This window comes from Clostridium amazonense (assembly GCF_056431285.1).
Genome location: NZ_JBWKMH010000015.1, coordinates 1 through 57,662, shown reverse-complemented (window position 1 = coordinate 57,662; position 57,662 = coordinate 1). Strand labels below are relative to the sequence as shown.

59 protein-coding genes, 2 pseudogenes and 2 riboswitches are annotated in these 57,662 nt (G+C 24.8%); of the genes and pseudogenes, 17 read left to right on the top strand and 44 right to left on the bottom strand.

The features are described 5' to 3' along the window. Positions 1–109 precede the first annotated feature (109 nt). The 4 genes from AC07E4_RS07775 to AC07E4_RS07760 all read right to left on the bottom strand — a co-directional run bounded on the left by AC07E4_RS07775 (position 110) and on the right by AC07E4_RS07760 (position 2,409). Positions 110–427 (bottom strand): hypothetical protein, encoded by a 318-nt coding sequence (locus AC07E4_RS07775; RefSeq protein WP_478216073.1) that lies wholly within the window; start codon positions 425–427, stop codon positions 110–112. Between the two features lie 154 nt (positions 428–581). Then, positions 582–1,280 carry a GNAT family N-acetyltransferase gene (locus AC07E4_RS07770; protein ID WP_478216072.1) on the bottom strand — a complete coding sequence of 233 codons (699 nt, stop codon included), beginning with the start codon at positions 1,278–1,280 and terminating at the stop codon, positions 582–584. Between the two features lie 24 nt (positions 1,281–1,304). Continuing rightward, positions 1,305–1,838, bottom strand: a complete 534-nt coding sequence (locus tag AC07E4_RS07765; protein WP_478216071.1) for a GNAT family N-acetyltransferase — start codon at positions 1,836–1,838, stop codon at positions 1,305–1,307. 91 nt (positions 1,839–1,929) lie between these two features. Further along, positions 1,930–2,409, bottom strand: coding sequence for a hypothetical protein (locus tag AC07E4_RS07760; protein ID WP_478216070.1), 480 nt, complete (start codon positions 2,407–2,409; stop codon positions 1,930–1,932). 690 nt (positions 2,410–3,099) lie between these two features. Between AC07E4_RS07760 and AC07E4_RS07755 the strand changes: the two genes are divergently transcribed. Continuing rightward, positions 3,100–3,585 carry a GNAT family N-acetyltransferase gene (locus AC07E4_RS07755; protein ID WP_040327385.1) on the top strand — a complete coding sequence of 162 codons (486 nt, stop codon included), beginning with the start codon at positions 3,100–3,102 and terminating at the stop codon, positions 3,583–3,585. 65 nt (positions 3,586–3,650) lie between these two features. On the opposite strand, the gene AC07E4_RS07750 is transcribed toward AC07E4_RS07755, so the two are convergent. The 7 genes and pseudogenes from AC07E4_RS07750 to AC07E4_RS07720 all read right to left on the bottom strand — a co-directional run bounded on the left by AC07E4_RS07750 (position 3,651) and on the right by AC07E4_RS07720 (position 11,997). Then, positions 3,651–4,703, bottom strand: coding sequence for a helix-turn-helix domain-containing protein (locus tag AC07E4_RS07750; protein ID WP_478216069.1), 1,053 nt, complete (start codon positions 4,701–4,703; stop codon positions 3,651–3,653). A gap of 129 nt (positions 4,704–4,832) precedes the next feature. After that, positions 4,833–5,279: pseudogene (locus AC07E4_RS07745) on the bottom strand (GNAT family N-acetyltransferase). A 39-nt stretch (positions 5,280–5,318) separates the two neighbouring features. After that, complete coding sequence (hisS, locus tag AC07E4_RS07740) at positions 5,319–6,614, bottom strand: histidine--tRNA ligase (protein ID WP_478216068.1); 1,296 nt, start codon at positions 6,612–6,614, stop codon at positions 5,319–5,321. Positions 6,615–7,004: 390 nt separating this feature from the next. Continuing rightward, entirely contained in the window at positions 7,005–7,958 is a 954-nt protein-coding gene (locus AC07E4_RS07735) for a DUF4097 family beta strand repeat-containing protein (RefSeq protein ID WP_478216067.1), read from the bottom strand. 217 nt (positions 7,959–8,175) lie between these two features. Next, positions 8,176–9,465 carry an MFS transporter gene (locus AC07E4_RS07730; protein WP_478216066.1) on the bottom strand — a complete coding sequence of 430 codons (1,290 nt, stop codon included), beginning with the start codon at positions 9,463–9,465 and terminating at the stop codon, positions 8,176–8,178. A gap of 206 nt (positions 9,466–9,671) precedes the next feature. Further along, positions 9,672–10,442 carry a DUF2087 domain-containing protein gene (locus AC07E4_RS07725; RefSeq protein WP_040327381.1) on the bottom strand — a complete coding sequence of 257 codons (771 nt, stop codon included), beginning with the start codon at positions 10,440–10,442 and terminating at the stop codon, positions 9,672–9,674. Positions 10,443–10,653: 211 nt separating this feature from the next. Further along, the gene (locus AC07E4_RS07720) at positions 10,654–11,997 is read right to left on the bottom strand and encodes an MATE family efflux transporter (RefSeq protein WP_040327380.1); all 1,344 of its coding nucleotides are present in this window, start codon (positions 11,995–11,997) and stop codon (positions 10,654–10,656) included. Positions 11,998–12,122: 125 nt separating this feature from the next. Between AC07E4_RS07720 and AC07E4_RS07715 the strand changes: the two genes are divergently transcribed. The 5 genes from AC07E4_RS07715 to AC07E4_RS07695 all read left to right on the top strand — a co-directional run bounded on the left by AC07E4_RS07715 (position 12,123) and on the right by AC07E4_RS07695 (position 14,573). Beyond that, positions 12,123–13,016 (top strand): LysR family transcriptional regulator, encoded by an 894-nt coding sequence (locus AC07E4_RS07715; RefSeq protein WP_040327379.1) that lies wholly within the window; start codon positions 12,123–12,125, stop codon positions 13,014–13,016. A 404-nt stretch (positions 13,017–13,420) separates the two neighbouring features. Continuing rightward, on the top strand, positions 13,421–13,627 hold the full coding sequence (locus AC07E4_RS07710; RefSeq protein ID WP_040327378.1) for a helix-turn-helix transcriptional regulator: 207 nt from the start codon (positions 13,421–13,423) through the stop codon (positions 13,625–13,627). Next, positions 13,628–14,089, top strand: coding sequence for a hypothetical protein (locus AC07E4_RS07705; RefSeq protein ID WP_051540131.1), 462 nt, complete (start codon positions 13,628–13,630; stop codon positions 14,087–14,089). 9 nt (positions 14,090–14,098) lie between these two features. Further along, positions 14,099–14,362 carry a hypothetical protein gene (locus AC07E4_RS07700; protein WP_040327377.1) on the top strand — a complete coding sequence of 88 codons (264 nt, stop codon included), beginning with the start codon at positions 14,099–14,101 and terminating at the stop codon, positions 14,360–14,362. A gap of 16 nt (positions 14,363–14,378) precedes the next feature. Continuing rightward, positions 14,379–14,573 carry a hypothetical protein gene (locus AC07E4_RS07695; protein ID WP_040327376.1) on the top strand — a complete coding sequence of 65 codons (195 nt, stop codon included), beginning with the start codon at positions 14,379–14,381 and terminating at the stop codon, positions 14,571–14,573. A 237-nt stretch (positions 14,574–14,810) separates the two neighbouring features. Here AC07E4_RS07695 and AC07E4_RS07690 read toward each other — a convergent pair whose 3' ends face one another. The 5 genes from AC07E4_RS07690 to AC07E4_RS07670 all read right to left on the bottom strand — a co-directional run bounded on the left by AC07E4_RS07690 (position 14,811) and on the right by AC07E4_RS07670 (position 17,404). Further along, positions 14,811–15,599 carry an ABC transporter permease subunit gene (locus tag AC07E4_RS07690; protein WP_478216065.1) on the bottom strand — a complete coding sequence of 263 codons (789 nt, stop codon included), beginning with the start codon at positions 15,597–15,599 and terminating at the stop codon, positions 14,811–14,813. Beyond that, positions 15,599–16,477: an ABC transporter ATP-binding protein gene (locus AC07E4_RS07685; protein ID WP_040327374.1), complete on the bottom strand. Its 879-nt coding sequence runs from the start codon at positions 16,475–16,477 to the stop codon at positions 15,599–15,601. Before AC07E4_RS07685 ends, AC07E4_RS07690 begins: the two co-directional genes overlap by 1 nt. Next, positions 16,470–16,592 (bottom strand): hypothetical protein, encoded by a 123-nt coding sequence (locus tag AC07E4_RS07680; RefSeq protein ID WP_278245505.1) that lies wholly within the window; start codon positions 16,590–16,592, stop codon positions 16,470–16,472. The genes AC07E4_RS07685 and AC07E4_RS07680 overlap by 8 nt, the downstream gene beginning before the upstream one ends. Before the next feature lie 134 nt (positions 16,593–16,726). Continuing rightward, positions 16,727–17,044 (bottom strand): thioredoxin, encoded by a 318-nt coding sequence (gene trxA / locus AC07E4_RS07675; protein WP_478216064.1) that lies wholly within the window; start codon positions 17,042–17,044, stop codon positions 16,727–16,729. Between the two features lie 57 nt (positions 17,045–17,101). Next, a complete protein-coding gene (locus AC07E4_RS07670; RefSeq protein WP_478216063.1) occupies positions 17,102–17,404 on the bottom strand; it encodes a hypothetical protein in 303 nt (100 codons plus the stop codon). Between the two features lie 226 nt (positions 17,405–17,630). Here AC07E4_RS07670 and AC07E4_RS07665 point away from each other — a divergent pair, with 226 nt between their 5' ends. Next, positions 17,631–17,948, top strand: a complete 318-nt coding sequence (locus AC07E4_RS07665; RefSeq protein WP_478216062.1) for an iron-sulfur cluster assembly accessory protein — start codon at positions 17,631–17,633, stop codon at positions 17,946–17,948. A gap of 87 nt (positions 17,949–18,035) precedes the next feature. On the opposite strand, the gene AC07E4_RS07660 is transcribed toward AC07E4_RS07665, so the two are convergent. Further along, positions 18,036–18,359 carry a thioredoxin family protein gene (locus AC07E4_RS07660; RefSeq protein WP_478216061.1) on the bottom strand — a complete coding sequence of 108 codons (324 nt, stop codon included), beginning with the start codon at positions 18,357–18,359 and terminating at the stop codon, positions 18,036–18,038. A gap of 337 nt (positions 18,360–18,696) precedes the next feature. On the opposite strand from AC07E4_RS07660, the gene AC07E4_RS07655 reads away from it, so the two are divergent. Beyond that, on the top strand, positions 18,697–19,011 hold the full coding sequence (locus AC07E4_RS07655) for a hypothetical protein (RefSeq protein WP_478216060.1): 315 nt from the start codon (positions 18,697–18,699) through the stop codon (positions 19,009–19,011). Between the two features lie 21 nt (positions 19,012–19,032). Further along, a complete protein-coding gene (locus tag AC07E4_RS07650) occupies positions 19,033–19,449 on the top strand; it encodes a hypothetical protein (RefSeq protein ID WP_430828820.1) in 417 nt (138 codons plus the stop codon). A gap of 162 nt (positions 19,450–19,611) precedes the next feature. Here the strand turns inward: AC07E4_RS07650 and AC07E4_RS07645 are convergent, their stop codons facing one another. From AC07E4_RS07645 to AC07E4_RS07630, 4 genes are all read right to left on the bottom strand, one after another. After that, positions 19,612–20,709, bottom strand: a complete 1,098-nt coding sequence (locus AC07E4_RS07645; RefSeq protein ID WP_430828819.1) for an acyltransferase family protein — start codon at positions 20,707–20,709, stop codon at positions 19,612–19,614. A gap of 18 nt (positions 20,710–20,727) precedes the next feature. Further along, positions 20,728–22,452, bottom strand: coding sequence for a methyl-accepting chemotaxis protein (locus tag AC07E4_RS07640; RefSeq protein WP_040327367.1), 1,725 nt, complete (start codon positions 22,450–22,452; stop codon positions 20,728–20,730). Between the two features lie 202 nt (positions 22,453–22,654). Next, positions 22,655–22,846, bottom strand: a complete 192-nt coding sequence (locus tag AC07E4_RS07635; RefSeq protein WP_040327366.1) for a hypothetical protein — start codon at positions 22,844–22,846, stop codon at positions 22,655–22,657. 148 nt (positions 22,847–22,994) lie between these two features. Next, positions 22,995–24,647 (bottom strand): GH3 auxin-responsive promoter family protein, encoded by a 1,653-nt coding sequence (locus AC07E4_RS07630; protein ID WP_478216059.1) that lies wholly within the window; start codon positions 24,645–24,647, stop codon positions 22,995–22,997. 194 nt (positions 24,648–24,841) lie between these two features. On the opposite strand from AC07E4_RS07630, the gene AC07E4_RS07625 reads away from it, so the two are divergent. Further along, positions 24,842–25,375 carry a biotin transporter BioY gene (locus AC07E4_RS07625; protein ID WP_040327364.1) on the top strand — a complete coding sequence of 178 codons (534 nt, stop codon included), beginning with the start codon at positions 24,842–24,844 and terminating at the stop codon, positions 25,373–25,375. Continuing rightward, the gene (locus tag AC07E4_RS07620; RefSeq protein ID WP_478216058.1) at positions 25,375–25,776 is read left to right on the top strand and encodes a DUF1284 domain-containing protein; all 402 of its coding nucleotides are present in this window, start codon (positions 25,375–25,377) and stop codon (positions 25,774–25,776) included. Before AC07E4_RS07625 ends, AC07E4_RS07620 begins: the two co-directional genes overlap by 1 nt. 47 nt (positions 25,777–25,823) lie before the next feature. Here AC07E4_RS07620 and AC07E4_RS07615 read toward each other — a convergent pair whose 3' ends face one another. Further along, entirely contained in the window at positions 25,824–26,288 is a 465-nt protein-coding gene (locus AC07E4_RS07615; protein WP_478216057.1) for a GNAT family N-acetyltransferase, read from the bottom strand. A 160-nt stretch (positions 26,289–26,448) separates the two neighbouring features. Next, positions 26,449–26,889, bottom strand: coding sequence for a hypothetical protein (locus AC07E4_RS07610; protein WP_478216056.1), 441 nt, complete (start codon positions 26,887–26,889; stop codon positions 26,449–26,451). Between the two features lie 201 nt (positions 26,890–27,090). On the opposite strand from AC07E4_RS07610, the pseudogene AC07E4_RS07605 reads away from it, so the two are divergent. Then, positions 27,091–29,469: pseudogene (locus AC07E4_RS07605) on the top strand (GxGYxYP domain-containing protein). Between the two features lie 114 nt (positions 29,470–29,583). Here the strand turns inward: AC07E4_RS07605 and AC07E4_RS07600 are convergent. The 3 genes from AC07E4_RS07600 to AC07E4_RS07590 form a co-directional block, all read right to left on the bottom strand. Then, the gene (locus AC07E4_RS07600; protein WP_430828813.1) at positions 29,584–30,345 is read right to left on the bottom strand and encodes an SDR family NAD(P)-dependent oxidoreductase; all 762 of its coding nucleotides are present in this window, start codon (positions 30,343–30,345) and stop codon (positions 29,584–29,586) included. Between the two features lie 861 nt (positions 30,346–31,206). After that, positions 31,207–32,640, bottom strand: coding sequence for a cardiolipin synthase (cls, locus tag AC07E4_RS07595; protein ID WP_478216055.1), 1,434 nt, complete (start codon positions 32,638–32,640; stop codon positions 31,207–31,209). Between the two features lie 122 nt (positions 32,641–32,762). After that, on the bottom strand, positions 32,763–33,602 hold the full coding sequence (locus AC07E4_RS07590; RefSeq protein ID WP_478216054.1) for a MerR family transcriptional regulator: 840 nt from the start codon (positions 33,600–33,602) through the stop codon (positions 32,763–32,765). Between the two features lie 92 nt (positions 33,603–33,694). On the opposite strand from AC07E4_RS07590, the gene AC07E4_RS07585 reads away from it, so the two are divergent. Next, a complete protein-coding gene (locus AC07E4_RS07585; protein ID WP_040327356.1) occupies positions 33,695–35,020 on the top strand; it encodes an MATE family efflux transporter in 1,326 nt (441 codons plus the stop codon). Positions 35,021–35,155: 135 nt separating this feature from the next. Continuing rightward, a complete protein-coding gene (locus AC07E4_RS07580; RefSeq protein ID WP_430828810.1) occupies positions 35,156–35,812 on the top strand; it encodes a class I SAM-dependent DNA methyltransferase in 657 nt (218 codons plus the stop codon). Between the two features lie 63 nt (positions 35,813–35,875). Here the strand turns inward: AC07E4_RS07580 and AC07E4_RS07575 are convergent, their stop codons facing one another. The 4 genes from AC07E4_RS07575 to AC07E4_RS07560 all read right to left on the bottom strand — a co-directional run bounded on the left by AC07E4_RS07575 (position 35,876) and on the right by AC07E4_RS07560 (position 40,808). Continuing rightward, positions 35,876–38,395, bottom strand: coding sequence for a cation-translocating P-type ATPase (locus AC07E4_RS07575; protein ID WP_478216053.1), 2,520 nt, complete (start codon positions 38,393–38,395; stop codon positions 35,876–35,878). Between the two features lie 126 nt (positions 38,396–38,521). Next, a riboswitch (NiCo riboswitch) is annotated at positions 38,522–38,611 on the bottom strand. 111 nt (positions 38,612–38,722) lie between these two features. Then, complete coding sequence (locus AC07E4_RS07570; protein WP_478216052.1) at positions 38,723–39,553, bottom strand: hypothetical protein; 831 nt, start codon at positions 39,551–39,553, stop codon at positions 38,723–38,725. A 625-nt stretch (positions 39,554–40,178) separates the two neighbouring features. After that, on the bottom strand, positions 40,179–40,502 hold the full coding sequence (locus AC07E4_RS07565; RefSeq protein WP_040327352.1) for a DUF5661 family protein: 324 nt from the start codon (positions 40,500–40,502) through the stop codon (positions 40,179–40,181). A 72-nt stretch (positions 40,503–40,574) separates the two neighbouring features. Further along, positions 40,575–40,808, bottom strand: coding sequence for a hypothetical protein (locus AC07E4_RS07560; protein ID WP_040327351.1), 234 nt, complete (start codon positions 40,806–40,808; stop codon positions 40,575–40,577). A 136-nt stretch (positions 40,809–40,944) separates the two neighbouring features. On the opposite strand from AC07E4_RS07560, the gene AC07E4_RS07555 reads away from it, so the two are divergent. After that, entirely contained in the window at positions 40,945–41,334 is a 390-nt protein-coding gene (locus AC07E4_RS07555; protein ID WP_040327350.1) for a GNAT family N-acetyltransferase, read from the top strand. Positions 41,335–41,377: 43 nt separating this feature from the next. Here the strand turns inward: AC07E4_RS07555 and AC07E4_RS07550 are convergent, their stop codons facing one another. The 3 genes from AC07E4_RS07550 to AC07E4_RS07540 form a co-directional block, all read right to left on the bottom strand. Then, a complete protein-coding gene (locus AC07E4_RS07550; protein ID WP_040327349.1) occupies positions 41,378–41,983 on the bottom strand; it encodes a superoxide dismutase in 606 nt (201 codons plus the stop codon). A 201-nt stretch (positions 41,984–42,184) separates the two neighbouring features. Then, positions 42,185–42,790 carry a superoxide dismutase gene (locus tag AC07E4_RS07545; protein ID WP_040327348.1) on the bottom strand — a complete coding sequence of 202 codons (606 nt, stop codon included), beginning with the start codon at positions 42,788–42,790 and terminating at the stop codon, positions 42,185–42,187. Positions 42,791–42,853: 63 nt separating this feature from the next. Continuing rightward, on the bottom strand, positions 42,854–43,213 hold the full coding sequence (locus AC07E4_RS07540; protein WP_040327347.1) for a winged helix-turn-helix transcriptional regulator: 360 nt from the start codon (positions 43,211–43,213) through the stop codon (positions 42,854–42,856). Between the two features lie 231 nt (positions 43,214–43,444). Here AC07E4_RS07540 and AC07E4_RS07535 point away from each other — a divergent pair, with 231 nt between their 5' ends. Continuing rightward, a complete protein-coding gene (locus tag AC07E4_RS07535) occupies positions 43,445–43,846 on the top strand; it encodes a pyridoxamine 5'-phosphate oxidase family protein (RefSeq protein ID WP_478216051.1) in 402 nt (133 codons plus the stop codon). A gap of 46 nt (positions 43,847–43,892) precedes the next feature. On the opposite strand, the gene AC07E4_RS07530 is transcribed toward AC07E4_RS07535, so the two are convergent. From AC07E4_RS07530 to AC07E4_RS07520, 3 genes are all read right to left on the bottom strand, one after another. Beyond that, positions 43,893–44,633 carry a TraX family protein gene (locus AC07E4_RS07530; RefSeq protein ID WP_040327345.1) on the bottom strand — a complete coding sequence of 247 codons (741 nt, stop codon included), beginning with the start codon at positions 44,631–44,633 and terminating at the stop codon, positions 43,893–43,895. Between the two features lie 76 nt (positions 44,634–44,709). Further along, positions 44,710–45,312, bottom strand: coding sequence for a hypothetical protein (locus AC07E4_RS07525; protein ID WP_040327344.1), 603 nt, complete (start codon positions 45,310–45,312; stop codon positions 44,710–44,712). Positions 45,313–45,353: 41 nt separating this feature from the next. After that, positions 45,354–46,388: a polysaccharide deacetylase family protein gene (locus AC07E4_RS07520; protein WP_478216050.1), complete on the bottom strand. Its 1,035-nt coding sequence runs from the start codon at positions 46,386–46,388 to the stop codon at positions 45,354–45,356. 211 nt (positions 46,389–46,599) lie between these two features. Between AC07E4_RS07520 and AC07E4_RS07515 the strand changes: the two genes are divergently transcribed. After that, entirely contained in the window at positions 46,600–47,469 is an 870-nt protein-coding gene (locus tag AC07E4_RS07515; RefSeq protein ID WP_040327343.1) for a DMT family transporter, read from the top strand. Positions 47,470–47,699: 230 nt separating this feature from the next. Here AC07E4_RS07515 and AC07E4_RS07510 read toward each other — a convergent pair whose 3' ends face one another. From AC07E4_RS07510 to AC07E4_RS07475, 8 genes are all read right to left on the bottom strand, one after another. Beyond that, positions 47,700–49,124: an erythromycin esterase family protein gene (locus AC07E4_RS07510; protein WP_040327342.1), complete on the bottom strand. Its 1,425-nt coding sequence runs from the start codon at positions 49,122–49,124 to the stop codon at positions 47,700–47,702. 327 nt (positions 49,125–49,451) lie between these two features. Continuing rightward, a complete protein-coding gene (locus AC07E4_RS07505; protein WP_478216049.1) occupies positions 49,452–50,885 on the bottom strand; it encodes a sensor histidine kinase in 1,434 nt (477 codons plus the stop codon). Next, the gene (locus AC07E4_RS07500) at positions 50,885–51,586 is read right to left on the bottom strand and encodes a response regulator transcription factor (protein WP_478216048.1); all 702 of its coding nucleotides are present in this window, start codon (positions 51,584–51,586) and stop codon (positions 50,885–50,887) included. The genes AC07E4_RS07505 and AC07E4_RS07500 overlap by 1 nt, the downstream gene beginning before the upstream one ends. Positions 51,587–51,792: 206 nt before the next feature. Further along, positions 51,793–52,206 (bottom strand): hypothetical protein, encoded by a 414-nt coding sequence (locus tag AC07E4_RS07495; RefSeq protein WP_040327339.1) that lies wholly within the window; start codon positions 52,204–52,206, stop codon positions 51,793–51,795. A 152-nt stretch (positions 52,207–52,358) separates the two neighbouring features. Then, positions 52,359–53,348: an adenosine deaminase gene (gene add / locus AC07E4_RS07490; RefSeq protein ID WP_478216047.1), complete on the bottom strand. Its 990-nt coding sequence runs from the start codon at positions 53,346–53,348 to the stop codon at positions 52,359–52,361. Positions 53,349–53,472: 124 nt separating this feature from the next. Then, positions 53,473–53,572, bottom strand: a riboswitch (purine riboswitch). Between the two features lie 120 nt (positions 53,573–53,692). Further along, the gene (locus AC07E4_RS07485; RefSeq protein WP_478216046.1) at positions 53,693–55,198 is read right to left on the bottom strand and encodes a DUF1846 domain-containing protein; all 1,506 of its coding nucleotides are present in this window, start codon (positions 55,196–55,198) and stop codon (positions 53,693–53,695) included. 238 nt (positions 55,199–55,436) lie between these two features. Further along, positions 55,437–56,180, bottom strand: a complete 744-nt coding sequence (locus tag AC07E4_RS07480; protein ID WP_040327336.1) for a hypothetical protein — start codon at positions 56,178–56,180, stop codon at positions 55,437–55,439. Between the two features lie 270 nt (positions 56,181–56,450). Continuing rightward, positions 56,451–57,464, bottom strand: coding sequence for a methyl-accepting chemotaxis protein (locus tag AC07E4_RS07475; RefSeq protein WP_478216045.1), 1,014 nt, complete (start codon positions 57,462–57,464; stop codon positions 56,451–56,453). Between the last annotated feature and the right edge of the window lie 198 nt (positions 57,465–57,662).

The following is a 57,662-nucleotide window of genomic DNA, read 5'->3' as shown; positions in this document are numbered from 1 at the left end:
TTTTCACTCGTTCTTCCTCAGTATATTTTCTAATAAAATTTCCACTCATAATGCACCCCTCCATTCATTAATCTTAGTATAATTCCATTTGAATTATGAGTCTACATTTCTATAGGGGCCTATGAGGTATCACTTCTCCATTTCCAAGTGATAATCCACAATGTCCTAAATTCATTAATTCATCATCAATTAAACATTCACAGTTATAAAATATAAATGCTCCTTTTGGAGGTAATCCTATGTTTTCATATACATTATAAAAATCAGCTGATTCTTTTGCAGAATAGCCTCCAACTATTTCAATATCATTACTTTTTTCAATAGCATCTTGAATAAATCCAAGACATTTTAAATCATATTCCTTTGATCCTAAATAAGATCTTGACCATTTTATTGCATTATTTATTATGATTTCTTCATTAATCATATTGTCACCTCTAACTTATATTAAAAAATCTTTATTTTAATTTATTATTTTTAAAATATTTTGTAATTGAGTTCTATACTTTTAGTGACATTGCTTTTAGTATTTATTAATTTTTCATACTATATATTGTTGTTTGTAGCAAAGCATTTTATAACTAATATTCTTCTGCAAAATATTCTATAAATGCTGGATAAAATCCAACTGATAAAGCTGATCTCATGGATGCAATATTAGCACTCCATGTTGTATAATATGGTATTTTATCTAATTTCAATATTTCATTTGCTAATTGTTGAATAAGTACTTTTGCTAACCCTTGTCCCCTATATTCCCTAACTGTATCTATACCTATTTGCCATAATGGCTCATTGTAATTGTCTGCACCAGCTACAGCTGCTATTTCACCTTCAATAAATGCTGCAATTGCCATTTCATCTTTTTCATAATTTAATGCATTGTAAAACCCAGGATATTTTATATAAAACTCACTCATATCTTCTTTTATTATTTTCTTAAGTAATATATTTTCTGAACAATTTATATTATCTTTCTTACAATATAGGAATCTCAAATGCTCTCCTGCAAGATGAAAATTATATTCTCTTAATTTACATTCAATACTATAAAGATTTTCTCCATCAAGTATTTCCTCTGCTAAAGTATTTTTAAAATTCTCTTTTGCCCAGTTAATTAAATCTCTTCTTCCTATGAAAAGCATTGACCTTCCAAATGAAATCATATGAAAAATTTCTATATCACTTTCTAGAAATACATTTTTCTCATTTTTAAATACATCACTATCTAGTTTTTTACTTTTAATATAATAATCAATTACTTTATCTTCACTATTCATAATTAAAACTCTCTTTTCCAATTACTATGTTAAATTAGAAATATATCTAGAATATATATTATGCAAGTATTTTCTATTTCTAAATATTTCATAACTTGAACCAATTAAAGCAAAACCAAGCTTTTCTACAAGATGAATGGACCTTTGATTTTTAACATAAATATAAGCATATATCTCTTTTATATTCATATAATTTATAGCAAATGTAATGAGTTCTCTCATTGATTCTTGCATATATCCATTTCCCCAAAATTCTTCTTGTAAGTCATATCCAACTTCAACTTTACAATTTTTCTGATTCCAACAATGATATCCACATGTACCCATCTTTACTCCATCTGATTTTCGTATTATAATCCATCTATGTTGTAATCTAGGCTCAGGTTGTATATAAAAATTAATAAGTTCATCTGCATCTTCTATATTAATTAGTGGCTCTGCATCAAATAGATACCTATTTACCATATCATTTGAAAACTGATTAAATATAAATTCTCTATCATCAGTTGATATATTTTTCAAAATTAATCTCTTAGTTTCTATATTTTTAAATAGCATATGTTATGCTCTCCTCTATGAATAAATTTATAATATAATAATTTTTCCTTAAAAATATTTAAAATTTTCTAAAAATTTAATGTGTATATTCTTATTTATCAAATCCAATTTTATTAATTTTACCTTTTGATGCTTTAAATTGAAGATCTATTTCTGCATCGTTTTTTGCAACTAGTTTTATCCTATGTTCTCCTTTTTTAAATGATAATTTGGTTGAAGTGACATTATCATTAGGTGCTTTGGAACTGCTTTCTATAAGTGTTTCTAGAGTCCCATCAGGCTTTATTAAAACTAATTTAGCACTACCTTTGTTTACTGATAATGCATATGAAATTTCAACTTCTGATTCTTCTTCTGAATTAAATGTCCATATAGTATCCATTCCTTCAAAATTAATTTTTCCTTCATACTCTTGATCATTAATTATTTGATTATTATCATTTAAAGTAAAGGAGTTTGTTTCACTAGATATTTTATTTTCATTTGAATAAATTGAATTCATAATATGTAATTCACATCCACTAAATATAACGGCACATAAAATACAAGAACTTATAATTAGTTTTTTCATATTTATTCCCTTCTTCCTTTTTACTTACATATAATGCAATTTTAACAATATTATAGCACATTATAAAATACTGTCTCAAATTTAATTCTAAAATAAAGTTCTTTTATTTAACATTGTAATTAAATTTATATATTTACAAAAATATGTTTTAATTTAAAATTATCTTTTTTATGTAAATACTTTTATTATTAATTTTAATATGTTTTCTAATTATTGACTTTCTTAAGAATTTCTAAGTTTGCATTTCAATATTTTCAAAAATGATACCGAATTATTTTTAAGCTTTTATAACATTAAATAGTAACCTATACTTTAATTATAGGCATCAATTCATGTTTCAGTTGAGAAAGAGCAATTTAAAGTGTTGTGCAAAAATTAATAATAAAGTCTAAAATTAAGTTTTTTAATCAAATTTTACAATAATTTACATAACAAATTATTGTAAAACAATATAAAAACGTAGTTTTTAAGTATTTCTATTTTAAATATTAAGAATGAAATGAGTAATATCAACCATAATTATTCACTTTTTACTCTTAGTTTTTAATTGGTTTCAACCATGATATCAGAATAAACTATAACATGGCTATTATCATTTGATAAAAACATTACTTTAAATTTGAGATTGGAACCCTATAATATAATAAATTTAATATTTAGTTAATTTTCAAAAATATGGAGGAACTTAAAATGTGTAATTTAGGTGTTACGTTTAGAGAAATGACTGATGAAGAATTCAATAAATTTGAGCAATGGGATATTGAGGACTATTCAAAGGCTTTAATAAAATCTGGATTATCTAGTAAGGAAGATGCTATGGAAGCTGCGAAAAAAAGCTTTAATGATCTTCTTCCACAAGGTAAATACACAAAGGATAGTTATGTTTATATTATTTTAAATAATGATTATGAAAGCGTAGGTTTTATATGGTATGAAAAATTAAATGAAGACATTGCTTTTATTTGTGATTTTTTAATTCTTGAACAATTTCGCAGAAAAGGTTATGGAAAACAAGCTTTACTTCTAGTTGAAAAAGACGCAAAGGAAAAAGGTCTTAATAAAATGTTGCTTAATGTTTTCAAATATAATACAGCTGCTTTTTCCTTATATAAAACTATAAATTATAAAATTCGAAAAGAAACAGATCAATGTATAACTATGATAAAGGATATTTAAAATAGAAAAGTTTAAAAATGTCAGTGCGTAATTTATATCTTCAACACTGACATTTTCCAAAATCTCTATTCTTTATTATATTTATCTATTAAAGCTAAAAATTCTTTATTATTTTTAAGAAAGCTTAATTCATTATCACAACTTTTTATAAGTGTGTTTATAAAACTTGAAAGAAACTGTTTATTTATTCCTTTCTCATCATCTTTTCTCTTTATATGTTTATATAAATTAGATTTTTCTATATCCCATTTATTTTGTATCGCAGGTAACATTTTCTTTAGAACTTCAACACAATTTTCTGCATCTTTTTGCTTACTGTATAGCTCAAAATATGCAACATATGAGTTATACTCCCATAAATCATATAAAGTTGAAGTCTTTTCTATAGTACTTGCAAAATACTTAGCATCTTCATTACGATTTTCTTCTAATGCTATTTCCATCATAAATAGTAAACTTGAAAAAATTTCACTTGTAGCTGAAAGTAGTTTGCCTTCAAAAACTTCACATGCTTTATCATACTCTTGTAATTCCTTATAAAGTCGTCCTTGCAAAGTTTTTTTATCATAATTAAAGCTTGGAAGTTTATCTATACATTCTTGTGCTTTATCATATTGTTTTTTTTCAAAATACTTGTTAATAATCATTGGAATAGCTTGATTTCTTACTTCTAAATCCTCACTATTATAAGCTTTTTCAAATAATTTTTCTATTTCAACTTCATAGATTTCTTTATCTTTTACATCATACATAAACATTGCACCACATAATGTTAGTGCAATATTAAAATTTAGTTTATCACAAGTAGGATATTCGTGAACCTTATCCATTGCTTTTTCAAATCCAACTTCAAAACCTTTATCATTAATTAATAAACTTAAGTCATTAATAATACTTCCTATTTCTTTGTCTGATAAATCTTCTTTAAATGAAAGTAATGTATTTAAATCCACTTTTAATAATCTAGCTAATGGAGGTAATAAAGTAATATCTGGATAGGTACTTCCTTTTTCCCATTTATTAACTGCTGGTGTTGAAACTCCAAGATAATCTGCAACTTGTTCTTGAGTTAACCCTAAAGAATTTCGTCTCTTTTTAATAATTTCATTTATTTTCATAGAAAAATACTCCCTTATTACTATTATTGTCAAAAGCTTTTGATGTTATTATTTTATCAATGAAAATATATAAGTACAATTGAATGATAATTAATTTACGATTAAAAAACTTAACTATAGGTTAATTTTTTATTTTTCCATTATATAATTTATTAATTTTACACCATTTCTTTCAACAACTTGCTTTTTCATTACTCTATATCCTCGTTTTTCAAAGAATGGTTTTGCAGTTATAGATGCATGTGTTCTAATATGTTCTACAGAATATTATTTTTCCAACATATTACAAATAGATGTTGCTATTCCAATCCCCTGATAATCCTTGTGAACATACAGCATATCAAGATACCCACTATCATCAACATTACCAAAACCAACTATCTTATCTTTCTCTTTTGCAACTAATGTATAGCTTTTTAAAAAGGATTTATTCCAACTATTAATATCAACACTTCCTGTAGCCCATACGTTTAATTGCTCCTTATCATAATCTTTTGCATTAATACAATGTACAGTATTATAAAATAACTCTGCAATTTCATTACAATCACTTGTTTTATATTCTCTTATTTTCATATTGCGCTTCCTTTCAAGTAGTATTTAGATTTTATAATTTTATTTAAATTTGTAGTTAACATTTTTGGTTTCCCCGGACATCATATTTTTTATTTTAATTTGATCTCTTTTTACTTCGTCATCACCAATTAGTACTACATTTTTAACATCTATTTTATTAGCATAATTCATCTTTTTCTTTAATGTATCGTCTTCAAAATAAATTGTAACTAACTTTCTATCTTGTTGTAAACTCTTCATTACTTCTATGCAGTATTCTAATGTATTACCTATTGGTATTATCAAATAATCCAAATTTTTTTCTATTTTATAGTTATTTATGAAACCTATTTCTTTTAACACAAAAAACAACCTAGTTATTCCTATTGATATACCAACTCCTGGTAACAAATTATTAGTATAATTCTCAGCTAAATTATCATATCTTCCCCCTGAACAAATAGAGCCATAAATCTCATTTCCTGTTAATATAGTCTCAAATACAGTTCCTGTATAATAATCAAGGCCTCTTACGATTTTCAAATTTATTTTGAATTCCTCATCACCAACACCTAATTCTGACAGTATATAAGAAACTTTTTTTAATTCATCTATTCCTTCAATAAAGTCCTGATTTTCAATATTAAGTTTTAAAAGCTCTTCTATTTTTTCTTTATTACTCCCCTCTATATCTAATAGGTTAATAATAATGATGCTTTTTTTATTTCCTATAATATTTTCTAATTGTTTTGAAAATATATCCTTACCTATCTTTTCATATTTATCTATTAAAATCATAACTTCAGTAATTTTATCTATTTTCAATTCAGTTAGTAACCCTTTTAAGATCTTTTTGTTGCTTATTTGAAATTTATAATTTATTAATCCTATTGATTTTAAAGCTTTTGATGCCAAACTTATAACCCATGCATCATTATATATACTTAACTTTTCTTTCCCAATAATGTCAATATCACATTGATAAAATTCTCTATATCTACCTTTTTGATTTCGTTCTCCCCTATATACTTTTCCTATTTGATATCTTTTAAATGGGAAAATCAAATCATTATAATATTGAGATACATATCTAGCAAATGGTACTGTCAAATCAAATCTTAAAGATAAGTTATGATTTCCTTTTTGAAAGTTATATACTTGCTTTTCAGTTTCACCACCTGTTTTTGCAAGCAATACTTCTGACTTCTCTATTATTGGTGTGTCAATTGGCATACATCCATTCTCTTCATAGACATTAGTTATTTTACATACTATATCATTAAAAATTATTTGTTCTTTTGGCAATAGTTCCATACATCCTGCAAGTATACTTGGTTTAATAATATTGTTTTTCATATTTTATCACTCCTATACATTTTTACATAACAAAAGCCATGTAGGCATATATCCCACATGGCTATAAATAAATTACAACTTCACTTAATTTATCATTACCTAGAGATACAAGCCTAACACTAATAGACTTGTATCTGTTATTTACAGACCAAGTCTCTAGTAATGATGATGTATTTTATTTTGTTTATCTAAATTAAGTTTTGTCATAATTCTCCTCCTAAAATGATAATGTTTTTTCATTATACACCAAAAAGTTCAAACATTCAATCAAATTATAATATTTTATATTTCATATATAATTATTATTCCAATTTATACTTTGATTTTAAAATAATTAATAAAAAAAGCATTAACTACTATAATATCACAAGCTAATGCTTTCTATTTATACTAATTGTCTGTTTTACACTTTGTTATATTAATATCTCCTGACGTAGTATTAACTTTCAAATCAATAAATGGATCTTTTCCTGTTTTTATATAAGCTTCATTTCCTTTTTTATTTTTATAATCAAAATCAAAATTACTATAAATTTCTCCTGATGAACAATTACCTTCAAATTGAAAATTTATATTCTTATTCATTTTTACATTAACAGTTCCTGATGTAGTTTCAATTTCAGAGTAATTATCTAATTTATTATATATAACATCTACACATCCAGATGTTGATTCTATATTTCCTGATCCAAACAATGATTTTATTGATATGTTTCCTGAAGTTGTCTCAATTTCATGTTTACTACGAATTTCATCTATTTTTATATTTCCTGATGTTGCCTCTATTTTTACATCATTATTAGCTATTAATTTTTCTCCTGATATATTTCCTGATGTTGTTTCACAACTTACATTTTTTAGATTTGAAATTGAATCAAATGTTACATTTCCAGAATTAGCTTCTATAACTAAATCTTCTGAGTACTTTTCAGGTAAATAAACTTCTATAATTTCATATCTATTATTAAGAAAACTTTTATTTTTATAATTTTCTTTTCCTATTAATAGTTCATTATCTTTTTCATTCACCTTAAATTTTTCTTTTTCTGATAAAGTCTTATTACACTTTTCTACAATCTTAATCTTGCTTTCTTTTGTTGGTATTACCTTAATATTTTCATTTGTAAATCTAATTATTATATTCTTATTTTTATCTATTTTATATTCTTCTTCCTTTTGAGTTTTAAGTTTTAGTAAAGCATTATCGTTAATTATTGAATTTAATGTTCTAGTCTTAGTACTATTATTATCAATTTTTACTGCATAAAATAAAATGAAACTTACAGCAATTATAGCTAAAGATATAAATTTTATAAATGAAAATATTTTTATATCTTTTCTCATTAAAACTCCTCCTAATTTTAATTTATAAATATCTAATTTGTAATTCAATTTCATATATAACATATTTTACCACATTTTTAACTTCTTTATATGCTAAACATATTAATATTTTAAAAATTATACTTATAATACTATAAATGTATCTATTGTATTTATGTAACTCTTGAAATACAAAATAGGAAAACTATATATAGTTCCCCTATTTATATTAATTGGATTATTCTAAATCCCATATATTAGAGTCATTTCTAAAAATCAAACAAGTGGCAACACCTAAAAATCCAAGTATTAAAAAGAACATTGCTGCACCAGAACCTTTTCCACTTCCAAATAGATATGTGAAAATTGAAATTGATGATTGCTTCTCCATAAATGGCTCAAATACAGTATCAACTAGTATACCACCTAAAGTATATCCTAATGGTATTGTGAAAAATTGTAATGCATTTCTTGCTGAGTATACACGACCTTGTATATTTATTGGAACATAATTTCTTAAAAGTACATCCATATTAGCATTCATAATGGGTATGCTAATCCATCCAAGTACTGCCCCAATGCACCAAACAGGAAGACTTTTACCAAAAGCTAAAAAAAAGTTTTCTGTACTCATAGATAATAGTAATGTGTTACATATAACTCGAACTCTACTCTTAGGTGCTGGAATTAGAGTTATAACTATACTCCCTATAAGCATTGCAATTCCAGAAAACATATTTACTATGCCATATGCAGTTTTTCCCCCTCCTTCTACTGAAAGTAGTAGAGCTGGAAGTGTTGCATTAAACATAGATGCAGTAAAATTAATTGCTGAAAGAAATAATATTAAGTCTAAAATTCCTCGATTCTTTCTTAAATATTGAATTCCTATTTTGGCTGCCTGTAAAATAGTTTCTTTTTTATCATCTATAAATGGTACTGAAGGAATTTTTATAAAAAATAACAATGTTAAAAATGCAATTGCAAAAGTTGTTAAATCAAAAAAAATCACTACTTCAATACTTGTCAATGATATTAATGCAGTTGCAATAATTGGTGCTAAAATACTATTCAATGAATTAGAGAATGTACGTATTCCACTTACTTTTTGATAATGTTGTTTTGGTGTTAAAAGACTTACGGCTACATCCGATGCAGGTTGTTGAAATGTGTTCATTAACCCATTTAAAGCATTAAGTATATACAAGTGCCAAATTTCTAAATTTTCCGTTTTTAAAAGAAATAATACAATTATTGTACAAAATGCCGCGAAAGTATCACTTACAAGCATAATACTTTTTTTACTCCACTTATCACTAATAGCACCAGCAAAAATGCTTATAAGCACATAAGGTGCATATGAAGAAACTGTTAATAGTGCTGTTGTTAATGCAGACCCTTTTTCCTCATAAGACCAAACAACTAATGCAAAATTAGTCATTGAACTGCCTAATGTGGAAAACGATTGAGTTAACCACAAAAGCAAAAAATTTTTAAGCTCATTAATTATTATTTTATAATTTTTCATTTTGACTTTGCTCCTTTTTATTTTATTAATTAATAATAAAAGCAAAGTCTCGATGGGCGAATTTTATTAACTTACTCTATGCAAAACGCCCTTTCTAGACTTTGCATAGAGCAAAAACAATGCACAATTTCATTTTTAAACTCTCCATTTTAACATTTATTTCCTAATTAGATAATACCACATATTTAATTTATTTTCTATTATAGTTACTCTTTTACCCAATAACTGCTACAATCATTAGAACGTTCAATAAACCCATATTCAACTAACGCTCTTCTAATTGTTGCATAATCTTCATATACTCGTTTTAAAATTCTATTTATTTCTTTTTCGGAATATTTTTTACCTTTTGAAAAATTCTTAACTATTTCAGTTAAAATTATAATTTTCTTCTTTTCTTTAGATGGAAATGTTTTTATTGCTCCAGTTTCATCAATGTAATTTTTAATAGTAGTTTCTCTTTCTTTATCTGTAATATTATATCTATCATCAATAGTAGTTGCTGTTTTATGTGCATCACATAACATCTCTTTATCTAATACAGTTAGATTTTTCTTTGCATTTGTTGATATTAATTCCATCATTGCTAAAAATAATCTTGCTTGCTTTTCCTTCTCACGTAACTTATAACGATGATTTCTTATTGTAGATTGTGCAACTCCTAATTTTATAGCTATTTCCTTATCACTTAATCCCATTGCCATTAGAAATAGTACTTCCCTTTGTACTTGTGATATACCTATAAATGTTGGGTTCATATTTAATAAATAATTTAATGTAGAACCATGCTTTTCAAGTATATGAATTTCCATAGCTTTTTTACAATCATAAAAATTAGAATTTATTTCATAGACTCTACCCTTTTCAAATTCTTCCTCACAAATTATGCATTTGTAGCAATCTTCTAGTTCAATATATCCTTTTTTTACTTCATCAACATTTGCCTCCCAAAATAATTCTTTATCATTTTCATTCATCTTATTCAACATCCCTTCATACTAATTTATATATTTATTATATAAGCAATTTTAAAATTTGTCTATAAATAAATAGACTTTTAATTATTTTGTTTGCGAATTAGTTTTCAATTTCAATATGCTATACAATAAAAAAACCTTTAAATTTACTTAATAAATTTAAAGGTTTTAAGTATTTACTAATTTTGTATAAGAAATTAATTAATTATCTCTATACACTAACATCTACTAACTGTTTATGCCAATGGCCTTTTTTGTAAAATATAACAGATAAAATAGTTCCAATTGCCCAACCAATTGGCCATGCATACCATATTCCAATAACTCCAAATTCCATTGATAAAACTTTTGCAAGTACAACTCTTAAAATTAAATCAGTAAAAGTTGCAAACATAAATAATTTCATTGCACCAGCGCCTCTTAATACTCCATCTGCAATTAATTTTGTAGATACTACAAAATAAAATGGTGAAACAATTTTTAAAAACTGAATACCAGTATCTATAGCATCTCCAGTACTTTGATTCATAAATATATGCACCATACTTCTTCCAAATATAAAATAAAGTATTACTATTGGTATGGAAATTACATATACCATTATAAGTCCACCACGGAAACCTTTTTTTATACGTTCCTGTTTATTTGCTCCTATATTTTGTGCCACAAAGTTTGACATTCCATTTCCAAGGGTTGAAAAAGATGTAATTACAAGATTATTAAGCTTTATAGATGCTGAATATCCAGCAATAACACTTGCTCCATAACTATTAATAATTCCTTGAATAATTATATTCCCAACTGAAATAAAACTTTGTTGAAGTATACTTGGAATAGCTATAGCTGAAATCTTTTTAAATATTTTTACAGAAAAAATCTTGCTCTTTTTCTCTGTATGTATTGTTGATAATCTTTTAAAAACTGTGACAAGTGCTAAAAGACAACTTACACCTTGACACAAAAATGTAGCCCATGCAACACCTGCAATACCCATATTAAAAGCTTTTACAAATAAGATATCTATAAACACATTTGCTGTAGATGATATTGCTAAAAATATAAATGGTGTTTTAGAATCCCCCATTGCTGAGAATATTCCTGTAGCTATATTATAGAAAAATAAGAATATAAGTCCACCTGTGTATATATTTAAGTAAAGCATTGAATCATCAAATATTTCACTTGGTGTATTAATTAAATGTAATAAAAAAGGACATAATAAAAATCCAAGTATCATTAAAGTTAAACATAAAACTCCACTTGAAATTAATGTAGTATTTACTGCAGTTTTTAATTCTGACCATTTTTTAGCACCAAATAATTGTGATACAATAACTGAACAACCAATATTGCAACCAAATGCAAATGCAATATAAATTAATGTTATTTCATATGAATTTCCTACTGCTGCAAGTGCATTTTCACCAACAAACTTTCCTGCTACAAGGCTATCTGCAATATTATATAACTGTTGAAATATAATACTTCCAAAGAGCGGAAGAGAAAATTTCCATAAAACCACTTCTGGTTTTCCAACGGTTAAATCCTTATTCATTTATAGTTCCCCCTAAAGTTATTTGTAATCCTATACATAATATAAGTATAAAATTTATTCAATATATTGTAAAATGATAATATAATATACTTATTATGAATTTTTTTCATGTCAGGAGGCTCACTATGATAAGTTATGATTATTACAAAGTTTTTTATTATGTTTGTAAATATAAAAATTTTACTAAAGCAGCAAATGTTTTATTAACAAGTCAATCTTCAGTTAGTCACACCATACATAATCTAGAACATCAGCTTGGTTGTAGACTTTTTACACGAAATAATCGTGGCATTGAATTAACACCCGAAGGTGAGCAACTATATGAATATGTAGCTATAGGATGTGAACAATTTCTTAAAGGTGAATCTGAACTTATTAATTCAATCAGTTTAGATGGTGGTATAGTATATTTAGGTACAACAGAAACTGCTCTTCACTGTTTTCTATTTGATGAATTAGATAAGTTTCATCTTAAATACCCAAATGTAAAGTTTAAAATTAATAATTTTTCAACAGATGAAGCTATAGATTCATTAAAAAACGGAGTTGTTGATATGGCTGTTACTGCAACTCCTTTTACTATATATCCTAATATGAATTATACAAACCTAAAAACTATTCAAGATATATTAATTGCAGGAAATACTTTCTGCCATCTTAAAGATAAATGTATTTCTTTAAAAGATTTAATAGATTATCCTATTATAAGTTTTTCTAATGGAACAAAATCAAGAGACTTTATGGAAGATGTATTTAGGCGTAATAAACTTTTATTATCTCCAAGTATTGAATCTGCTACATCAGATTTAATACTTCCAATGGTTAAACATAATTTAGGCCTTGGATTTATTCCAGAAGACATGGCCTTTGAATCAATAAAAAAAGGTGAAGTATTTCAGATTAATCTTAAAGAAATTCTTCCTAATCGATATATCAGTCTAATATACGATACACAACATCCTCATAGTTTAGCTTCAAAGGAATTCCAAAAGTTTCTTTTAAGACATAGTAATATTTAACATATAAACATTTGCTTAAAAATTTTCATTAAAAGTGACCATATCAAAAATGTAAGCACTTTTAATGAAAATTATATTATTAAAACAATTATAATATATACCTCCTTTTCTCATTACAATTTGAAATTCCAACAGTCTTATTGTGATTTTTTCATTCATTGTTCACCGTCAAATGTCAATAAAAAATATATATTAAAATTTAGAATTAAAATTATCAATTGAAAGAAAAAAATTTTCAATTGATAAATGTGTTGTTTAAATTTTCAACTTAGAACCCTATAATACCTCACTTTGCAATGTTAATTCAATATCCTATAAAATTAATATTGCAAAGTAAGCTTTACATTTTGTGCAAAGTATACTATACTTAAATTGTAAAGTTAACTTTACAAAGGAGGATTGCTTTGAAAACTAAAATTCAAGAATTACGAAAGAAAAATAAAATTTCGCAAGAAGAATTAGCACAGGCTGTTGGTGTTACAAGACAAACAATTACATCTATAGAACGTGAAAAATATACAGCTTCCCTTGTTTTAGCATATAAAATTTCTAAATATTTTAAACTTTCTATAGAAGAAGTATTTGATTTTTCAGATGTGGAGGAGATTTAAATGGATAGTTTTAAAAAATCAATTAAACTAAAGATGATATTATTAATAACTTTTAATATAATTGCATGCATTTTTATTGCATTTATAAATTATTATTCAACTAAACTTAACTTATTTGCAAATACAAGTAAAATAGCTAGTGGAAGAATACAAGGTTTTCAAACTGGTTTCTTTGTAGGACTAGAATTACTATTTGTACTTGGTATTATTAGATATAGAAAAGCTTTAAATAGCAATGATGAACTTAAAAAACTTTATATTGAAGAAAATGATGAAAGAAAAAAGCATATTTTAAGCAAAACTTCTTCAAGTAGCTCTACTGTTTCTTTAATTTTAATTGCTTTTCTTACTATAATTTCTGGATTTTTTAATGAAATAGTTTTTTATACCCTTGTTATGGTGTTGTTTCTTTTAAGTTTTATAAAAGTTGGATTTAAACTTTATTATTTGAAGAAATGTTAGGTGAACGACATGAAGAAGAATTTAAAAATTTTTTATATGATATTTATTATTATTTTGTTCATTATGCTTATATTTACTTTATTTGTAGATAAGTATCATGATTTAATGATGCCTATTGTTTTAATGATGATATCTATTAGTAATTTACTGAATATAAAAACTAATAAAGAATGCAATGAAGTTTTGAAAAACACAACTTTAGTTTGGTATATATCGCTAGTTATTGGAATATTTTTGTTTTCATACTGTATATTTGATATTTTTTTTATTTAATGGAGGTTATACTACTATGAAAAGTTCAAACAATTATATAAGGTTTGGTATATTATTTTATGCCATATTTTTACTATCAAACTGTTTTAATATACTTCCTGAATTTATAAAGGGATTTTTAGTAGGATTAGGTTCTTCATTGTTTATTGTTGGAATTTTTTCTAAAAATGATAAATGTAGAAATTATAAAATAGGACTATTTAAAAAATAAAGCTAAAATCATAGCCTTTAGTATAATAATTTTCATAATAGAGGTTATGGTTTTAGCTTTACAATCTTTCTTCTATATAATTAATCATTGTATCTATAACTAATTTATTATTTTTCCATAATTTCATCTACATTTTCAATGGTTTAAAATCCATAAGCAATTATTATAATTTCTACATGACCAAAAATAATAAATGAAGAAATAATCGTCATAATACACATTAAAGCTTTTTGTTATTTATGATTTTAAGTCTTTTCTTGTATACTTACTAAAAGCTATAGTTATCATTAAAAATGTAACAAATATTCCTAGAAATATAAGATTTAAATGTGGCTTACCACCACTTAATATATCAGCAGCATTTGCATAATAAAATGGAGTAAAATATTTTAATATTTCTGTATTAGGAATTATTCTTACAATCATATCTAAAAAATATAGTATTAAAGCAAAACCAATTCCTAATACTACACTTGTGTTTTTTTGAAAAGATGAAATAGCAAATGTAACTGCCCCAATTTCAAATTGCATAATAAGTTGTGTTAAATGATATGAAAAAAACTCTTTATATAAAATATCTTCTCCTATTATTTTAAAAGAGATTAATGAAATTACTATGCAAATAGCATTAAATATTAATATATTACATATAACAGCAATTCCTTTTTGAAGAACTACACTTTTTCTACTACATGGCAATGTAAAAAGAAATTCAGCTGTATGACCTTCTTCTTCTTTAGATAAAACACTTCCAGCAATTATAGCAGCAAACATTGAACCACAAATAGCAAAAACTGTTCCTATCTCTGTGCCATAAAAGCCCATTATTGTTCCAATATTAAGTTTATCAAGACCAAATGCATCTGAAAAACCTCCCATAGAAGAAAATTTATTAGCCATATCTGACATAGAATCTTTAAGCCCTGGAAACATGAGTATGAATGCTAAAATCATAATTGCAACTGACATTGACCAAATCATTAAGGTTTTTAATGACATTTTCATTTCATGTTTTAAAATAATCACTAATTAACACCTCCATCATAAAAATGCATAAATATCTCTTCCAGTGACGGTTCTTCAATTATAATATCCTTTATATTAATACCATTTAATGAATTAATTAGAATTGACATTTCTCCATTATATAAAAAACTTATACTTTCACTACTAACAGTAACATCATATATTTCATCTAATTTTTCAATATTATTTATACCATATATAGTAACTCTTCTTGATTTTGTTTTTGAAAGTGATTCTACAGTATCTACCTTAACAAGTTTTCCTTCTTTTATAATTGCAACTTTATTACAATATCTTTGAATTTCTCCAAGTACATGTGATGATAAAAATATTGTTGATCCCTCTTCATTTCTTTCCTTAATTAAATTAAAAAACTCTTGTTGCATAAGTGGATCAAGTCCAGATGTTGGCTCATCAAATATATATAATTCTGGTTTATGTTGCATTGCACAAATAATACTAACTTTTTTTCTATTTCCTAAAGATAGCTCACTTATCCTTTTCTTTTTATCTACTTTTAGTCTTTTGCATAATATTTCTGCCTCCATACTACAATCCTTTTTGTGGATGTCTGCTGCTAATTTTATAACATCGCAAACTTTCATATTAGGATAAAACATTGCCTCTGAAGGCATATATCCAATTCTTTTTAAAATATCCGTTAAATTATTTTTATTATTTTTACCAAACACTTCAATTTCTCCACTTGTTGGTGATATAAGTCCTAAGATACTTCTAATAGTTGTTGATTTTCCTGCTCCATTAGGACCCATAAATCCAAATATATCTCCTTTTTCAACAAATAAATTTAAATCAATAACACCTCTTGAACTACCATAACTTTTAGTAAAGTTTTTAATATTAATTACTTTATTCATTATCTTTATCACCTTTCAAATTATTAATATTAACCTTTGATTTATATACATTTAGCATAGAATTGAGAGTCTTTGTATCCCTTTTATCTATTACATATCTAAACCCTACTTTCATTCCTTTCTCCATTGATTGGACTAATTTAAACATAGCTTATTTAATATAAATAATCAACTACTTAAAACTAAGACACAAAAGAAGAATAGATTTAATCTATTCTTCTTAACAATAACTTTATTCAAGTATTAAAACTATAAATATGATTCTACCTTTTCTTTTAGGTTTTCTTTAGGTATAAAACCTATTAACCTATCCATTTCCTGTCCATTTTCAAATATTATTACTGTGGGTACTGTATTTACTTTAAATCCTCTTCCTAAAATTTCACTTTCATCTATATCAACTTTTAAAAAATCTGTTTTAAATTTCATTTCTTCTCCTAGTGAACTAAACACTGGTGATAGCATTTTACATGGACCACACCAAGTTGCAAAGAAATCAACTACAACTACGCCTTCTTTGTTTTCTACTAAGTTTTCAAATTCATTTATTTTTATTACTTTAGCCATTTTTAGTTTCTCCTTTTTATATCTTATATATAGTGTTGTAATCTAATATTTAAAATCTTAAAAGTAGATTTTGTCTTTATCTTTATAACAATAATAAATCTTTTCATTAGTTTCTATACTTAAAGAATCATCATATACAATTACTTCATTTATACTCTCATCATTAACTTCACATACAGTGCTTTCTTTAGACTTACCAAAACTTAAATAGCCTATATCTTTTTTAGGTTCATATCTAAAGAATATATGTGCATCCTTAATACTAATTTCTTCATCTTTAATTTTATTTTTTATTATAACTTCTACATATTGATTTTTTACAACTATATCTTGTAGCTTATATGTCAACTTATTATTCATATATTTTACCCTCATTAATGCGATTTTTATATCTTATTAAACCTTCCTTTTGTTTATGTTATTACTATATCAAAGTCATTTATTCTTCTCAATTAGGTACTTTTTCGTAACCACTATACAATAATTAAACAATATATTAGTATAAAATAAGAACGTCATATTTATTTTTTTAATAACAATGCAAATACTATAATAGCTAAAATATAAATTTATGGAGGTATTCAATATGATAATAAACATAACAAATTCCGCAAAATTAGCATTAAATAAATTATGTGAAAAAAATTTGACTAATTCAAAAACATTTAGAGTTTATTTAAAAGATATAGCTTGTAGTGGTGCTATTTTTTATATTACTTTAGACAATGCTAACCAAAATGATTTAATATTTGAAGTTGATGATTTTAAAATAATTATAAGTAAAGAACTTTGCTCTAAATTTACTGTTGTAAATATATATTACAATACTTCAGATAGTTTTGAAGACTTTAAAATTACTACAGACTTAGTTTGGAAAGATGAATATCACTATACTGGTCTATAAAACATAAAATGCTTTTATAAAAATAAGAACTTTAATTTATTATGAAATTAAAGTTCTTATTTTTTAAGTATATATTCGTAAAAAAAATTAAAATAACATATTGTAATATCGCTTTATTTTACTTTCGAGCTCTAATAAATCAATATTTCTACCAATACGTAATGTTTCTTTTCCATTTATATATAATAAAAATATTGGCAATGAAAAAACATTAAATTGAGCAGATAATTTAATATTGTTTTCACCATCTATCTCTACATTTTCAATTTTAGGATAATATTTTAATATATTTTCAACTTTAGTCTTTATAACATCACATGCACCACAATCTTTACCACTAAAATAGACAACTGTCATGGTGTTATTATTTATTGTATCTAAAACATCTTGTTCACTATTAACATTTTTCATGTCTACCACACCTTCTTCTAAAATTATTACAATCAACTATTCTAATTATACTGTTTTATTACAATTTACATACACTATTAGAATAAATTTATACAAATTATTTTAATGATGTATTATTTTATATTTATTTATGTAAAAATGTAATTTTACAAAGTTATACTGTTAAAATAAATTTTTATTAAATAATGCACTATAAACAGTTGTAAATCATATATTGTTTGTAGGGTTTCTATATTTAATTAAATTTATTTTACAATTTAAAATTACACTAAAAGTAAAGAAATCCTTTATATTATAAATTAAAATTAATAATATAATAAACTAAGGAGGCTATAATATGTCAAGTTATTCAGGTGTTCCAATAATTCACAAAGTAGAAGGGAAAATAAGTGGTTCAGGTGAATTTAAAGGTGATGGATTTTCTGTTAAATATGTATCAACTGGAGTTTATATAGTTGAATTCGAACATCCTTTTTTTTATCAACCACCTGAAATAAAAATGACTATTTCTGACCAAGTTCAAGGTGCAACCACTAAAATAATTTCAAGAAATCTTAATTCATTTAAATATTTTACTATTCAAATGGAACCAACTAAAATGTATTTAAAAGATTTTGATGTTAATTTTTCAGCAGAAGGTATGATAGATTAATAAAGAGGTGTATTTATAAAAATGAAAACATCAGGAGTTATAAGACGTATTGATGATTTAGGTAGCATTATTCTACCAAAGGAGGTTGGTGCAATGTATGGATTAGAAAATGAAGTAAAAACAAGATTTATAGATGGATCTATAGCTGCTGACGGTTCAATTTTAGATGGAACTGGCTTTAAAGTTACTCATGAGGCAACTGGCGTTTATATAGTAAAGTTTGATACTCCTTTCTATTTTTCACCACCAACAATTCAAACTTTAGTAGTAGATAATCCTTTTTTTGAGCCTTATGGATATAAAGCAGAAGTAGTAGGTACTGTAACTACACGTCAATTTAAATTTTTCACTTATGAAATAAAGGACCATGATTTAATTATGAGAGATATACCACTTGAATATTTTTATGTATGGGGATATAAAAAGCCAAATGAATAATTATATTAGAATATTATTGACACTATAAACTTTTTTAGGATTGATTTTAATCCTATCACTCACACCCAAATTTAAGAAGTGAGTGATTTTTTTATATTTATCTGTGAATTATAAAAAGGATAATACACTAACATCATAGTATATTACCCTTTCATTATAAATTTATGATAAAGCCATTTTTAGATTGCGCTTTTTTGTCTTATATTTTCCAATTGTAATACAAATTATATCGGTTGCAACAAAAACAGCTATAGATATACATAAAAGTTTTGCAGGCATACATGATAATTCTTCAATAATTAACATTAAGTATCTTAAAAGAATCCAATGGACACAATACATTAAATTACAATTTTTACTATACCTAGCCATAGCTTTTTGTATTATTTTAGGAAGATGTTTTGATGCAAAATAGCAAAGGCTTATCCAAAACAATGCAAATGTGCATAGAACAATATTCCCCATTATATCGTGATGATAATATTCTGTTTGATATAATTCACCAAAAGCTCCAAATTTAACATTATTTATATAAGAATAAATCCATAAAGGAATTGAAAGTGGAGCCGTTACCATAAATATATTTTTATAAAATAAATCCTTATTTGTACATCTTATAAGTAATTGTGCAAAGAAATATCCTAGTATGGGAAATGTAATCCAAGATAAAAATGGAAACCAGGCATAAGTATCTGTTCCCCAAATTAATCTAAAAAATCCATTAACAAATCCATTTTCAAAAGAAATTCCTCTTAAGAACATATTTAATGTAGCAAATACACACCAAAGTATAAAAAGTGTTATATTTTTAACATTGAATTTCTTTATAACAGCAAAAAACATGAAAGCTATTCCTGCAAAAGGTAAAATATCATTACCCCACCATAAGGTCCATCCTGTTTGAATATAGCTCATATCACCACTAACTTTTGCTAATATAGTATATGGAATAAAATCTCTAATGAAATTTAAAATATATCCTAATAAAAATAGCCATATACCTCTCTTAAACAATGTTTTTGCATCACTTTTCTTTGAGTATATTATTCCAGCTCCAAGCAACATCATAAATATTGGAGCAGCTGGTGGACTACCAATAAATTCAATAATTCTATTGTAGCTACCTAATTCTACTTTTGGAGCTAAAAAAACTTCATTTGTATGAACAAGTATCATAAATATAATAGCTAATCCCTTAGCTAAATCTAATTCATTTTGACGACCTAAATTAATTTTATCTTTTGTAAAAAGTTTTTCCAAATTTACATACCTTCTATTCTATATTTTTAAATCTTTAACTAATTCCTGTAAGTTATTACTTCTTGTTTTTGTATTTTGAATTTGAGTGAAAATATCTTCAGATTTATCATTGATATTACTTATGTTTTTACTAATACCAGTAACTTCTTCCGCTGTTGTATTAGTAACTAAAACTACATCATCTATTGATTTTCCTATAGATGTAACTGTTTCATTTAATTCATTTGTTGATTCAAAGAAATTATTAAATAATCCTGTCATTGTACCAGAATCATCTACATATTGATTTCCTGTTTCTAAAAACATTTCATAATCTTTAAGAACTTTTGTATCTAAGAAATTAAGAACTTTTTTTGAGTCATCAACTAGTTTCTCAACAGAATCAACAGCCAAAATAGCCTTTTCTTCAATTAATGAGCTTACCTTCTTTGACTCTTCTGCAAGTTTCCTTACTTCATCTGCAACAACAGAAAATCCTTTTCCATTTTCTCCTGCTCTAGCTGCTTCGATAGATGCATTTAATGCAAGTAAATTTGTTTGTTCACTAATTTCTACAATCATATCAGTACATTCCATTATTACTTTTATATCATTAGCTTTTTGCATAGATGATCTTAAATTACTTTGAACTTCTGAGTATATTTTATCAACATTTTCCTTAGAATTAGTTACTGTGTTACTTAAATCTCTAGAATTTTTAGTTATACAATCACTTTTATTTACTCCACTAGCTGCATCTTCTTCAATTTCCTTAATAACATTATTAACAATTGATGAGTCTGATTGCATTTGTTCTACTGATGCAGTTGTTTCTTCCATAGCTTCAGAAACATTTTGTGATACTGTTGCTATTTCATTAACTTCCTTAGTCAGATTATAAATATTATCATAAGTTTCTTCGATAGATTGATTAATCATATTACTTTCATCTTTTATGTTTAATACAATATTTTTTATACTTTCCCTAGTATGTTCTATAGCTGATGCTATAAGACCAATCTCATCTTTTTTCTTTAAAAAGTTTTCATTAACTTTTACTGAAAAATCACCTTTTGACATTAATGTAAGGTTATTTTTTAGTTCATTTATAGGCTTTGTTATAAATTTTATAATAAATGCATATGCACCAAGTGCTACTATAAGACAAACTAACCCTAAAATTGCTTGAACTTTAACTAGTATTTTAAATGCTCTAGCTGAAACCTCTTTTTGAGGAATATCTGCCGCCAATGCTCCTAACACTTTTCCATTATCATCTTTAATTGGAACAAAGCATGACATGTATTTTCCCCATTCTTCATTATTCATTACTTTTGTGTAAGATTCTTTTCCATCTAAGGCCTTTTTCATCTCATCTACAACATCATTAGGATCCATAACTAATCCTAAAGTATCAAGTGTACCATCAGCGAAAGAATTAGCAACTACACCATACTCTATACCATTTTCCTGATTTTCATTATATGTATATAAGTACATTAAGTTATTTTCATTTACAATGTCAGTTAATTGCCCTTCAAGTCTAACATAATATTCATCTTCTATACTTTTTGACTTTGTAACTTCCTGTAATTTATTTTTATCAATCATAGTCACTATTGATCTAAGTGTTTTAGTCCCTTCTTCTGCACTCATATTAACAGCTTCTTGGCTTATAACTCCCCACCCACAAATGGATGAAAATATAAACAATACAATAAACAATATAATAATGTTTATAAATGCTTTTTTTCTTATGTCCATATTTACGTCTCCTTTTCTTTAAAATCACTTTCTATTTTCGTGGAAATTTATAAGAACTTTATATATTTATTTGAAAAGTAGTATTTTTATTGGAAATTATGTAATATTAAGTCGCATTAAATAATTTCATAGTATTAATTGTTAAAAATAAAAGAATTATGTAGTAAATTCATCTTATTTACTACATAATTCTTTCTACACTCTACTCTTCATATAATTTTTCATCTAATATTTTATTTAATTTATTTTCAAGTCTCCATAATTTTTTTTGCTTTTTATTGTAAGCAACCATATTATTCTTATTATTTTTATGCATATCAATTAATCTAATATATTCTTTGTCCGCAATTTTAACTGCATCTTTAATTACTAATAATTCTTCCTTAGTAAACATTATATATCTCCTCCTAATACTTTAAAACTTAACATATCAATTTAAAAATTGACTTAATAATTATATCATAAAATCCTACATTTTTTTAATAATTTAAAAGCAAAGCAATATTTATTATCTATATATTATTGTTGTAACTTCAAAACATCTATATATTTTCAATAAATTTTATCAATTCTTCTTTATTAATTACTCGAGGGATTTTTAATTGATATTTAGAAGTTCCTTTACTTATCATATATAATTTTATTTTTTCAAAACTTTTTGTAGGCAATAAAATAACTTTTGGCTTATTTAGCTTATTATAATCTCTAAATCTCTCATACGCTTTATTGCTAAATTTTAATTCGCTATCTAATTTATTTTCTATAATTAACTTTGAACATTTATTAACTTTTAATTCAATATAAAATATATATCGCCCCGGTGTTCTAGAATTATCTGGTCTTGTAGTATAATCAATCATTTCTAAATTAAGTTTTTTCATAGTGTTATTTATAGCTACATTTATGTGTTCTTCTGTAGTCTTTTCAGATACCATATTTAAACATTGATTTTTTCTATAGAGAAATTCTACCTCTGGAGAATTATTATAAAATCCAACAACCTTAACAATATCACCCATTCTATATCTATAAAGACCTGCCTTATTAGTTATAACAATTTCATATTCTTCCCCAATTGATAGTTCACTTAACATATACGTTTTTATATTATCTCTATCCATATCTTTAACTTTTATAAATTCAAAAAAAGCACTATCTGGTATTATTACATAATTGGGTTTGCTAAAACAAAGATTTATTCCAATGGTACATTCTGATGCAGCATAGGCACTTGAATATATAGGTACATTTTCAATATAGTATTTAACTTTATCATCATAAATTTTAAAAGGCCCTCCTGTAACAGTAGTTATTACCATAAGGTGATTCCATACTCTTCTTGCTATGCCCTTAAACCCTTTACTTCCCTCTATCCTAAGCTTATTGGCCCTTATTTTCATAGGTATCAAATAAGAGTTTAGTTTTTTTCTCACAGCTTCATCTATATTTAAATTTTCATTAACTTTTCCATTACCAATATCATAAATTAATATGTTCCAATTTTCTTCCATAACTCTAAAAAAATCTAATATGCTTGAAATAAATGTTGCACCAATATAGGTTAAATCCTTATTAGCTAATGCAAAAAGTATATGCAAATATAACGCAGTTTCTTTATCTTCAAGTTCTAAAACCTCACTAGGTGTTGTCCATATTAGTGGAATAATATTTTTAATAGATTTCATTCCACCTGATGTAGCTGCTCCTATTGGAATTCCATTTTCACTTTTACTTTTAACTACCATATCGCTTAACATTACGCCTTTACCATAATACCACTTACTTTTTAAATTATTAAATATTACCACTTCAGTTAGTGCACCCATATAATTTTTTGCACATTTTCTACTATTTTTTGTCACTGGAATAAATTTTTGATTTCCAGTAGTTCCAGAAGTACGACTAAAATAAGCTATATCATCTTTAGTCAGAATATTTTTTTTACCACAATATATTTTATCTATATAACATTTGAAATCCATATAAGTGTTTAATGGTACATTATTTATAAAATCTTCAACATTATGAATTTTACTGTAATTATATTTCTTTCCATATTCCGTGTTTTTATTATAGTTTATTATTTTATATAATACATTATTATTTACTTCTTGTGCATTAAGTGTATCATTATTAAGCTTATTTAATATATGATTTCCCTTCTTTAAAATAGCATTTATTACTGTCTTATTCATACTTTATCTCACCTTTTAATTAAGTTTATTTTTATAATATTCAATTCTTTTAATACAAGTGACGTATAAAAATAATAATCTTATCCACAAATTGCTATTTAAACTTGACATATATAATAATAAATATTAAATTATATATGTAAACCTTGTTGATTTTCCGAGTTTACTATTGTTGATTTAAAAGGAGTTTTTATATGAAGACTAAAGATTTAATAATTTGCTCATTATTTGCTGCAATAACTGCAATACTTGCTCAAATTTCTATACCATTTCCAGGAGGTGTTCCACTTACAATGCAAACATTAGCAATTTCCTTAACAGGAATACTTTTAGGTGCAAAAAGAAGCTTTATATCCCAATGCATATATATGCTTTTAGGGGCTATAGGTCTTCCAGTATTCGCATCTTTTGCAGGTGGACTACAAATTATTTTAGGACCAACTGGTGGGTTTATATTATCATTCCCATTAATGGCTTTCATAATTGGATTTATATGTGAAAAAACTAATAATAAGTTTATATTATTTTTAGCTATGATTTTAGGTTCTATTGCAAACTATGCTATAGGTACACTCCAATTTTCATTTATAACTAGTTCTACTCTTGGAAAATCTTTTATGTTATGTGTAGTTCCATTTATATTTACAGGAGTGCTAAAATCAATTTTAGCAACTTTGATTGGTGCAAAACTTAGGGAAAATAAATCTATAAGAGGAGTATTAAGCTAATGAAATTAAGACCACATCATTTAATGTGTACCCAAGGATATGGTGGCAAAGGATATGATAAATCATTTGTAGAAAATATGAATTATATTACTAATGTAATAAAAAATGATAAAAATGCAATAATAGAATTAGTATTTTCTACTGATGATATTTGTAAAAGTTGCCCTAATATGAAGGGATTAAATTTATGCAATACTAATAATAAAGTTAAATCTATAGATAATAAAGTTATAAAATATTTTAACTTAGAAGAAAAAAAGTATAATTATCATGACATAGTAAATTTCATTAAAGAAAATATTACAGAAGAAATCATGGATGATATCTGTTCTCTTTGTGAATGGTATTCTATAAGTAACTGTAAAAATGTAATGTGTAATAAGAATAAAGATAAAAAATAGAACATCTTATACGTTAGATGTTCTATTTTAATGTGAACATTTATTATTTATGATTTTATCATTATTAAAAATTCTGCTTTTTCTTGAGGCGTTTTAATGCTTTTTACATCTAATTCTTTAAATCCAAATCTTTTATAAACATGTATTGCTCTATTATTAAAACTTCTAACCATTAATTTAATAGGTTTGTTATTACAATAAATTTTAGTATAATCAAGTATTATAGGCATAATACTTTTACTATGTCCTTTTCCGCAATAATTAGGTTTTAACCCTATTCCAAATGTAAATTCATTTTCTTTTTCAACCAATCTAAAGTAACCAATTAATTTATCATCATTATATAAAGATTTAAACTCTCTATTTCTAGTTGATTCATCAGTAAATCCAAAACCTAATTCTTTAGCAATTTCAAATGTAGGTAAATTATAAATTGAATATTCATTGTCATATCTCCAATTGCAAATCTCCTTTGCATCTTTTTCTGAAAATTCCCTAATCGAAAATTCCATGATACCCCTCCTTTTTACAGGATTAAAATACCATTCATTATATTTTACGTCAACACTATATATGTGTTTAGTTAAATTTATAAGTACGTTATTTCATACTTTCTTAATAAATAAAATTCATAAATTTACAACAAATTAAACGTATTATTATTATACATACCTATATACCAAATATAGGTTGATCTTTTTCTCTTAAATAAATCTCTTCAATTGCTGATAATGAGTATGAATTTGCTACAATTCCTAATAAATTTGCCATATTGATTTTTCTATTAGGATCTAGTGAGTACTTATAGTCTCCATTATTAGATCTTTCAAGTAACATATCATATTTAGTAAATCCAATTTGTGTAAAAACAATTCTTGTAAGCATAAAAATATATGATGCTTGCAATGCTGGTATATCTGGATTAGGAACATTTTTAGCATTAGAATCATATTGTGCATAAACTAAGTCGATACTTTCTAGTGTAGAAATATATGAAAGAATATCTGCATATATAGCTAGTAATCCCATATTTTTTTGAATATTTAATAATTCTAGACTTTTTAAATCAAAATCACTTAAATTAATATTTTTATTAGAATTATTATTTTGCACATAATCATCTCCCATATTATTTCTATAATATATAATATAATTTTTTCCTTATATTGGTGCAAATTTGTAATATGAGTTATTGTGCTATTAAATTTAGAATGTTAACTTCTTTACTAATATGAATAAATCTAATTATTTTAAGAAAAGCTAATGTAAGATTATTTCTAATTTACTTAAAATATTATATTGGAGGTTTTATAATTGAAAAACTTTTTTAAAAATTTATTAATATTAGCTATTATTATAATTTTTTCCTTCGCACCTATAAATTCATATTGCAAAGATGTTCCTAATTTAATATTAAAAGAAAATTCTTCTAATAATTCTTTAGCCCCACACCATTTTAGAACAACTCTAAACACAAACTTAATAAGCAATAAATCCTTAAATCTATCTGGATTAGATAATTTAAACATCTCTGGCAGTGGGCAATTTTCCGAAAATGGACTTTCATTAATTCAATCATCAATAAAAAAAGATGTACCAGTAACTGTAATTGATCTAAGGCAAGAATCTCACGGATTTGTAAATGGTATTGCTGTAAGTTGGGAAAATACTACTAATAACTCTAATGTTAATTTAAAAACTATAGATATTTTAGATGACGAAAACGAAAAATTAAATTCTCTAGCTATAAATAAACCTACAACATTTAATAATACTAAAAATACAGTTGTTGTAAATAATGTACAAAATGAAAACACCCTTACTAATTCTAAAAATATTAATTATGTTCGTATTCCTGTCACTGATGGTAAGTTACCTTCCGAAGATATGGTTAATTATTTTATTAATATTATTAAAAATAGTCCTGAAAATACCTGGTTTCATTTTCATTGTAAAGAAGGAATTGGTAGAACTACAACTTTTATGATAATGTATGATATAATGCAAAATTCTAATACTATTTCTTTAAAAGACATAATTGACAGACAAATTTTTTTATCTAATATGACACCTAAAAGTTCCGCATCATTTTATTCTGGCCCTAGATATGAATTTCTAAATAGCTTTTATAATAAATATAAAAACGATGAATATGGGTTATCATGCAGTGTATTTAATACTAAAATAGAATATGATTCATATATAAAAAATACAATAATTCCTAAATATTTATATGTAATATCTGAAAATGATATGTCTAAAGCTGAACAAACTATGATTGCTACATTACAAGGGCTTATTTCTAACAAATCTTCAAGTCAAATTTATATTCTTAGTTCTAATGAACCTGACTACAAGCTTTGGCTTAAAGATTTAAAAGATAGTTATAGTGTTAAAATTAAATATGTAAAAGACCCCTGGAAATTACTAAATAATTTTAGTTCATATATTGATGGGTACATTATATATAGCAATTTTAGACTCCCTTCTATTAATAATGCTTGTTCTCTTGCTTCATTAAAAGATTCTATAGCAATAGATGAATCTTTAGAAAATAAAGTTAAAAGTTATGGTATAACTAAATTAACTTATGATTGCAGAAACACTGATAAATATTGGGCATATAAAAATCTTTGGAATTCAGGACTAAATCATTCTACTGTCATTGAATTATCACCCTATCAATCAATACCCTTACGGGATTATGCAATAATGTCAAAATCACTTATATTCTATGAAAATGATATTAATGATACTACTCTAAGAGAATCTATATTTAAAAATATGGATTCAACTGCTCGTTGCCTAGGATGGGGACCTGATGAACATAAAAATGTTAGTATCTCATCTAAATTTGGTGTAGATATGATTGCAGCAGACTGGTCATACAATTTATCTGTATTAAGTTCATATCCAACAAAACAATATTCTAAATTTGATACTAAGAATTCCTTAGATAATAGTGATGGTTATCATTATGTAACATTTATTATGTCTGATGGCGATAATCAACAGTGGTTACTTGGAAACAATTATAGTTCTTAAAATTGGTATGGCTCAAATTACAGAAAAGATTTACCTCTAGGTTGGTCTATAAGTCCTTCAATTTACTATTTAGCACCAACAGTATTTGATAAATATTATAAAGATTTTAATAATCAAAGTTTTTTGGTTCCTCCATCTGGTAATGGATATATGTATCCTAGTAAATTTCCCAATGATAAATTAACAGAGTATACTAGTTCCTTAAATCAGTATATGGAATATACTAATCAAAATTATGTTTTAATTCTTGATGATAAAGCTTTTTATAATAAAGATTTATGGGATAAATATACTTCTAATGAAAATATAGATGGTCTCTTGTATTTAGAATATGATAAAAATAACTCTTATAATGGTGAAATACTTTGGTCAAATAAAAAACCTATAGTATCCTGTAGAGATTTGCTTTGGGAAGGTCTAGAAGACGAAACTCAATTAATTAATAATATTACTGAGCGTGTTAAATTAGGTTACACAGATGTTAAAAATCCCAATTCCTATACATTTGTTTACGTTCATGCGTGGAGTAATACACTAGATAATGTTAACGATGTTATTGAAAAACTTAGAAAAAATCCTAGTGTAAAAGTAGTGTTGCCTAATGAATTTATGCAATTAATAAAAAATAATGTCTCACCTAAAATTTAACACATGAAAATGCATATGTTGAAAATTTAATAAAAACTAAAAGACTATTGATAAACTAAAATTCATCAATAGTCCTCTTAAATTTATTATATTTTAATAAAAAATAAATCCATACTAACCAACTATTCCACCATCTACAGAAAGAATAGCTCCACTTATATAGGATGCTAAATCTGATGCTAAGAATAAAAATGCATTTGCAATATCTTCTGGAGTTCCTAGTCTATTTAATGGAATATTCTGAGCCATTTTATTTATTATATTAGGATCCAATGCCTTAACCATATCTGTTTCTATTATTCCAGGTGCTATAGCATTAACTCTTATTCCATCTTTTCCAAGTTCCCTTGCTAGTGACTTAGTAAGTCCATTTACTGCAAATTTTGAAGTTGGATATCCACATCCAGATTTTTGTCCATATATACTAACCATAGAACTTGTATTTAATATTACACCTTTTTTATTTTCTTTCATTATTTCAGCCACTACTTTAGAACAATTAAAAACTCCTTGCACATTAATATCCATAATTTTAGCAAAATGATCATCATCATATTCATAAATTGATTTACTATCACTTATACCTGCATTATTTATTAATACATCTATAGTTCCCCATTTTTGTAACACTTTCTTTGTCATGTCTTTAACTTCATTTATGTTTGATAAATCTGGAGAAAAACCAATAACATCAAATTTTGTATCTATTTTATTCAACTCATTCAATGCTTTTTGAACAGTTTCTTGTTTAGATCCACACAAAGCTACTTTAGCCCCATGATTTAAAAATAATTTTACTGTTTCAAATCCTATACCTCTTGTGCCACCTGTAACTATAACTACTTTTCCTTCTATACTTTGTGATAAAATATTCATACCTTTTTCTCCTTTCATTTGCAATTTATATATTTATAATATTACATTAAATATATATTTTATACCAATTAACATTTTTTGAATTTTTTAAATTAATTAAAAAGTAAGAGTAAAAAGTGAATAGTTATGGTGAATATTACTCGCTTCACTTTTAATATTTAAAATAGAAATATATAAAAACTACATTTTTATATTGTTTTCAACTAATTTGCTCTGCAAATTTAATAAAAAATCTTTCTTTAAAATTGGAAATCCAATTTTTACATTCACTTTCCATTTTCAATTTTCAATTAAATTAATTAGAACTCTCAATTGAAACATAAATAACTTAAAGTTTTAACTTGTATTCCTATATAGGGTTCCAAGTTCAAATTCCAAATAACATCTTTCTCAATTGAAAAACTTTTTTATTTCATCAAGAAACAGGAATTATTTAAATTAGTATTTCTTTAAAAATTGATTTAGAAAATCTTATTAATTTGTGTTTTATTTTCAAGACCTGAACCCAAGGACGGGTTCAGCGACTGCCTAGACAGGACGTCGTGTGAACTAAATTTAGAAATATGTAATTGAGAATTCAATGTATATTTTTTATAAATCAAGGAAGTAATTCACATCAATAATGGTATTTTATTAATGTGAATTGCTAACGAAGAGTTATGAAAAATAGACTAGAATTTAATTACATAGCTCTTAATTTAGTTCACTAATAGCCGTTTAGTCTTGGAAATAAAATGGCAAATTTATTAGAGTTTCTTTGAGATTTTTATGAATAACGTTTTAAATAATTACTGTTTCTTGGAATACTACTATTCTCATTTAATATTTGAATAATTTCATTTTTCAGCTTGTAACCCTATATTAAAGTATTGATGAGAATAATTTAGATATTCCTTCTTTTAGTTTTACTATTTTAGATCTATTATTATATCTTTCTAATGTTAATTCTTCTGATTTTAATAAATCATTTTCAAATGCACTTTTTTGTTTTCTTGAAATTTCATTTGAATATATAAATGCATTAACTTCAAAATTTAATTCAAAACTTCTAGTATCCATATTAGCCGTTCCAATTGAACATATTTGATCATCAATCACTACTGTTTTTGCATGAAGAAATGCATTTTTGTCATAATGATATACTTTAACTCCTGATTCCAATAAATCGCCAGCATAAAATATATTAGCCCAAAAAACAAAAGGATGATCACCTTTTCCCGGAATCATTATTTTTACATCAACACCTGACAATGCAGCAAGCTTTAAACTATCTGATATACTATTATCTATAATTAAATATGGTGATTGAATATAAATATACTTTTTCGCTTTTTGTATCATTTTTAAATATCCAAATTTTATTTCAAAAGTATCACTAATATTAGGACCACTAGATACTATTTGTATGGCGTCATTTCCTTCTTCGTTAAAGTCTATTGTTTTCATAAGTGCATTTTCTAAATCAATATTTTCTTTAGTAGCATACTTCCAATCTGCCAAAAAACGTAAATTTAAATCTTTAACTGCATCTCCTTTAAACTTTATATGAGTATCTCTCCAATAACCAAATTTATGACTTTTACCTAAATATTCATCTCCAATATTGAAACCACCAACAAAGCCTATTTTATTATCAATAACAACAATTTTTCTATGATTTCTGAAATTCATATTTAAATTTATAATTTTAAGCCATGATGGGAAAAATTCTCCTATCATTCCACCGGCATCAATAAATTCTTTTAATACTTTTCTATTTAAAGCTCTGCTTCCTACAGAATCATAAAGTAATCTAACAGCTATTCCCTCTCTAGCTTTTTTCTCTAGTAATTTTAATATTTTCATACCAATCTCATCATTTTTAAATATGTAAAATTCAATATTTATACTTTTTTGCGCTAAGCTAAGACTATGTAATAACTCATCAAAAAAATCTTTTGAATCTGTAAATAAATCTATATTATTTTTCTCTTTATATGGTGAATAGCTCATTTTTTCAATGGATTCTATAATATCTTTATTATTTTTATTTATATGTTCCAAATGATTGCTAATTTTATTTTGTTCTAAATAAGTTTTATACGTTTCATATTCCATTTGTTTTATTCCAAACATATTGTTTTTATTAAGTTTCCTACCTATTAGTAAAAATATTACAAATCCCACAAGTGGAGCAATATACAATACTAGTGACCATGCCACAATACTATTGGCAGAACGTTTTTCTTTAAAAACCATATAAAATATAGTTACCAAGTTTATAATATGAATTAATGTTACAATAATCTTTATCATTTGTTGTTCACCTCATTTTTAATTAAATTGAGCTATTCGTATTTTTTACATATATTTATTATATTATGTAATATATAGTACAATACTTTATTTAAAATCAGAAGTATTTATTTTTAATTTCATTATTTCAAATTCTTTTCTACTTTAATTGAAACTTTGATAACATATTTATTTTTGTTTCTTATTGAAATTTCATCAATTAATCCTTCTTCATAAGAGTATCCGCATATTTTAAGATTATTCTTATCTATATAATTAAGCATCTTTTCATATAATATTGGGATTTTGTCATAATATCCTTTTAAATATCCAACAACATAAAGACCTTCATCTTTTTTTACTATATTTTTACACATATCTGTCTTATTTGTCTTTGTGAAATAATAGCTATACTCATAAAAAAATTTATTTTTTAGATTCTCTTTATTTAGCATTACTCCTATAGAATACCCAGTATTTAGTTGATTTTTCATACAATATTTAAAATGTTCTATAAATGTTTTTAAATCATATTCAACCTCTATATCATCATAACTATTAATATGATCACTTAATATAAGATACTCCTCCTTTTGCTCTTCCAGAAAAATTTCATCAGTATATTTAATCCCTTCTTTTACTGATTGAATTTTAGTTTCTAATAATTTTTTTATTCTTTCTAAATTTTGTATTTCCTTTTCAACTTCATATTTCTCTTTTGTAAATAATTCTATAAGTATTTCTGGACTTCTATTATTTATAAAATTTTTAATATCTTTTAAAGACATACCTATTTCTTTCAATTCAGAAATTATATTAAAAACTTCTAATTGATAATGTGAGTAATATCTGTACCCATTATCATCTGTTTTTTCAGGCTTAAATAAATCTATACTGTCATAATGAAAAAGAGTCTTTTTATTTACACCACATAAATTAGCAAATTCTCCAGTTGTAAAATATTTAGTTGTTTTTTTATCCATTTTTTCATCTCCCTATTGACTATCCCTTAACGGGATACTTTATTATAAAAAACATGAGAAAATTTATCAAGATGTAAAAGGTGGTTTTTAAATTGGACAATTCACTTGGAAAAAAAGTTACTTTTCTATCACTTATAAAACACACATTTCCTACAATTATTATGATGGTGTTTTTTTCACTTTATACTATTATAGATGGTGTGTTTGTTTCTAGATTTGTAGGTTCAAATGCATTATCTTCAATAAATATAGTTTTTCCTGTAGTAAATATAATTTTAGGTATTAGTATAATGCTTGCTACTGGCGGAAATGCAATAGTTGCAAAACTTATGGGTGAAGGAAAAGATAAAGATGCTAAAGAAGGCTTTACATTAATTATAATAACAGCTTTAGCTATTGGAATTTTTATAACTATAATTTCTTTAATTTTTATAAAACCTATTATTTATGCATTAGGTGCAACAGAAGTTTTATATAAATATTGCTACTCATACTTATTTATTATGATGATATTTTCACCCATAATTATTCTAAAATGTCTTTTTGATTATTTTTTAATAAGTGCTGGAGCCCCTAAATTAGGACTACTTTGTACAATTTTAGGTGGAATTACTAATATAATACTTGACTATATTTTTATAGTTAAATTTAATATGGGTATTGCTGGTGCTAGTTTAGCTACATGTATAGGTTATGCATTTCCTGCTATTATTGGACTTATATATTTTTTAAACAAAAAAAACATATTACATTTTACCAAAACAAAATTTAATTTAAGATTAATTTTAAAGAGTTGTGGTAATGGTTCTTCTGAAATGGTAACTCAAATTTCTTCTGCTGTTACTACATATTTATATAACATTGTAATGATTAAATTTTTAGGTGAAACTGGTGTTGCAGCAATAACAATTGTTTTATATTCTCAACTTCTATTAATATCTGCTCATATTGGTTTTACATCTGGTGTATCTCCTAGAATAAGTTATAATTATGGAAATGATAATAAAATTGAATTAAAAAAATTAGTTAAATATAGCTATATTTTCATATTAATTTTTTCTATTGTTTCTTTTATATTTTCTAGAGCATTTTCTACTAGCTTAGTAGGTATATTTACAAGCAAATCTAGTGAAGTTTATAACATTACTTTAAATGGATTTAATATATTTGCCTATAGCTTCCTAATTTGTGGAATAAATATATTTGCATCTGGAATGTTTACAGCATTTTCCAACGGCAAAATTTCTGCCATAATTTCATTATTAAGAACGTTTATATTCTTCATTTTAGGAATTATTATTTTACCATTTTTTATGGGTGTAGATGGAGTATGGCTTGTAGTTCCATTTGCTGAAATATTAACATTAATGTTTTCATTATATTATACATATAAATTTAAAAATACATATGGTTATTAAATAATAATTTAACAACATATTATTGTAAAGTAATTGTAAACTATACAACAATATGTTGTTTTATTTTTTATGAGTTTTATAATGAAAATAAATTCAATTTTTTATTTATATATACGGTTTAGGGGGCGAGTAATAATGAAACGGCAGGATTGGTTAAATGAAAAAAGAATTATGGCTGAAAAAAGATATGATTCTATATTTTCTATTGATTATGATAAAAATTGGGGTAACATAGAAAAAATTCATGAAGAAACTTTAGAAAAATTTCTAAAACTAATTATACCAAATGGTAAAATTTTAGATGCTGCTTGTGGAACAGGCAAATATTATCCAATTATTAGTTCTAAAAGCTTTAACGTTTTAGGAATTGATCAATCTCAAAAAATGCTTAAAAATGCTAATTGTAAATTTCCATTAATGAAAACTAAAAAACTAGGTTTACAAGAAATCAGTTTTAATAATGAATTTGATGGAATTATATGTATTGATGCTTTAGAGAATGTATTTCCTGAACATCTTTTATCTGTTTTTCAAAACTTTTATAAAGCATTAAAACCTAATGGATATTTTTATTTTACAATAGAAACATTAAATGATGATGAAATAAATATTGCCTTTGAAAAAGGTATTGAAATGGGTCTTCCTATAGTTAAAGGTGAATATGTTTTAGAAGGTGGATATCATTATTATCCTAGTATTGATGAAATAAAAACTTTGCTTATAAGTGCAAAGTTTAATATATTCTCAGAAAATATATCTGAAGGATATCACCATTTCATAGTGTCAAAATAGAAAACAGGAGTTGTCATTAAACTTTTTATAATTTTTTAATATGACAACTCCTATTTAGTTTTTCTATGCTACTTTATTTTTATTAAAAACTTTTACTATTTCATACCATAATACTGCAATCATTGAAGTTATAATAACAATTCCTATTTGTCTAAAACTCAAAGGTGCTAAACTTAAAATACTTGCTAAAGGTGAGTATAGTATTACGACTAAACCTAAAACTGTTCCTATTACTGTAATCCACATTACTGGATCTTTTTTTAAACTTATAACCGATTTAAACATAAGCATATCATTAGAACTATTAACTTGAACAAGTAATATATTAGAAATCATTATTATAGCAAGTCCCATAGAACGAGCTATATTTGCTTCTGTTGGAAAGTTCTTTAAATGTATATAATATACACCAAAAGATGCAAAGAATAGTACCAATCCTTGAATTAAGCTTTTAATTAAAACTTTTGAAGTTAAAATATTTTCATTTGGATTTCTAGGTTTTCTCATCATTATATCTTTTTCTGCTGGTTGTCTTTCTAAAACAATAGAACATGTTGGATCTATTATTAATTCTAAAAGAACTACATGAACGGGTAATAATAATGATGCAATAGCTTTTATTCCAATAAGTGGAGCCATTAAAGACGATAACGCTATAGGTATGTGTATTACAAATATATATCCAATTGCTTTTCTTATATTATCATAAATCCTTCTACCATCTTCAATGGTATGAACTATAGTAGAAAAATTATCGTCTAGTAAAATTAAATCAGCTGCTTCTTTGGAAACTTCAGAACCTTTCTTGCCCATAGCAATACCTATATCTGCATATTTAAGTGCTGGTGCATCATTAACACCATCTCCAGTCATAGCAACAATTTCACCATTTCCTTTGAATGCTTTTACTATTCTCATTTTATGCTCTGGTACAACTCTTGAAAAAATACTTACAGTTTTAACTTTATTTTTAAGCTCTTCATCATTCATCTTATTAATTTCATCACCTGTAATTATTTCATTGCTATGTGGAATACCTATTTGTTTTGCAATAGAACTTGCAGTAATTCCATTATCACCAGTAATCATAACAATCCTTATACCAGCATCTATACATCTTTTTATATCATCTTTAATTGAATCTCTTGGAGGATCTTGAAGTCCTACTAATCCTAAAAAATTCAATTTACATTCTTCAAGTTCTTTAGGAACATTATCACTATCTACTATAGCAGTTGCTACAGCTATAACTCTTAATCCTTTTAATGACATATCATATATATTTTTTTCTATTTCGCTTTTTTCTTTATCTTCTATATTACAAATTTCTAAAATTTTTTCTGGTGAACCTTTAGCTGCAATAATATATTCTCTATTTTTTGCCCAAACATGTCCCATCATTTTTCTTTCGTTTGTAAATGAGTATTCATATACTAATTCACCACTAAAGAGACTTTCCTTTTTTATATTATTATCTTCACAATATTTAAGCATAGCTTTTTCCATTGCATCATATGGTTCAGTTTCACATGCCATACCCATAGTAGTAATTAAATTTTCTATATTATTATCAAATGACCAAACATCAGTTACTGTCATTTTATTTTTTGTTATAGTTCCTGTTTTGTCTACACAAAGTATTGAAACTGTTCCTAAGGTTTCAACTGATGGCAATCTTCGTACTAATGATTTCTTCTTTGCAAGTCTCCATGCTCCCATGGATAAAAACACTGTTAAAATAACAGGAAATTCTTCAGGTATCATTGCCATTGCAAGTGTTACACCTGATAATATGCTTTCAATAATTCGTTCTTTAAAATTATGATCATATAGATTAATATAGGTTATTACACAAACTAATATAAAAAGCACTACTGCTATTTTTGCACAAATTTTTACTAGCTTTCTTGTTTGTTTTTGCATTGGTGTTGGTAAATTAGGTGCTTCTGATACATCAACTCCTATTTTTCCATATTCAGTTTGAAATCCTATATTTTCTACAAGAATTATTCCACTACCTTGTATTGCTAAAGTTCCTGCATAACAATAGTCCTTTTTCCAATAATCCTTATTTTTGCTATCATCTACAACTTTCCAGACACCTTCTGATTCACCTGTTAAAGAGGATTCATCAACACATAAATCATTAGCTTTTATTACTTTCCCATCTGCTGGGATTTTAATACCTTCCTCTATAATTATTAAGTCACCTGGAACCAAATCAGCACTATTTATAACGTATTGCTTATAGTCTCTAATAACTTTTATTTGTGGTGCTGATAAATCTTTCAATGCTTTTAACGTCTTATCTGTCTTCCATTCTTGAATGACATCGATACTTATAACTCCAATTACAAATATTAACATTATGATGCCATCTCTTGGCTCTCCAAGTAAAAAGTATATAATTGCTGCAATAATTAAAAGTAAAAACATAGGTTCTTTTAGAACCTCCAAAACTTTAAGTAAAAAACTACTTTTCTTCTCTGGAACCAATTGATTTTTACCATACTTCTGTTGTAATTTTTTAACTTCTTCTTCTGTTAGACCTTTTAACTCATTTAAATTTGTTTGTTCTGTCATAAAAGTTACCTCCATTTTTAATTCTTAAAAATTTAAGAATATTTTAGATAGCTCTATGGCATTGCATTAAAGATCTTATTTCAGTTATTGCTCTAAAAGTACGCAAAAAATACCTGTAGAACAATAAACTGTCCCACAGGTATTTAAGTCCTGTTGCCAATTAAGGCCCGGCTCCATAAATTAAAGTCATTCATCGGCCTGATCAGTTTGTACTGTAGATTTATATGCAGTGCAAAGAGATTTTATATTATTATATGACTTTTTCTTTATAAACTCCACTAATATTTTCATTCTTTTTTCGACATAAATAATAATTATATTCCAACTTTACCTTTTATTAAATTGTCTTAATGTTGAATATTCTACTACAGAATCACCAATAATTACTTTATACTTAACTAATCCTAATCCCTTTGAATAGTAACATACCTTAACGCTTTCAGAATCATTATTTTTTGTTTTTTCCCATGTTTTAACGTATGGTCCATTTAAAATTAGTCCATCTAAATTTAGATTTTCACCAACTTCAACTATTTCTTTATTTCCCCATCTATTACCAACAGCTATTGGAGTACTTAAAAGTGCTACCTTTTGACTTACATCATTTTTACTTAAATAATCAAAATTTTTTATTTCATCTTCAGTCAAGTCACTAGAATAATACACTTCACATAACTTGTTGTCTTGTATAGAATATACTGTTACAAAAGGTCCCTTACCATTTGTCCCAATAGTTTCAAAAGATTTTCCATTTCCCTTTATATAATTTAAGTTGGGTGACAAATCGCTACCTAAATATGATACTTCGTAACTTCCATTAGGAACAAACATTGAAACACCTAAATCCTCTTTTTCACTAACCTTATTGTCTACACTTTTAGATGTATTATCTTCTTTTAACACTGGTACCTTATTAACTTTTGCATCATTACTATTATCTTTAGGTTTTTCTATATTTTTTTCATTAGGTTCTTTATCTTTCTCTATAATCACTTCACTCTTTTTCTCTTTTATCTTAGCATTACTCTCATGTTTTACAGTCTGAGAATTTTTATTGTCTTTGCTTTCTATAGAAGATTCCTTCTCTTTATTAGTTGTACATCCTACCATTATTATTGTCGTTACAATTAATCCTAACCATATTAATTTTCCTTTCATTTATTTCCTCCTATAAAATTTCAAATTGAAATTACTGTATTTCTAGAGTTCCAAGTTCAAATCTTAAATAACATCTTTATCAAGTGATACTATTATTACAGTTTACTCCTGTTTTTGTAGTTGGAACCAAGTAAGAAGTAAGAGTGAATAATGAGCAGTTATGGTTGATATTACTCATTTCATTCCCAACATTCAAAATTCAATGTATATTTTTTATAAATCAAGGAAGTAAGTCGCATTAATAATGTCATTTTATTAACTAGAATTTAATTACATAGTTCTGAATTTAGCCGTTTAGTCTTGGAAATAAAATGGCAAATCAATTAGAGTTTCTTTGAAATTTTTATGAATAATATTTAAAATAATTACTGTTTCTTTGAATCAAATTATCCTCAGTTAATATTTGAATAATTTGATTTTTTAGTTTGGAAACATATAGCTTTAAACATACTAATATTTTCTGTACTTAGCTTATATATTACTTTCATTATATGAAAATTTAAATATTAAAATACAAATTATTCAAATTTGTATCTTTTATGTTACTTTTAATAAGACTAAAATTTTATTCTAATTATAATTAAAAGGAGCCTTTATAAAAGACTCCCTTTAATAAATTTATGTTTTATTTCTTATTTTTAGATTTCCAATATGCATTTGCTTCATTTTCAAGTTTCTTTAATCTTGTATAATAATCTGGAAATTCCATTAAATGAGCTAATGCTATTTTCCCAGTTAATATAGGATCATTTTGTGTAACATTTGTATTTGGAAACTTACTTCCATGTTCAAGTTCCACATTAACGCCTATAGTAAATTCATCTAAATCAAATAACTCTTTTGAAAAATCAATGCCTAATAATTTTGCTATTTCTTTAGCCTCCTCTTTACTAAATGAAACTTTATTATTTTCACCTCTAAAATTCATTATTATCCATGTATCTTTCATTTATACACCAACTAAATATTATTTCACAAAATTATTATATGATTTACTTCATAATATTGATTATACTTATCTCTATTTTATTATTATATTATATCCAAAATCCTTTTTCCCAAAGTATGCTTCTGCACATACAAAACTATTTTCATATACACTACATATATTTTTTATTACATTTTCAACACTTATACTACGATTAGCAATCTCTGTCTCATTAATTTTAAATTCAATATTTGCTTTAAGTTTATCTCCTTTCTTATTCTCATCTACTAACTCATATACACTAATATATATTTCTATTTCTTTCATATAAATTATTTCTCCTTAGTTAATATTTTTATAAATTATATCATTTTCTAATATTTAGGTGAATTATTATTTATAATTTTTTATTATAAGGAAATTATATATTTATAATAACTGATTTTTGAAAGGAGATTTTTATATGAATTTAAAATATACTAAAGAGCTTTCTAACAAAAAAGACTTATATGAATTATATAATACTCTAGAATTTAGTAGCTTATCAAATTTAAATGAATTTCAATTGTTAAGAGCAATAAATAATAGTTACTATGTACTTTATGCTTATAATGATGATAAACTAATTGCTATGGGAAGAATAATTTCTGATGGTGTCACAAATGCTTATTTATGTGATATAGGTGTTCATCCTAATTATAGAAATAAGCATGTAGGTTACACTATAGCTAATAAATTGATAGATAAATGTAAAAATGATAACTTAAAGCCATATGTAAATTGCACTGAAAATCTAATACCTTTTTTTGAAAAATTAGATTTCAAAAAACATAATATTAATTTAACTATATAGATAAATAAAGCTAGAAAACACATTGTTTTCTAGCTTTATTTCTTTATTTATTATAATATTCTTCTACTTTTGACCAGTCTATTATATTCCATATATTCTCAACATAGTTTTGTCTTAAGTTCTTATATTTTAAATAATATGCATGTTCCCATACATCTATCATTAATATTGGAATTAATTTGTCACTAAATGGAGAATTTTGATTTGATACTTGCATTACTATTAATCTATTCTCTTTATCTTTAACTAAACATCCGTAGCCAGATCCAAATTGCTTTATAGCTGCTGAAGTTAATTTTTCTTTTAATTCTTCTAAACTTCCAAAGGTTTTATTGATTTCATCTAAAAACTTACCTTTTGGAGATTTAGCTGGCTTTGGAGAAAGTATTGAAAAATATAGATTATGATTAGATACTCCACCACCTTGATTTATTATATCTTGTCGTATTTCTTGTGGGATATCTTCTATATTGTAAAGAATTTCATCTAGTGTTTTGCCTTTAACAAATTCATTATACCCATCTAAAGCTTTGTTTAAATTATTTACATAAGTTTGAAGATGCTTATTATAATGTATGTTTACAGTTTCTGCATCTATGTATGGTTCTAGTTCATCATAAGAATATGGTAATTTAATTTTATCATACATACTTTTATACTCTCCTTAATTTATAATTATTTAATATTATCTTTTCTTGATTTATATATTATATTCATAAATTATATATCATAACTATAGATAAATAAACTTAATATTGAAAATTTTTTGTTTATTTTATTTGTTATTGATATTAAATTTATTTTTTATTAACAAAAGCTAGAAAACATATTATTTTCTAGCTTTATATGTTTATTTATTATAATATTCTTCTACTTTTGCCCAATCTATTATATTCCATATATTTTCAACATAGTTTTGTCTTAAGTTTTTATATTTTAAATAATATGCATGCTCCCATACATCTATCATTAATATTGGAATTAACTTCTCATTAAGAGGACAATTTTGATTAGGAGTTTTCATAATCATTAATTTTCCATGTTTATCTTTAACTAAACATCCATATCCAGATCCAAATTGCTTTATTGATGCTTCAGTTAAGTTTTTCTTTAACTTATCAAAACTTCCAAAAGCCTTATTTATTTCATTTAAAAACTTTCCAGTAGGACATTTAGTTGGATTAGGTGATAATATAGAAAAATATAAATTATGATTGTATACTCCACCACCTTGATTTATTACATCTTGTCTAATTCTTTTAGGTACCTTTTCTATATTGAAAAGTAATTCTTTTAATGTATATTTATTTACTAAGTCATCATATCCTTCTAATATTTTATTTAAATTATTTACATAAGTTTGAAGATGCTTATTATAGTGTATATTTACAGTTTCAGCATCTATATATGGTTCTAATGCATCATAAGAATAAGGTAATTGAATTTTATCATACATATAGTTTTCTCCTTAAACATATTATTACTTATAAATAATATATATTACATAAAAAAAATTATATTACAACATTTTCTTCTCTAATTGTACTTTTCCCCATTTTGTGATTTCTAAAAGTGCAGGCATTAAAGTTTCTCCTACTTCTGTTAACGAATATTCTACACGTGGTGGAATCTCGTTAAATTGAACTCTTTCTATCACACCATCTTTTACAAGTTCTTTTAGTGAGCTTGAAAGAACCATATCTGTTATTCCATAAACTGTTCTTTTAAGTTCATTATATCTAATATTTTTTTCTTCATCTATCGCAACTATAATTCTTATTTTCCATTTACCACCTATTATTCTCATAGCATATTCAAGTGGGCAAATCTTTGAAATGTCCAATCTACTTTCAATTTCCCTTTTTAAACTCTTTTCCATTATAAGCTTTCTCCTGTTAAATAGATTTATTTTATAATATTAATTTTAACACATTATATAAATAAGTTTTTAGATAACTTCAACTGTATTACTCACATTTTTGTGAGTTACTAATAAAATTCTGCATACTTGTTCTTATTTTTATAATATTTATAATGTTTATAGAGAAACAACTTAAGATTTTACAGGGTTCTAAATTTTATTTTTAAACCCTAAATAGGAGGATTTTTTATGGAAAAATTATTAAAATTTTTAAATGACAGTTCTGTTTTTTATCTTGCAACTATGGAAGGTAATCTGCCACGTGTTAGACCTTTTGGTTTTTCAATGATTTATGATAATAAATTGTATTTTTTAACTAATACTGAAAAAAATGTTTATAAGCAATTAGAGAAAAATCCATCATTTGAAATTTGTGCATTATCACCTTCAAATGAATGGATACGTATAAATGGACAAGCTAAATTTGATAATGATAACTTAGATGCAAAGAAAAAGGTATTTGAAATTGCTCCAGATTTACTAGGATTATATGAAAGCCCTGAAAATCCTAAAATGTCTTTATTTTATTTAAGCAAAGGGTCTGCTACTGTATATTCTATGAAAAATGACCCTAAGCTAATAAACTTTTAAATTTAAAATAGGAATTCAATTATTGCTTGAATTCCTATTTTTATTCTTACATGTAGAAATATATATAAATTTTAATTAATCCCAATATAATTAAGTGCAATGGATAAAATATATAAAATCCCCATTTGGTAAGGACTGTTTTCTTACCTCTTTCACCATTATAAAAATATATTATTGGCAATGATAGTAATATACCAAATTGGAAGAATTGAGTGTATATTGGCCTACCATATTGATATGCAGAAATTCCAAAAATAAACACAAATACAACACTTATAATACATAACCACAAACATTGTTTTTTAAATTTTCCTCTATTTATATAAAATGCAAGAGTCATAAATATTGCAATAAAACTCCAATCCCCTGGTATTGCTAAAATACATAATCCTAATATTGCTAAAGTTTTTAATCCTTTATTATTAATTTTATCATAAGCCCAAATTGATAATAAACTTAAAAATAATGTATATATTACCCCTGAAGGAAAAAATATACCTATTCTACCTGTTTCAAAAAATACAAATGGTATATGTGATATTAATGCAAATATGCCTAATCTAGTAGCATATTTTTTTATATTTTTAGTATGAGTATATCCCTCTGCAATAAAATAACACATAGTTGGTGCTGTTATTCTTCCAATAATATGCATTATTTGACCTAATACTGAATCAAAGGGTACAAAGGCCCACCCAATATGATCTATTAGCATTGCAACAATTGCAATAACTTTGATTGTATTTCCATTAATTCCATTTTTGTTATTTTTTAAACTTTCCGACATGATATCCCCCTTTAATAGCTTGTACAACTTTCCTTTTTAAGTGAAGATATATAAATTCTATATCCTCACTTTAACTTTATTTAAAATATACTTTAAATACTACTGCCCAATCGGCTTTAGAAACACCATCATCTATGCTCATGTTTGGTGTCATAGTCTCTTTATGTGCAGTTATAGCAAATATAGATGTTTCTTCTTCGTCCTTTTTAGTTATAGGTTCTTGTAAATTAAGACGTACAGTAGAATAATCAATAGGTGCTGAATCAATTAATGTTCTCACATTTCCTTTATTTGTTTCTATGGTTAATATATTTTTATTTATACTTTGCTTATTTTTAAGTATTAAATTATCTTGCAAACTTACACTTACATTTATTAATTTATTTTTGTCATCCTTAGTAATTACATTCCCTATAGATTCATGTGATTCTTTAATTTTACCATTTTCCCAAATTTCATATTTTACATATAAATTTTCTTTATCACCTTTATAAATAACATCTACACATCCACTTATAAGTCCTAAATGTGGCTCTATTTTTTTTAATTCTTCAGTTTTAAATAATGTGCTTGGCTTGACTACATAAGTGTTATTTGCACTTTCTCCAACTTTACATCCAACTAAAAATATGCAAATTATAGTAATAAAAATCATATAAAATTTTTTAATAATAACCACCACACCTTCTTATATAAAATTTTTAATATCTATAATTAGTATTATGGCAATAATTCAAAGTTATATCCTTGATTTTTAGCTTCTTTTATAACTTTATCAAGTATTTGTGAATTTGTTTTAGATACTGGATGAAGCAGTATTATACTTCCATTATGAAGCCCATTTAAAATTGTATTTTGAGCATATTCACATGTAGGTTGATTATCTATTTCCCAATCCTTATATGCAAAACTCCAAAAAACTGTCTTATAGCCTAATTCTTTTGTCATACTTAAAGATTTTTCAGAGTATTTTCCCATTGGTGGTCTATAATATTTTTTTATTTCTTGTCCAGTGAGATTTTTAAAGCTCTGTTCAACACTTTGAAGTTCACATTTAAATGTATTTACATAATTAGTTAAAGATGTTGTTGATAAGTGTGATTTTGAATGATTTGCTACAACATGACCTTCATTTACCATCCTTAATACTATATTGGGGTTATTTTCTATATACGATGACAATACAAAAAATGTGGCTTTAACATCATTTGATTTTAATACATCTAAAATTAAGTTAGTATAATTATTTTCATATCCTTCATCCATTGTTAAATATAGAACTTTTCTACTTGTATCACCTACATACATAGTATCATACTTACTTAATATAGAATTTAAATTTTCATCTATTTTAGGTTTCATATGTTCTGAGTTAGGTACATACCAAAAATCATATTCAGTATTATCTAATTCATTAATTTTTTCAAGTTCAGTATATAGCCTATTCTCTTTATTTTCTTTTTCTAATTTTTCATTTTGTTTTTCTAAGTTACTATTTTCAGTTTTATCGTCTGTTTTCTCATTTTTTTGAGTTTTTTTATCTAGACTTTTATCTAATTGAGTTTTTTTATTTTCTTCCTTTTTTGTATTATTTCCTTTGTCTTTTATTACTTTATTATTAGGAGTTTTTTCATTTTTTTCTTCTTTATAACTCATGTTCTTATCTATTTTGTAAGTGTATATACATGTAGAAATTACTGCTATTATTAATGTTAAAATAATAATTAGCCTTTTTTTAATAATTGATTTTTTCATAATAATCCTTCTTATAAATCAATTTAAAATAAAACTTTAATTTAAAAAGTAATATTTCTCTACTATATTAATATATGTTGTAAAATTTTACTTATTACTTAAAACTTGTTTCTATATCTATAATTATAGTAAAATTAACTTTGTTGTATATAAATAAATTTACAACTTTAAAATTATTTAACATTTAAATATATATTAAGGAGATGAAAATATGAAATCTACACCTACTATAAATAAATTTAAAGGAATTATATTTATAATACTTGCATCATTTTTATTTGCTACAATGAACTTATTTGCTAAGTTAGCATCAGGGTGCACACCTTATCAAAAAACTTTTATTTCAAATGCAGTAGCAACTATAGTGGTTTGTTTTATAATTTTTAGAAAAAAGCAATCTTTTATAGGAAAAAAGGAGAACAGAAAATATCTTTTTCTAAGAGGTGTTATGGGAACAGCTTCTATATTAACACTTTATAGTTCTATGGAATCTTTACTTTTGGCTGATGCCACAATTCTTACAAAACTTAGTCCTTTTTTCACTATAATCTTTTCTTTTATTATAATTAAAGAAAAAATTACTAAAAAACAACTAATTTCTCTAATTATAGCTTTCTTAGGTAGCTTATTTGTAATAAAACCTGAATTTAATTCATCTATGCTACCATCAATTCTAGGTGTTATATCAGCTCTAACTGCTGGTATTGCATACACTATGATAAGAGTTTTAGGTGATAAAGAAAGCTTTTTTACTGTAATTTTATCTTTTACAGGCATAGCTACTATAACTATGTTTCCATCAATATTTATTAACAATGAGCATTTAACATTTTATAATCTTTGTATTTTAATAGCTGCTGGAATTTGTTTTACATTAGGTCAAGTTTTCTTAACCTTAGCCTATAAAAATGCTCCTGCATCTGAAATATCTATGTTTGATTATATTGGACTTTTATTTGCTGCTTTTTATGGATTTATACTATTTAGTGAAGTTCCTGATTATTTATCTATAATTGGTTACATAATTATTATTGGAATATCTATAATTAACATATTATCTAATAAAAAAAATAATTTATAGAGTACTATATGGAAACAAGCTCGAATTCAAAACTATTCTTTTATCTGTAAATATATTGCTTTCAAAAGAAATGCTTATTATAAAATAATTCCGAGCTAGTCTCAATCTTAAGGGTATCCAAGTTTTGGAACTAATAATTATGAAGATGAACTTGGAACCCTATACTAAATTTAAAATAAAATAAAGCTTACTATGTTATAAAAAAATAGTAAGCTTTATTTCATAAAAGTTTATTCTTTTACTTTTTTATTCTTACTTAATTTTATTATTATAAATAAAATTAAAGCACCACATATAGGAACTGACAATATAATTAATCCAACTTTAATATCACTTAAAGTCTCAATTTTTATATTGGAATCTTTAAAAACCAGGGATTTTGCTGCATTTGTGTCTTCTATATATATGATTCCATCAAAAGAATCTCTTAAATCAAAATTATACACTCCAGAATTTTTACATAATATAGACGTTGATCCATCAATAACATATAAATTTTCCTTTTCACTAAATATTTTTCCTAACTTATTACTCTTCATAGCTTTGTTTATATCAAAATATATAATATCTTCATTTAAAGGTTTTAACTTAGCTGATAAATGACTTTTGGGACTACTTTTTATATTAAATTTAGTTGGATTATCACTTTTTTTAAAATCATTAAAGGCTAAAAATGAACCTTTATAAAAATCTATACCTATACTATAATAATCGTCTTTATAGATTTCATTTAAAATCTCACCCATAGCTTTATAATGTATTTTTTCTGTTATATGCATATTGTGACCCCAAAGCATCATCTTATCATTATTAAAGTACTTTCTTTCATATGATACTAACCACTTTACATTTTCAGCCATAAACTTATCTCTTAATTCATTCTTATTATATTCATAAACATTACTATTTTCATACTCTTTAAATTTATCTACATTATCTAAACAATGTTTTATATAATCATATTCAACTTCAGATGTTTTACTTATATACACGTCTTTGTTTTCATTAATTTTTTCTTTTATATCTCTTGATATATCTATAATTTTAGATATATCACTATCTTTATCCGTATTTTTGGGATCTATATTTATTTCAAGACCTTTACTATCTTCTACTTTTTCTAAATATTTATAAGCTACATCTATAGCTGATAAATAATTTTGCATATCAAATCCATAAAATCTTACTTTTTCATTTATAGGTTTATCACTATTATATGTTTTTAACCAATCTATAAAATCCAACATTTCTTCTGTTTTCCAAAACCAAAGTTCTGTTTTTAAAAGAGCATTTTTGCCACTTTCATTACCATTTATTATATAGTCATTTATATAAGATGCACTTGAAAAATCTATTTCCATTGCAAAAGCTTTATAATTAAGTTCTTCTATTAAAAACTTCATAAATTTATGTTTTACTTGAAAAAATTCTTTAGTATTATGAGTTGCTTCACCTATTCCTATAATCTTTTTATCATTTAATATACTTTTTAATGGCATTAAATCTTTATAACTACTATTAGGATCTACAGACTCTAATATATATGCATTTTTTTTAACTTCTCTTTCTATATCATCATTAGCTTTTACTCCATAACTAGTAATATTTAACAATATTAACAATGCAATAACTATCTTCTTTATTCCTCTTCTCATAAAAATATCCCCCTAGTTTTTAACTATATCCTTATAATACTACTATATCATTTAATTATTACTTATAGGTGAATTTTAAAGTTACAATTTGGTAACTTTAGAATAATTCAAAGTTAAAATAATATCTTTATAAAATGATACTATTAAGCTTATAGTTTATTCTGATATCATGTTGGAAAGCAAGTAAAAAGTAAGAGTGAATGGTGAATATTACTCACTTCGTTCTTAATATTTAAAATAGAAATAATTAAAAACTATTTTTTTATATTGTTTTGAACTAATTTACTCTGTAAATCTAATAAAAAATCATTCTTTAAAATTGGAAATTCAATTTTCACCTTTTATACTTTTAATATAAAACTCTATAGTTGCACCACCATAATTATTATTATATATTTTCATGTTTCCACCATGCTTTTCTACTAAGATTTTTGATATATATAACCCAAGTCCTGAGTTTCCATTTTGTGAACGACTTTTATCTCCCCTATAGAATTTAGTAAAAACACTTTTAAAATCTTCTTCTGTAAAACCAATACCATTATCATTAATTTGAAAATCTAAACAATTATCTTTATAATTAGTATTTAGTATAATCTTTCCACCAAATGGAGTATATCTAAAACTATTCATAACAATATTATCTAACACTTGAGAAAGCCTTAACTTGTCAATATTTAAACACATTTCATCACTTATATTATTCATATTCACAACTAAATCCACATTATTTTTTAAAGCTATAATTTTATATTCTTCAAATTTAAAATTTATAAAATTTTTAATAGAAATCAATTCTGAACACAACTTAAAATCAGAATTTTCAACCTTAAAAAGAGCATTTAAATCTTCAACAAGAGCTATAGATCTATTTGTTGAATTTTCAATTATTTTTAAGTATTTCAAAAGTCTATTCTCATTTTTATAACTTCCATCTTCCAATAATTCAACATGTCCTTTTATTAAAGTAAGCGGTGTTCTTAAATCATGAGACAATGCAGAAATCATATCTTTCTTTTCTTTTTCAACCTTCCAGTTTTTTTCTAATGTAATTTTCAACTCATATCTCATTGCTTCAAAAGATTTAATAAGATTTCCTAATTCATTATCATAAGGATATTTTAATTCAAAATCTAAATCATAATTTTTAATCTTATTAGATGCATTTACTAATATTTCAATTGGCTCATTTATGTTTTTACTAAATTTTTTACCAAATATATATGTGTAAAGAATAATAAAAACAAAAGGTGAAAATAATACTACAACTTTAAGAACTTCATATTGAAATTTCTTATTTTCAACTGGTTCCATTTCTAATGTATATTTAACACAGAGAACTCCATCTAAACTTTTCTTATCATTAGATATTGGTATGATTTTTGTAACAAATCCATTTTTATAATTTGTATAATTAATGTTATATAAAATTTTATCTTTATTTAAATTAAAGTGTTCTAAGTTACCATAATGCTCATTAGTATTTAAATTTATAACTCTATATGACATACCTCCACTTGGAATAATTTCTTCTATTTTCTCCTTAAAATTATTATTTAAAATAACATTACTATTGTTTCTAACAAACTCTTCTATCTTTGGAACTTGTTTTTCATAATAATTAGCAACATGAACTAAATCATTAGTATTTATTATATGCATTGAAAAAGTAATACAAATAAGTGTACTTATCATGCTAGTAATAATTATAGCTATAAAACTTATTGTAAACTGTTTCTTTAAAGTATATTTTTTTAACATTATCTAATTATCCCTTCACTTTCATTGTTCCATTTATAGCCTACACCCCAAACTGTAGATATATATTGAAATTCTATTTTCTCATTTACAAATTTGGCTCTTATCTTTTTTATATGCTCTGATACAGTAGATGCATCTCCTTCTGCATCATATCCCCAAACTTTTTCATATATCTGTTCTTTAGTAAATACTTGTCCCTTATTAAAAGCTAAAAGCTCTATTATATCAAACTCTCTTTTAGTTAATCCAATCTTATTGCCTTTATATATTATTTCCCTACCACCTAAATCTATTTTTAAATTATCAAAAATAATATAATTTTTTTCTATATTTAAATTTCTTTTATCTCGTCTTAAATGTGCAGCTACTCTTGCCTTTACCTCTTTAATATTAAAAGGTTTTTTTATATAATCATCTCCACCTAGTGCAAGACCTTTTAAAATATCTTCTTCTTCTATTTTTGCTGTTATAAATACTATAGGACAGTTAACAACATTTCTAATTTCTCTACAAAATTCAAATCCATCTTTTCCTGGCATCATAATATCCAACAAAATTATATCTGGCTTAAATTTTATTTTTTCTAAAGCTTCATCACTATTTTTAGCTGAAAATATATTGTATTCCTCATCTAAAAGTATATCTGAAAGCAAATCTATAATTTTTTCATTATCATCTACTATAAGAACGTTAGATTTCAAACTTATCACCTCATTAAATATTTCAATTAATAAATTAACCACATTTATATAATACTTTAAAAGTTTAAAGATTTCATAAAGTTTCAGTAAAATTAAATTTATATATAATCTATAAATTTAATCTTCATAAAAAAATAGTAGGCTTCATTAAACCTACCATTAGAATTTTATAATTTCCTTGGTAATATTTTCCAGGAAATGTTTTTTTATTCTGCTTGTTTTATTAATTTTTTCATTACATCTTTTAATTTTAATTCACCAATTTCTTCATTAGCTACAGCCATTATTAATTTTATATCATTATCTGAAGGATCCCATTTATATGCTCTTATGTCTAGAATTGATTCTTCTGGCATATACTCTTCTAAATCTGTAGCAATCTCTTCTGCAAGAGTTAGATATTCATCAAATAACTCATCTTCATTTAATTCACTTAAATCATAATCTTCTTTCATTATTTCATTTAATATATCTATTTTTACACTTAAAGTATATGCTAAAACATCTTCTCTTTTAGTTCCTTTACACATATCTTTAACCACTTTAAATTCTGAACTCTTCTCAATTTTTTCTTTCATTTCTTTACTATCTATTACTGTATTTCCTAATACTATATACATTCTATCTCTCCTAAATTTAATAATAATTAATATATTTTACAATAAATTATATCATAATATATTACAAATACATATAATTAAAGAATATTTTTCTTTTATCTTATAAATTCTAACGTATCATTTATAAATATAAAAGGGAGAATAAATTCTCCCTAAATAAATTGTTTTAACCACTTCTTAGTGCTATCATTTGCAAAAGTAGCTTCTATTGAATCTAGATATATTTCTCTATATTCATCTTTAGTTACTCCTAAATTATTAAATATAACATCACATTCACTTGTAAGATTTATATCTGATACAGTTCTATTATCTGTATTTATTGTAACTTTTATTCCATCTTTATAGAAATCATAAAATGGATGATTTTCATATGAATTTACAGCTTTAGTTTGAACATTACTAGTTGGACACATTTCTAGGGCAATTTTTTTATCTTTTACAATTTTATAAGCACTTTCATCATTTCTAATAAAAACCCCATGTCCTATTCTTTCTGCACCTAAAATGTTTATAGCATCTAATACATTCTTTCCAAAACCTGTTTCACCTGCATGAATTGTAACTCTATACCCATACTGTCTAGCAAGGGAAATTGGCTCTTCAAATCTTTCACAAAAGCCCTCTTCTTCCGGACCACATAAATCTATTGCAACAACACCATTATTAAGATATTTTTTTCCTTTTTCAATTACTTCAAATACAGTATTAACATCTAAATGTCTTAAACAACCTAAAATTAAATTACCTTTTATCTCATACTTATCTTCACCTTTTTTTATACCATTTAAAACACTTTCTATTACTTCTTCAATTGTTAATCCTTTTATTGTATGAAGTAATGGTGCAAATCTTATTTCTATATATTTTACATTTTCTTTAGCAGCATCCTCCATAAGTTCAAATGCTATTCTTTCTAAACTTTCCTTTGATTGCATAACTAAATTAGGTATATTAAATCTTTCTAAATATTCATTTAAAGAAGTACACTCTACTGGTGCTATAACTTTATTTTTTATATAATTAACATCAAAAGATTCTAATTTTATATTTTCTTTCTTAGCTATTTCTATTATTGTTTCTGGTCTAACACTACCATCTAAATGACAATGCAATTCTATTTTTGGAAGTTTTGTTAACATATTTTATTCCCCCTCATTACTTGTAATTTATATATTTTCTTATTTTCACAGTAATATTTTTATTAATTTTCACATATAAATATAAATTTATATACAAAAAAAATTCCTAATTCCAAAGAAGACATAATTATCCTGTCTTCTTCGTAATCAGGAATTATTGGTACCTGGTAGAGACCCCCAAACCATATTATTGGGGTTATACGAATTATTACTTTCTAGTGATTATAAACTGTTTTATATTCCATGTCAATAGTATTTTATATTACTTTTAAAATTTATTTCATTTAAATATTACATAAAATCTACAAAAAATGAAGCCACTCTTAGTAGCTTCATTTTTTATACTAATTATAATATAGGTTTTCAGAAGGATATTCAGCATCACAAGTTACATCTATACCTAGTTTTCTAAATGTTTGTTCTGCATTTTTACCTATTATAGTTGTTGAGTGTGCTTGACATCCTTTTAATTCTTTTAACTTATCAAGTGCAACTTGTGCTGTTGGATTAGTTGCTGCACATATACTAAGTGCTATAAGAATTTCCTCACAACTTAATGTAACATTTTTATTTCCTAAAGTTTTAGATTTTAAATTCATTATAGGTTCTAATATTACTGGTGATATTAGATGTATTTCATCTTGTATATTTGCAAAGTATTTTATAGCATTTAAAACAACTGCTGCTGTTGCATCCATAACACTTGAAGTTCTTCCTGTTAAAATAGTTCCATCTTCAATTTCTAATGCAACTGCTGAACAAATTTCATTTTTAGCACAATTTTCTCTTATTTTGGCAGCATGTTCTCTTGCTATAGTAACTACTTTTCTATCTTCTTCTTTTAAATTAAGTTCTTCCATTATAAGTTTCGCTCTTTGGAATGTTTCTTTATCTACATAACCTTTTTTATATTCACAACCAGTTTTAAAATATCTTCTAATGATTTCTTGTTTTGAAGCTTCTTTTACAACCTCATCATCAATTATTCCAAATCCAACTCTATTAACACCCATATCTGTTGGTGATTTATATGTTGATTCTTCTCCAGTTATTTTTTCTATAATTCTCTTTAATACTGGGAAACTTTCAATATCACGATTATAGTTTACTGCTACTTTATTATAAGCATCAAAATGGAATGAATCTATCATGTTTACATCTTTTAAATCAACTGTAGCCGCTTCATATGCTATATTTAATGGATGTTTTAGTGGAACATTCCATACAGGGAATGTTTCAAATTTTGAATATCCTGCTACTTTTCCACGTCTATATTCATGATAAAGCTGACTTAAACATGTAGCAAGTTTGCCACTTCCTGGACCTGGAGCTGTTACTACAACTATAGGTTTAGTAGTTTCTATATATGGATTTTTTCCATATCCTTCATCACTTACAATGGTATCTACATCTGTTGGATATCCTTTAGTTGCTTCATGTTTGTATACTTTTATTCCTCTACGTTCAAGTTTATTTATAAATACAGTTGTTGCTGGTTGACCATCATATCTTGTTATAACAACACTATTTACATCTAATTCATAAGATCTTAAATCATCAATTAGTCTTAATACGTCCATATCATATGTAATTCCAAAATCTCCTCTGATTTTGTTTCTTTCTATATCACCAGCATATACACATATAACTACTTCTACTTTTTCTTTTAATTTATGTAATAATTTTATTTTTGCATTTTCATCAAATCCAGGTAAAACTCTTTTTGCATGAAGATCAAATAAAAGTTTTCCTCCAAATTCTAGATATAATTTATCATAATTATTAACTCTTTCCAAAATATATTTAGATTGTTCTTCTATATATTTTTTGTGGTCAAATCCTATTTTCATCTTATCTACCTCACTAACTTGTAAAACATACTTATATATTATCACACAAAATTTTCATTTCGTAAAATACTATTATGTCATTTTTTTTAGTTTCTAGTTATAATTTATTAATTTTTTCATCATTATACAGTATTCTTCTACAAATTTTAAATAATTATTAGATCAATAATTTCCCTACATAGTATTTTAAATACCATATAGGGAAAATTAATTAAACAATACTTATATTTACATTTATTTACTTGTTACATTCAAATGTATCAACATGGATATTATATACTTTTGTAAATCTATTTTTATGCATATTTAATATGTCTTCTACTTTCATTTTATTAATGCCTTCAGTTTTTATAATTTTAAAGCATGGAACATATTCTATATGAAATAAAATTACCTCTTTTAATATAAGTAAATGAATTTGGAATATTTGCTCTGAAGATAACTTTAAATCTTCTTTCATTATATTTCTAAATAATTTCTCAATTTCTACTTTTGCTTTACTTAATATATTTTGTAAAATTTCATTAGATGAATTTTCTTTATTCATCTCTACATTGTCATAACACTTAAATACATTCATATGCATTTTTAAAGTTACTCTAAATTTATTTTCATGAAATTTCAAAAGTTGTTCTAAATTCATTCCATTTATGCTTTCAGTTTTAGCTTTTGAAAAACATTTTACATTATTTGCATGTAAATCAAATATAAATTTTAATATATCAGTATAAAAATTTACAGCCTCATCAACATTTAAAATACTTACCATAGGCTTTAACTTTTCAAATATATTTATTAACTCATTTCTGACATTACTTTTTATAATGTCAAATTCTTCATAACTTACACCAATTTGTCTGTAAAAACAATTCCATATTTCAATATTTCTATGCTTTGTTATTAATAAATCTTTTTCATTTTCTAATTTCCTTTTTGTAATATTAAATAACTCTTCATTTTTAAACTGGCTATTATAATCCATTGTAATCCAATTTGTATTCTAAAACTGTAATACAAATTAGGATTTTCACCTGCCTTTTTATAATTATTCCATATTATAATATGTATAATTTTATATAATGAACCATAATTAACTAATTTAAAATTATATAAAAATAGTTATTATTATAAAAAAGGTTGCTTTCATATGTGTACTTTTATAAACCTAAATTGTGGATTGCATATTATATATAAAATTTTCATCTAAAAAAGTTATCTTAATGTAAATTCAACTCTACATTAAGATAACTTTCTATTTTATATAAGTACTCATTTTTTCCGATACATCTACTAACTCTATTAAACAATCTTTAGCTATTAAAACTTCATTAAATAAAATTTCTATTTCTGCTTTAGTGTTTTGAGAATTAGCCAAAGTCTCTTCTGAAATAGCTGATACATTTTCAACCTTTTCATTTATTTTATTATTATCCATACTTACCTTACTTATTTTATTAGATACCTTAGACATAACTTTTTCTAACATTAATAAATCTTCTTTTAATTTTTCTAAATTGTTGTTAGTACTTTTAACTAATATATCTTCATCCTCTATAATATTAGAAACATCTTCAATAGATGTAGATATATTTAATACTTCTTCTTCTAAGTTGCCTATAATTGTACTAATCTCTTCAGATGATGACTTACTTTGCTCTGCAAGTTTTCGTATTTCTTCTGCAACTACCGAAAAACCTTTACCATACTCTCCAGCTCTTGCAGATTCTATTGCTGCATTTAGAGCTAATAAATTTGTTTTTTCTGATATAGCCTTTATAATGTTAATTATTGAAATAACCTTATTTGTTTTTTCAACTAAGTCCTCTGATATTTTCTGAACATCATTGTTTTTATTTTTAATTAATACAGATTTTTCTTCTAAGTTTCCAACTAATTTAAAAGTATTTATAAATGTATTTTTACTTTCAGTAAAGCTATTTTCCATACTTTTTGAATTAACTAAAGTTTCATCTATGTCACTTTTTATATTATTAGTTGCAATTGTTTGATCTTCAATGCTTAAAGTAGTATCTTCGCAGCCATTTAAAATTTGATCTATTGCAATATGTATTACGCCAGATGACTTTTCTATAGTTTTAAATATATTTTCTATAGTTTCAGTATTTTTGCTTAATAATTCAGTTGCATTTTCTATGTCTTTTAATATTTCATTTTGAGATTTGTTAAGTTCTAGTGTTTTTAATTTTTCTTCTTCTCCATCTTGCCTTACTTCACCAGATATTTTAGTTACTATATAAGATATCATAAGAAATAAAAATAAACTAATCTCTGTAAGTAAAACCTGAGAATATATAGAACTGTCTCCAATATGTTTAAATGTCGGATTGGCCCCATAAAAGTAGACTCTAAATGCTAATTACTAGCTTATTCTTAAAATTACTATTTTTTAGATTATAGAACTCATTTGGGGTTCTATAATCAATTGAAGAATGTATTCTTTTAA

What these genes read in the sequence shown, in the direction of transcription:
- AC07E4_RS07635 (WP_040327366.1), bottom strand. Translation starts at nt 22,846, where the DNA reads ATGTTTACTAAGGAAGAATTATTAGTAATTAAAGATGCAGTTAAAATT.
- AC07E4_RS07725 (WP_040327381.1), bottom strand. Translation starts at nt 10,442, where the DNA reads ATGAATGAAAATGATAAAGAATTATTTTGGGAGGCAAATGTTGATGAA.
- AC07E4_RS07720 (WP_040327380.1), bottom strand. Translation starts at nt 11,997, where the DNA reads ATGAATAAGGATTTAACCGTTGGAAAACCAGAAGTGGTTTTATGGAAA.
- AC07E4_RS07505 (WP_478216049.1), bottom strand. Translation starts at nt 50,885, where the DNA reads ATGTTAAAAAAATATACTTTAAAGAAACAGTTTACAATAAGTTTTATA.
- AC07E4_RS07550 (WP_040327349.1), bottom strand. Translation starts at nt 41,983, where the DNA reads ATGTATGATAAAATTAAATTACCATATTCTTATGATGAACTAGAACCA.
- AC07E4_RS07575 (WP_478216053.1), bottom strand. Translation starts at nt 38,395, where the DNA reads ATGACAGAACAAACAAATTTAAATGAGTTAAAAGGTCTAACAGAAGAA.
- AC07E4_RS07650 (WP_430828820.1), top strand. Translation starts at nt 19,033, where the DNA reads ATGAAAACATCAGGAGTTATAAGACGTATTGATGATTTAGGTAGCATT.
- AC07E4_RS07510 (WP_040327342.1), bottom strand. Translation starts at nt 49,124, where the DNA reads ATGAGAAGAGGAATAAAGAAGATAGTTATTGCATTGTTAATATTGTTA.
- AC07E4_RS07615 (WP_478216057.1), bottom strand. Translation starts at nt 26,288, where the DNA reads ATGGAATTTTCGATTAGGGAATTTTCAGAAAAAGATGCAAAGGAGATT.
- AC07E4_RS07535 (WP_478216051.1), top strand. Translation starts at nt 43,445, where the DNA reads ATGGAAAAATTATTAAAATTTTTAAATGACAGTTCTGTTTTTTATCTT.
- AC07E4_RS07665 (WP_478216062.1), top strand. Translation starts at nt 17,631, where the DNA reads ATGATAATAAACATAACAAATTCCGCAAAATTAGCATTAAATAAATTA.
- AC07E4_RS07715 (WP_040327379.1), top strand. Translation starts at nt 12,123, where the DNA reads ATGATAAGTTATGATTATTACAAAGTTTTTTATTATGTTTGTAAATAT.
- AC07E4_RS07655 (WP_478216060.1), top strand. Translation starts at nt 18,697, where the DNA reads ATGTCAAGTTATTCAGGTGTTCCAATAATTCACAAAGTAGAAGGGAAA.
- AC07E4_RS07515 (WP_040327343.1), top strand. Translation starts at nt 46,600, where the DNA reads ATGAAATCTACACCTACTATAAATAAATTTAAAGGAATTATATTTATA.
- AC07E4_RS07590 (WP_478216054.1), bottom strand. Translation starts at nt 33,602, where the DNA reads ATGGATAAAAAAACAACTAAATATTTTACAACTGGAGAATTTGCTAAT.
- AC07E4_RS07485 (WP_478216046.1), bottom strand. Translation starts at nt 55,198, where the DNA reads ATGAAAATAGGATTTGACCACAAAAAATATATAGAAGAACAATCTAAA.
- add (WP_478216047.1), bottom strand. Translation starts at nt 53,348, where the DNA reads ATGTTAACAAAACTTCCAAAAATAGAATTGCATTGTCATTTAGATGGT.
- AC07E4_RS07775 (WP_478216073.1), bottom strand. Translation starts at nt 427, where the DNA reads ATGATTAATGAAGAAATCATAATAAATAATGCAATAAAATGGTCAAGA.
- AC07E4_RS07520 (WP_478216050.1), bottom strand. Translation starts at nt 46,388, where the DNA reads ATGAAAAAATCAATTATTAAAAAAAGGCTAATTATTATTTTAACATTA.
- AC07E4_RS07570 (WP_478216052.1), bottom strand. Translation starts at nt 39,553, where the DNA reads ATGAAAGGAAAATTAATATGGTTAGGATTAATTGTAACGACAATAATA.
- AC07E4_RS07600 (WP_430828813.1), bottom strand. Translation starts at nt 30,345, where the DNA reads ATGAATATTTTATCACAAAGTATAGAAGGAAAAGTAGTTATAGTTACA.
- cls (WP_478216055.1), bottom strand. Translation starts at nt 32,640, where the DNA reads ATGATAAAGATTATTGTAACATTAATTCATATTATAAACTTGGTAACT.
- AC07E4_RS07700 (WP_040327377.1), top strand. Translation starts at nt 14,099, where the DNA reads ATGAAGAAGAATTTAAAAATTTTTTATATGATATTTATTATTATTTTG.
- AC07E4_RS07755 (WP_040327385.1), top strand. Translation starts at nt 3,100, where the DNA reads ATGTGTAATTTAGGTGTTACGTTTAGAGAAATGACTGATGAAGAATTC.
- AC07E4_RS07495 (WP_040327339.1), bottom strand. Translation starts at nt 52,206, where the DNA reads ATGTATATAGTATTAGGAAATACAGTAATAGATAGTAAAGAAATGAAA.
- trxA (WP_478216064.1), bottom strand. Translation starts at nt 17,044, where the DNA reads ATGGCTAAAGTAATAAAAATAAATGAATTTGAAAACTTAGTAGAAAAC.
- AC07E4_RS07730 (WP_478216066.1), bottom strand. Translation starts at nt 9,465, where the DNA reads ATGAAAAATTATAAAATAATAATTAATGAGCTTAAAAATTTTTTGCTT.
- AC07E4_RS07685 (WP_040327374.1), bottom strand. Translation starts at nt 16,477, where the DNA reads ATGAATAAAGTAATTAATATTAAAAACTTTACTAAAAGTTATGGTAGT.
- AC07E4_RS07565 (WP_040327352.1), bottom strand. Translation starts at nt 40,502, where the DNA reads ATGAAAGATACATGGATAATAATGAATTTTAGAGGTGAAAATAATAAA.
- AC07E4_RS07760 (WP_478216070.1), bottom strand. Translation starts at nt 2,409, where the DNA reads ATGAAAAAACTAATTATAAGTTCTTGTATTTTATGTGCCGTTATATTT.
- AC07E4_RS07555 (WP_040327350.1), top strand. Translation starts at nt 40,945, where the DNA reads ATGAATTTAAAATATACTAAAGAGCTTTCTAACAAAAAAGACTTATAT.
- AC07E4_RS07705 (WP_051540131.1), top strand. Translation starts at nt 13,628, where the DNA reads ATGGATAGTTTTAAAAAATCAATTAAACTAAAGATGATATTATTAATA.
- AC07E4_RS07765 (WP_478216071.1), bottom strand. Translation starts at nt 1,838, where the DNA reads ATGCTATTTAAAAATATAGAAACTAAGAGATTAATTTTGAAAAATATA.
- AC07E4_RS07475 (WP_478216045.1), bottom strand. Translation starts at nt 57,464, where the DNA reads ATGATATCTTATATAGTAACTAAAATATCTGGTGAAGTAAGGCAAGAT.
- AC07E4_RS07625 (WP_040327364.1), top strand. Translation starts at nt 24,842, where the DNA reads ATGAAGACTAAAGATTTAATAATTTGCTCATTATTTGCTGCAATAACT.
- AC07E4_RS07750 (WP_478216069.1), bottom strand. Translation starts at nt 4,703, where the DNA reads ATGAAAATAAATGAAATTATTAAAAAGAGACGAAATTCTTTAGGGTTA.
- AC07E4_RS07540 (WP_040327347.1), bottom strand. Translation starts at nt 43,213, where the DNA reads ATGGAAAAGAGTTTAAAAAGGGAAATTGAAAGTAGATTGGACATTTCA.
- AC07E4_RS07680 (WP_278245505.1), bottom strand. Translation starts at nt 16,592, where the DNA reads ATGAAAGTAGGGTTTAGATATGTAATAGATAAAAGGGATACAAAGACT.
- AC07E4_RS07530 (WP_040327345.1), bottom strand. Translation starts at nt 44,633, where the DNA reads ATGTCGGAAAGTTTAAAAAATAACAAAAATGGAATTAATGGAAATACA.
- AC07E4_RS07545 (WP_040327348.1), bottom strand. Translation starts at nt 42,790, where the DNA reads ATGTATGATAAAATTCAATTACCTTATTCTTATGATGCATTAGAACCA.
- AC07E4_RS07480 (WP_040327336.1), bottom strand. Translation starts at nt 56,180, where the DNA reads ATGGATTATAATAGCCAGTTTAAAAATGAAGAGTTATTTAATATTACA.
- hisS (WP_478216068.1), bottom strand. Translation starts at nt 6,614, where the DNA reads ATGAAAAACAATATTATTAAACCAAGTATACTTGCAGGATGTATGGAA.
- AC07E4_RS07735 (WP_478216067.1), bottom strand. Translation starts at nt 7,958, where the DNA reads ATGAGAAAAGATATAAAAATATTTTCATTTATAAAATTTATATCTTTA.
- AC07E4_RS07560 (WP_040327351.1), bottom strand. Translation starts at nt 40,808, where the DNA reads ATGAAAGAAATAGAAATATATATTAGTGTATATGAGTTAGTAGATGAG.
- AC07E4_RS07580 (WP_430828810.1), top strand. Translation starts at nt 35,156, where the DNA reads ATGAAACGGCAGGATTGGTTAAATGAAAAAAGAATTATGGCTGAAAAA.
- AC07E4_RS07630 (WP_478216059.1), bottom strand. Translation starts at nt 24,647, where the DNA reads ATGAATAAGACAGTAATAAATGCTATTTTAAAGAAGGGAAATCATATA.
- AC07E4_RS07620 (WP_478216058.1), top strand. Translation starts at nt 25,375, where the DNA reads ATGAAATTAAGACCACATCATTTAATGTGTACCCAAGGATATGGTGGC.
- AC07E4_RS07695 (WP_040327376.1), top strand. Translation starts at nt 14,379, where the DNA reads ATGAAAAGTTCAAACAATTATATAAGGTTTGGTATATTATTTTATGCC.
- AC07E4_RS07770 (WP_478216072.1), bottom strand. Translation starts at nt 1,280, where the DNA reads ATGAATAGTGAAGATAAAGTAATTGATTATTATATTAAAAGTAAAAAA.
- AC07E4_RS07660 (WP_478216061.1), bottom strand. Translation starts at nt 18,359, where the DNA reads ATGAAAAATGTTAATAGTGAACAAGATGTTTTAGATACAATAAATAAT.
- AC07E4_RS07670 (WP_478216063.1), bottom strand. Translation starts at nt 17,404, where the DNA reads ATGAATAATAAGTTGACATATAAGCTACAAGATATAGTTGTAAAAAAT.
- AC07E4_RS07640 (WP_040327367.1), bottom strand. Translation starts at nt 22,452, where the DNA reads ATGGACATAAGAAAAAAAGCATTTATAAACATTATTATATTGTTTATT.